The organism is Oceanisphaera pacifica (genome assembly GCF_017498065.1).
In the GTDB taxonomy this organism is placed as follows: domain Bacteria; phylum Pseudomonadota; class Gammaproteobacteria; order Enterobacterales; family Aeromonadaceae; genus Oceanimonas; species Oceanimonas pacifica.
The window spans coordinates 115,343-173,013 of sequence record NZ_JAGDFX010000005.1 but is presented as its reverse complement, the minus strand read 5'-3'; the positions used below and the strand labels follow the sequence as shown (position 1 = coordinate 173,013).

The window sequence follows — 57,671 nt, the reverse complement described above, 5'->3', positions numbered from 1 at the left end:
CTAGTATGGCGTTAAGTGGGCTGATATTAGCGCTTGGCTGCATTGTGGTTGCACAATGGTGGCATGGCGGTAGCTTATGGGGGCTGCTAGATGGGCCCGCACTATTAATTGTGCTGGGCGGCACCTTAGGCGCAGTATTACTACAAACGCCATGGCGACAGTTTAGCGCTGCTGTAAAAGCGGCAGGTCAATTATTTAGCTTGCCCAGATGGGATTTTAGTGAACAAGCGTCTCGTTTGTTACACTGGTCTCACTTGGCACGCCAAGAAGGCTTCTTAGCTCTTGAGTCTAAGGGTGAACAGTCGAGTGTTGATGCTTTTACTCGTCAAGGCTTGCAATGGGTGGTAGATGGCACTGAGCTGATGGCCTTAGAGCAGCTGTTTGATAATGAGTTAAACCGTATTGAAGAGCAAAAAGAATTAGAGGCACAAGTATTTGAAGCCATGGGGGGCTATAGCCCTACCATTGGTATTATAGGTGCCGTATTGGGGCTTATTCAGGCAATGTCTAATCTAGAAGACCCCAGTCAGCTAGGAGCCGGTATTGCGGTGGCATTTGTGGCCACATTATACGGTGTGGGGTTAGCTAACTTATTGTTATTACCTTTAGCTAATCGGTTACGGGCGATTTATCGATTGGAGCTACGTTATAGAGAGTTAACAACTATCGGTTTAGTCGCCATTGCCCGAGGTGACAGTAGCTTGTCGATGAGCCGTCAGTTAGCGCAATATCAAGGGCTGCGCCATTGAGACGCCGTTCTTTCGTCTCTCGTCATCAAAAGGCCAGTGGTACCTCTGGCCCAGAGCGTTGGTTAGTGTCGTATGCCGACTATATGACATTAGTGTTTGCCTTGTTCGTGGTGCTATATGCCATTAACGCCAGCAAAACAGAGCATAAGCAGCCTATGTTAGACGGCATAGAGCAAGCGTTAGTCCGATTAAATGGTAAGCCTGAGCCCACTGACGCTGATAGTTTAATGATCATGCAGTCTGAGAATAAAGAGGCGCTTAACATTAACAGACAGCTTAAAGATATAGAGGCCCCATTATCTGATATAAAAGCGCAACTCGCTTTAGCCTTGCCGGGATTATTACAACAAGAATCGGTTGTGTTAGAAGAAAAGGGTGATTGGTTAATTGTAAGTTTTGACGGTAAATTATTATTTGCCAGTGGCAGTGCTTTGCTGGGGGCGAATGCTAAGCCACTGTTGAGTCGCATTATACCGGCATTAACCGTGGGAACACATTTTATACGGGTACGAGGTTATGCCGATAATTTGCCCGTAAATAACGAATTATATGCTTCTAATTGGCAGTTATCTGCCGAGCGAGCGCGTGCGGTATTAGAATGGCTGCTGCATGAAGGCATTAATGCCCCGCGGCTAGCTTTAGAAGCCTATGGTGAGTTTCAAGCACCAGACAGCCAGTTAGCGGTGTCTAGTCGTGCACAAAGTCGGCGAGTGGATATTGCGATATCTTCTCAGCAGTGGCAGGCGCCTGCCGCACTACCATCTCGGCCTTTGGCCACAGAAAAAAATCCGGATTTACGTGTATATGAGCTGCCCAATGGTGGCATTCGTATCGGCACAACACAGGAATAAGCATTGATAGTTTGGACAGTAGCAAATCAAAAAGGTGGCGTAGGAAAAACAACCACTGTCGTCGCACTGGCAGGCTTATTATCTCAGCATAATAAGCGTGTTTTGTTGATCGATACCGACCCTCATGGTTCGCTGACCTCTTATTTTGACTATGATATGGATGGCCTACAACATAGTCTGTTTGATTTGTTTAAAGCGCCTCAGCCAACACGAGCACTATTTGAGCAAGTGTCATTAAAAACGCGCTTTAATGGTATTACCTTATTGCCTGCCTCTATTTCACTGGCCACCTTAGAGCGTACTTCAAGTAGCCGAGAGGGCATGGGGCTGGTACTCAAACGTTTACTCAGTGAAGTAGAGCAAGATTTTGATGTGGTGATTATTGACTGCCCACCTGTGTTGGGGGTGATGATGGTCAATGCCTTGGCGGCCTGCGACCGTATTTTAGTGCCAGTGCAAACCGAGTTTTTAGCCATTAAAGGGCTAGAGCGTATGGTTAGTACCTTTAAATTAATGCACAGAGCGAAAAAAGAAGGCTTTAACTATACGATAGTCCCAACCATGTTTGATCAGCGCACGCGTGCCTCGGTACAAAGCTTAAATAGTTTAGAGCAAGAATATGAGGGTAACTTGTGGCCGTCGGTTATTCCGGTGGATACCAAGTTTCGTGATGCCAGTTTGCGCCATGAACCGCCTTCTTATTTTGCTAAAGGTAGCCGAGGCGTGTTTGCCTACCACTCTTTGTTACGGTATTTATGGCAACAAGAAGGGGCGGAGACGGCGCTATGAATCAACACCATTCAGATGCATTAGATGATTATTTTGGTGCCTTATTAACAGAAACTGAGCCAGATACAGCGCCCAGCGCTGATCCTCAACCTCAGGTTAATCCTGCGCCAAGTACCATCACAGCCAAGCCCTTTGCTGAACCCAAAGAAGCCGAGCGCCACCAAACCTTAGAAGCCTTATTGGCACAAGTGGCAGAGCTTAAAGAAGAAGAACAACTTGCTACGCCTGCGCCTATTGAGCAGCCAGAAATTAAGGAGGCTCCCGTTGCGCCTGCACCTGTTATTGAGCCTGAACCCGTTGTGGCTAAGCCACCGCCTGAGATCATTACAGAAGTTAAAACTGCGCCTGAGCCAATAAGTGCACCGCCGCGTGATGAATGGCGCAATATGGACACTGAAGCTAGTTTTCAGGTGCTATATTTTGAAGTGGCCGGCATGACCTTTGCTGTTCCTCTGACTCACTTAGGCGGCATTTATCAAATGTCTAAGCTAACCAGTTTGTTTGGTAAGCCCGACTGGTTTGCCGGTATGCTGACCGAGCGAGATCGCCAACTGTATGTGGTGGATACCGCGCGTTGGGCCATGCCCAGTCATCAAAATGAAAAAGAATATGAATACTTGGTTACCTTAGGTGACAGTAACTGGGGGCTGAGCTGTCATCAGTTAAAGGGCACAGCGTTATTAACGCGAGAACAAGTAAAATGGCGTGTGACGCCAGGGGCTCGGCCTTGGTTGGCGGGCATGGTTAAAGAAAAAATGTGTGCCTTACTTCATGTAGACGCCTTGATTAGTCTACTGGAGCAAGGTAAGAATATAGATGGACAACAAGTCTGAGCAGGTAATAAGGGTAATCTATGAACAGTCATCGAAATGTAGCTGAAAATCTTCCCGAGGGTGAGGTATTGCAGTGGGTCACCTTCTGCTTAGATAATGAAACCTATGGCATTAATGTAATGCAGGTACAAGAAGTCTTGCGTTATAGCGAGATTGCGCCTGTGCCGGGTGCACCGGATTATGTACTGGGAATTGTTAACTTACGCGGTAATGTGGTGACGGTACTGGATACCCGTTTACGGTTTGGTCTTGCATCTTCTGAAGTCACCGACAATACGCGTATTGTGATTATTGAGGCTGAAAAGCAAGTGATCGGCATTATGGTCGACAGTGTTGCTGAAGTGGTGTATCTCAAGTCTTCAGAAATTGAGACCGCGCCCAATGTCGGCACCAGCGAAAGTGCTAAGTTTATTCAGGGCGTTTGTAATCGTGACGATCAATTATTGATTTTAGTGGATCTGGATAAGCTATTATCTGATGAAGAGTGGGATGAGTTGGGTCAATTGTAATGTGGTTTGAGCCTGCTTTTATTTTAGCCTGTGTCGCGCTATTAGTCGGGAGTGTATCCTTATTTGTAGCCTGGTCTATGTGGCGCCAAAGCCAACGTAAGCTTGAGGCCATGAGCCGGCTTATGCGAGAGCTAACGCGCACCCGTGACAGTTATCGCAAGCAAATTGATGAGTTGCAGGCGGCCAACATTGGCATGGGTAATAAAGTGGGTGAATTATATCGCAAGCACGATAAATTGACCGAGCAACAGCAAGAGCTGGCGCTGAAAGATCCCCAAGGTCGACTCTATAGCCGCGCCACTCGCATGGTGCAATTAGGCGCGGGTATAGATGAAATTATGGCTGAATGTGAAATGCCCAGAGCCGAAGCCGAGTTATTGATCTCTTTGCATCGTAAATAGTGGGCGTAAAGAAGATCACCTTATAATTTACGCGTTATTCTTTTTTAGGGTCGACCTTTGCGCACAACATGGGTCGACTTATTTTCAATAAAATCTATTCAAGCTCATATCAAACCTTGATTTATATCAAGGTTATTCGTCAATCATTACTTAAAACCTATTCAATGAGCCTTATTATAAGTAAACTAAATACCAGTTTACTAAGGCTTGAATATCAAAGATTTTTATCTGACAGGGATAAGTGTCTTCGACAAGGAATGCAGTGATGTCAGACTCTCAAGTTAATCTTTCACGACGCCAGTTTTTTACGCGGCGAGACACCCTAGATAAACCCGCATTGCCTTGGTTAAAAGAGGCGCACTTTACCGATTTATGTACCCAGTGTGGTGACTGTATTAAGCAGTGTCCAACGCAAATTATTCGCCCCGGTGATGGCGGTTTTCCGCGGGTCGACTTTCATATTGATGAATGTACTTTTTGCTATCAATGCGCCCAAGCCTGCCCTGAACCATTATTTTTACCCCAAAGCGAGCCCGCGTGGCAGACAAAAGCCATAATTAAAGACAGTTGTTTGGCCTATCAAAACGTAGATTGTCGCAGTTGTGGTGATAGCTGTGAGCCCTTTGCTATTCGCTTTAAATTGGCGGTGGGTAAGGTGGCGCAACCTCACATAGACTTATCCAGCTGCACCGGTTGTGGTGCCTGTGTCTCAGTCTGCCCCACCTCCGCCATTGTCGTCACATATTCTGAACAAGAGGGTGCTAATGTCACTGAATGAAGTTCATATTTCTAGCCTAGTGGTGCATGCCGTGCCTGAACATTTAGCGATCATTAAGCAGCAGATTACGTCTTTTGCTGGCGCTGAAATATACGGTGAAAGTGCGGCAGGTAAGCTGGTGGTGGTCATAGAAACCCAAAACCAAGGCTATATAACCGACACCATTGAAGCCATTAATCGACTTGACCATGTGTTGAGTGTGGCCTTGGTGTTTCACCAAATTGAATACGAACAAGATGATGAATTAATCGGGGAGCTTGCGGTAAAAAATGCCGATGAGCGCAAAGCGGCCACCGCCTGCCCCGAACACATAATACTAAAAAATGCTGAACGCTAACTCTGAGGGCAATCTGTATGAAGATAACAAGACGTGCATTTGTAAAAGCCAATGCGGCCGCCTCTGCGGCGGCCGTGGCGGGCATAACCTTACCCGCTTCAGCGACCAATTTAATTGTTAGCTCCGATGAAACTGCCATTAAGTGGGATAAAGCGCCGTGTCGCTTTTGTGGTACCGGGTGTTCTGTGCTGGTGGGCACCCAAAAAGGTCGTGTGGTGGCCACCCAAGGTGATCCAGAAGCGCCGGTAAATAAAGGGCTTAACTGCATTAAGGGCTACTTTTTATCGAAAATTATGTATGGCAAAGACAGGTTAACCACGCCTTTGCTGCGCATGAAAAATGGTCAATATGATAAAGACGGCGACTTTGCGCCTGTGTCATGGGACACCGCCTTTGATGTCATGGCAGAGAAGTTTAAAAAAGCACTAAAAGAAAAAGGCCCCACCAGCGTTGGTATGTTCGGCTCTGGTCAGTGGACCATTATGGAAGGCTATGCTGCATCTAAACTGATGAAAGCGGGCTTTCGCTCTAATAATATTGACCCTAACGCCCGCCATTGTATGGCCTCTGCCGTGGTGGGCTTTATGCGCACCTTTGGTATTGATGAGCCTATGGGCTGTTACGACGATTTTGAACATGCCGACTCCTTTGTGCTGTGGGGCTCCAATATGGCGGAGATGCACCCAGTGTTGTGGACGCGCATTACCGATCGTCGCTTGAGCCATGAGCATGTAAAGGTGAATGTGCTCTCAACCTATTATCACCGTAGCTTTGAGCTAGCAGATAAGGGCATGATCTTTCATCCGCAGTCAGACTTAGCCATTGCCAACTTTATTGCTAACTACATTATTGAAAACGAGGCGGTAAACTGGGACTTTGTTACCCAGCACACCCACTTTAAACAGGCCACGACCGATATTGGCTATGGGTTGCGTGATGACGATCCCTTACAGGTTAAGGCTGAAAACCCCAACTCAGGCGCTATGTCTGATATTTCATTTGAGGAATACAAAGCCTCAGTGGCGCCTTATACGGTAGAAAAAGCTGCTGAAATGTCGGGGGTATTACCCGAAGACTTAATTGCGCTCGCCAAGCAATATGCCGATCCCAATACCAAGGTGATGTCGTTGTGGACCATGGGCATGAACCAGCATACCCGTGGGGTCTGGATGCAAAGTTTGGTGTATAACCTGCATTTATTAACCGGTAAAATTTCTGAGCCCGGCAATAGCCCCTTTTCGCTGACCGGTCAGCCTTCTGCGTGTGGTACCGCCCGAGAAGTGGGCACTTTTTCGCATCGTTTACCTGCCGATTTGGTGGTGGCTAACCCTGAGCACCGTAAAACAGCAGAAAAGATTTGGCAGCTCCCCGCTGGCACCATTCCGGCTAAACCGGGTTTTCATGCGGTGCAGCAAGACCGCATGTTAAAAGACGGTGTGCTGAATGCCTATTGGGTGATGTGTAATAACAATATGCAGGCGGGCCCCAATATTAATACCGAGCGTTTACCGGGTTATCGTCATCCCGATAATTTTGTGGTTTGCTCAGACCCATACCCAACCGTGACCGCTCAAGCCTCAGACTTAATTTTGCCCACCGCCATGTGGGTTGAAAAAGAGGGGGGCTATGGTAATGCCGAGCGTCGGACCCAAGTTTGGTATCAACAGGTGTCGCCGGTAGAGGGAGCCAAATCTGATTTATGGCAAATTATGGAATTCGCTAAGCGCTTTAATATTGAAGAAGTGTGGGGTGAAGACTTGATGAGCCAAGCGCCAGAATTACGTGGCAAAACCCTATATGACATTTTATTTGCCAATGGCAAGGTAGATAAATACCCGCTATCTGAAGCGCAAGCGCTAAATGACGATGCCAAGGCTGCTGGTTTTTACGTACAAAAAGGCTTGTTTGAAGAATATGCCGAGTTTGGCCGCGGCCATGGCCACGATTTAGCCCCCTATGATACTTATCATCAGGTGCGTGGCTTACGTTGGCCTGTGGTTGACGGTAAAGAAACCTTATGGCGCTTTAATCCTGAGTATGACCCTTATGCTAAGCGCGAGGGCCGTGATTTTTACGGTCAGCCCGATGGTAAAGCCCTAATTATTTCAGCGCCTTATGAAGCGCCCCCCGAAGTGCCGAATGACGAGTACGATATGTGGCTTTGTACCGGTCGTGTGCTTGAGCACTGGCACACCGGCACCATGACCCGTCGCGTGCCTGAGCTTTATAAGGCGGTGCCTGATGCGCATTGCTACATCCACCCTGATGATGCGATATCACGTAATTTACGCCGTGGAGACGAAGTATTAATTGAATCGCCACGGGGTGAAATTCGCGTGCGGGTAGAAACCCGTGGTCGTAACCGGCCACCCAAAGGCTTGGTGTTTGTGCCTTTCTTTGATGCCCGCATTTTAGTCAATAAGTTGATTTTGGATGCTACAGATCCGCTATCTAAACAAACTGACTATAAAAAATGTCCGGTAAAAATAACCAAGTTAGCGAGCGTATAGCGCAGCAAACCAACTGGATTAGGGCTAAGGCCAACACTAAGAATGCAAGGTGTTGGCCGCAACAGAACCGGAGCAAATGATGAAAAAAATAATAATGGCATTACTTTTGGTTAGTCACGCGCTGTTGGGTGCCGCCTCACTGGCGACAGCAGAAGAGGGAGTGCAGACTAACCCTGCGGGTATTGGTGGCGTGGCGTCGTTACGGGGCTTGAGTGAGCTTGAAGCTACACGCGCGGCAGACAGCTTTAAGCGCTTTCCGCGGGATCACTATTTAGAAAGTAGCTATGTGTATCAGCCACCTTTGGTGCCTCATACCATTCGTAATTATGAAGTGTCGTTAAATGCGAATAAGTGCTTGTCTTGTCATAGTTGGAAGAATGCCAAAGAAATGGGCGCCACCAAAATTAGTGTTACCCATTATGTTAATCGCCAAGATCAGGTGTTATCTGATGTGTCGCCGCGTCGTTACTTTTGCTTGCAGTGTCATGTGCCCCAAGCCGACGCTAAGCCTTTGGTTGAAAACCGCTTTTTGAGCGTCGACTCGTTACGATAATGGGTGATTGCCCATGCAACTAAAGAGTATGCAAGATGATTAAACTATTAAAAAGATTTTGGCAACGCTTATCCAGACCCAGTAAAGCCGCCGCAGGCCTAGTGTTATTAATGGGTTTTTTGGGAGGCTTATTGTTTTGGGGGGCATTTAACACTGGCATGGAGGCGACCAATACCGAAGCCTTTTGTTCTAGCTGTCATGAGCCCATAGTTAAAGAAATTCGCGAAACCATTCACTATGCCAACCGCTCCGGGGTGCGCGCTATTTGCTCGGACTGTCATGTGCCTCATGATTGGACCGATAAAATTGTGCGCAAGGTGCAAGCATCAAAAGAGCTGGTGTTTCACTTTTTAGGAACCATTGATACCGAAGAGAAGTTTAAGGCTCGCCGTGGGCATTTAGCGCATCGAGAATGGCAGCGCATGAAGGAAAACAACTCACAAGAGTGTCGTAATTGTCATCAATTTGACTATATGGACTTCTCAGAACAAGGGCCAAGGGCTGTGCGTTTACATTCTACTGCGCTTGCCTCGGGTGATAAAACTTGCGTTGACTGCCATAAAGGCATTGCCCATAAGCTACCCGATATGAGCAATATTGAAGGTTGGCACTAAGGCGCAGATAAGGAGAGCACAATGAGCACATTAGAGTATGTTATTTGGCATGTGTTGGGTTATATGGCGATGCCTGTGATTATTTTAGCGGGCTTTCTTGGGGTCGCTGTGGTGTGTATTGGTATATTGTCGGTGACCAAAGACAAGCAGATTGATTAATTAAGCGCTGAAGTTAGCGCAATATGCAAGCAAGCAGCGATAAGGATAACCTTATCGCTGCTTTTTGTTATGTGGCTTGTGCGCTGCCAAGACTATTTTGTATATCTGTTATGCTTGCAACGTTAATGTTGCTTTATTCTTGATAAGCTTGAGCTTGCGATGTGCTTGCTAATATGAGGGCCTGATCATGAGTCATACTGTTGATATTAAACACCATGGTGCCGTACTGGGGGTGACAGGCTCGTGTCACGAAGTACGGGTAGGGGACGCTGGCATACTCATTGATTGTGGCTTGTTTCAGGGGACAGATTTTCGCGAAGACTTAGATATCGACTTTGAAATAGCGCATATTCGCGCCTTGGTGGTGACCCATGTGCATGTAGACCACGTGGGGCGCATTCCCTATTTATTGCTGGCCGGCTTTACAGGGCCTATTTTTTGCACCGAGCCTTCTGCCATCTTATTGCCGGCCATGTTAGAAGACGCGCTTAAGTTTAGTGCCAAGCACAGTAAGTCGGTGGCAAAGCAAGTACTTAAACAAATGCAGCGCCAAATTCGCCCGCTGCCGTTTGATCAGTGGCAAGCCTTACTGGGCACCGAGATTAAATTTAGATTTCAGCAGGCGGGGCATATTTTAGGCTCGGCCTATGTGGAGTGCGACGCCGCGGGTAAGCGCGTTATCTTTAGCGGTGACCTAGGTGCCGAAGACTCTCCGCTGATCGTTAATACAACCCCACCCAGCCCTTGTGATGTATTGATATTAGAAAGCACCTATGGCGATCGGGAGCACCCCAGCCGAGTTGATAGGCGGTTGCGCTTAAAGTCAGAAATAGAGCAGAGCTTTGTTGATCAAGGTTTAGTGTTAATTCCGGCCTTTAGTTTAGGGCGCACCCAAGACTTATTGTATGAATTAGAAAGCATTATTCACGACTTTGGGCAAGATAAAGTAGCCGAGCACCTGCCATGGCATGAACTTGAGATTATTGTGGACTCGCCGCTGGCGGCTAACATAACCCGCCTATACGGTGATTTAAAATACCACTGGAACCAAGATGCGCAAGACTTGCTCAAACAAGGTCGTCATCCGCTGATATTTCCTCAGTTAACCGTGATTGATGGCCATGAAGATCACCTACTTTGTCTTGAAAATGTGCTGAAATCAGATAAACCGGCGGTGGTTATTGCCGGCTCTGGCATGTGTGCAGGGGGGCGGGTGGTCAATTACTTAAAAGAATTGCTGCCCGATGCTCGCCATCATATTTTATTTGTCGGTTTTCAGGCAGAAGACACACCAGGGCGGGTGATCGTTGAAAACGGCCCCCGTTTTGATGGGGTGGAGCTATTAACTGATGGCAAAGATGACTATGCTTGGGTTGAGTTAGACGGTGAGCGCATAGCCATTAATGCATTGATCCACAACATTGAGGGCTATTCGGCCCATGGCGATCAAAGTGATTTACTCCAGTTTGCCCAAGCCATTAGCCCCGCTCCTCAGCAAATTCGTTTAGTACACGGCGATCTTGAGGCCAAGCTGGCATTAAAAGCAAAACTCACCGCGCTTTTACCCGATGTTGAGGTGGTGATCCCCCTGATTGAAGATGCAGGGTGATAGCTAAACGGTGCTAATGGGCTTTGCCGGCACACCCGCGACCACAGTGTTGGCGGGTACGTTGGTGGTTACTACCGCGCCGGCGGCGACCACGGCGTTTTCTCCGATTGTCACACCGGGCAATATGGTGGCAGCAGCCCCTAACCACGCATTGTTTTTAATGACAATGGCACTGAGTTTAAGGTCTCGTCTTTGCGAGGGAGTAAGCGGATGATCTTCGGTAATTAAGCTGACTTTAGGGCCAATTTGTACATTATCTTCAATGGTAATGCCGCCCATATCTAAAAAGCTACAATCGTGGTTAATAAACACATTGTGACCAAGAGTAATGTGCTGGCCAAAGTTGCTATGAAAGGGCACCAATACTATAGTGCTGGCCGCAATGTGACTGTTAATTATCTCACTTAAGCGGCCACGGCTTTGATTGATACTGGTTGAGTTATTGAGATCAACAGAGAGCTTTCTGGTTCTGGCGATGTGTGCCCACACCTTTTTCATCTCCGGATCGTCGTTTTTAATTAGGCCACCGGCTAGCATGCGTTTGAAAATGTCTGTGCTTGGCTGTTCCATCAAGGGGTACTCACTGATAAAGGTATATGCTCTGTTATACCAAACTTATCCATGATCTGCTTATGGAGATTAGGCTTGGTAGCTAGTTCACCGTTAGGGTTGAGTGAGTGTTAGATGCAGACATTAGGCGAACAATAAAGAAGAAAAAGGGCTAGTTAAACTAGCCCTTACTAATATGTAAAGCATCTTGAGAGTGAATGTCGGTTAGATGGGGTAGCGGGCAATTACCGCGAGATCATGCCCACCAGGAATATCTTGCTTGCGTACTGCCATTACTTTGGCGCCGGTACGTAACGCACGGCAAGTGATTTCATCAACAATGCCATAGTTCATAGCATCACTTTCGTTATCAAACAGCACTTCACCGGTTTCGTCATCAACAAAACCATTAATCACGCCGTCAATATCCACTAATAACTGTTCAATACCGCCAAAGGTAGCCAGCCTAGCCGCACTTGAAATATCGGTAGTGGTACGGCTTTGACCAGTACGCGAGTCAAATAGTTGATGAAAGTCAGCAATTATTTGCGCGTAGTGTGCATCGAGTAGCGGCCGAGCTGCCGTGGCTAACTGGGTTTCGCTTAAGTGTTCAGGGTTGCCGGCAATAATGTCGGGCAACACCGCGGTTGAGCTTAATGAGCGAAACAGTGCTGCTAAGGGTTGGGTTGCTGCTAATAACAACGGCTGATGGCTGTGCATCAATACTGGGCGTAGCGCGGCATTCACTTTGCGCGCATAGTTGGCTAAATAGGCTTTATGGTTCTGCCCGCTAGGGCGATGGCCACTGCCTTTAAAGTCTTTATCAACCAGCTTATTGGTGGCGTCTGCCGCATCGCTAGGTAAGTTAGGTACCTCAACCACACGAGGAGGCACATCGGGAGATAACTCAATTAGCCGTACTGCATTTTCTGATAGCGCTAAAATATGGGCGCTATGACTAAAGGTAATGGCTCGTAGTAGCGGCTTTAAATGAAAGCGATCTGACACTTCAACAATATCGGTTAGCTTGTTTGCTAAACGGTAGGTGCGCAATGATTCAGGTGTCGCTAAAATTGCTAAACTGTTGGCTTGATGCTCCCAAAATTCATCATCGGCTAGCAAGTCAGCAAACTGGTCTTGCAAAGCTTGAATATGCTGGCGTTTATCGTAACCGGTTTTTTCAAGGTGGCTAATGGCCTGCTTGAATAGCGTGTTAAGGTGAGTTCGGCTCTGCTTGCTCTCGCGACCAAGCGGCGTTGTGGGTAGGTAGATTGAGATGCAGGCATCTGAGCGCATCAGGTTGAGAGTACCGATTTCGTCGGCATTAGGCATGTCCACGTAATACATTTAAAGCCCCTTGTCAGTCCAAGTTCTCGACTATCCAACATAGCACAAGGGGCAGGGGAGTAAATACCCTCAGCATTTAGATTTTAATGCTGTTACCAAATAAGCAGTCAACACTGCGCATCGTTAATGAGAGGGTGTCCCCTCTATTGCCGCCAAGCGTGCGGTTTCTTTGCGTACCGCAGTGGGCGCGCCTATCGCCAGTAAAGTCGCCCCTAATGAACAGGCTGCCATCAGTAATACAATGGGCAACAATGATGCTGAGCTAAGGGTGGTTGAAAAGGCACTAATGCCGCCGGCCACGGTAAATTGGGTGGCGCCTAACAAGGCCGCTGCCGTGCCACCTAAGTGTGGGAAAAACTCCAACGCATTAGCCATATTATTAGGCACAATCGAGCCCATAAAGCCGACCGCAATCACAATGCTTGGGGCAATAATCCAATAAGGTGCCCCTCCCCATGCCAGTGCAACCAACACTAATAACGCAATAAACTGCAGCACCACAGAAACCCGTAAAATAGTAACGGCCTCAAAGTGTCTTAATAAGTAGCGATTAAAAATATTTAAGCTGGCCATGGCCACAATATTGGCGGCAAACAGCAGAGAAAATAAGCTATTCGATAAGCCAAACCATTCTTGATAGATAAAAGACGCATTGGTGACAAACACCAACATGGCGCTAAAGCACAGGGCTTGCAGGCCAATAAAGCGCATGGTCACTTTATGGCGTAAAACTAAGGCGTAATTAGTGATAAGAGTAGGCAGTGGCGTGCGCACCCGCTGATTAGCAGGTAACTGTTTAAATAAGGTTAATCGCAAGACAATGGCCAGAAACACCGCATAACCGGCTAGCATAAGATAAATGCTTGACCAATCACCAATGGCGAGCATTAAGGCACCTAAACTGGGAGCCGCTGCAGGGGCAATAAACATCACCAAGCCAATGAGGCCAAATAAGCGCGCCGCTTCTATGCCGTGGCACTGGTCTCGTACTATGGCCGGCACAGACACCGCACAAAAAGCGCCACCAATGCCTTGCAGTAAACGCCAGATTAGCATGTCATTAAGGTTGCTGGTTTGGGCGACCATAAGCGCGGCTAGGGTGAATATAAGCAAGCCACTCATCAGCACCACTTGGCGGCCATAGCGGTCAGAAAGGGGGCCCCCGACTAATTGTGCCAAGCCCAAAGCCCCCACATAAATACTCAGTGTTAATCCCACATCATGGTGGCTGATCCCTAGATCTAGGGCGATATCAGGAAACGCCGGCAGGTAGGCATCCAGCGCCAAAGGCCCCAGCGCGACTGTCATGCCGAGCAAAATAGCGAGTTTTAATTGTGACACAGCTCGTCTCCCTAGCAGCCTTTATGTAGGCGAAAAACCTGTATGTAGGCTAAAAAACAGTTAACCAGCATAACAGGAACGCAAGCTTGCTTCATCAAGCACCACTTTCCGCTACAATAACAGTTCGTTTTTTTAGCTTAGCCAGCATTCGTTGTTACTTTGACGGTCTGTGGCTTTGCTCAGTATTTTGCTAGATGTTTAACAGAGTATTTCAATATGATCGGATTTGACTACGGTACCTCAAATTGTGCGGTGGGGGTGATGCAAGACAAGAGCCCGCAGCTACTGTCGCTGGGCGAGCATGGTCGCTATATTGCCTCTACCTTATATGCGCCGAGTCGAGATGTGATTGTGAACTGGTTGCACAAGCAACTGCCTAGCGCTGAGCAAGCTGCTTTTCAGCGCCTACGCGCACAGCAACTGCAAAAAGGGCAGGGGGCATTGCGAGAATTAGTGCTAGATGGCTGCCCCACCGAATTATCATTTGGCCAACAAGCGTTAGACGATTACCTGCAAGAGCCGGATGAAGGCTATTACATTAAGTCCCCCAAGTCGTTTTTGGGCGCCACCGGTTTGTTGCCACAACAAATAGCGCTATTTGAAGACATAGTGGCGGCCATGATGAGCAATGTAAAAACACTGACCGAAGCGCAATTGGGGCGCAGTGTAAGCCAAACCGTAATTGGGCGGCCCATTAACTTTCAAGGGCTGCGTGGTGATGAAAGCAATCGTCAAGCGATAGAGATTTTAACGAAAGCGGCTAAGCGGGTGGGCTTTAAAGAAGTGGAGTTTCAGTTTGAACCTGTGGCGGCGGGTTTTGAATATGAAGCCAGCTTAACCCAAGAGACGCGAGTGCTAGTGGTGGATATTGGCGGCGGCACCACCGACTGCTCTATGTTGTTAATGGGACCTAAACAAGCCAGCTCACTCGATAGAAGCGCTGATTTATTGAGCCACAGTGGTGAACGAGTCGGTGGCAATGATTTTGATATTGCCTTTGCGCTAAAAGGCATGATGCCAAGCTTTGGCCTATACAGTTTATTAAAATCAGGTAAGCCCATTCCTGCCAATAGTTTCTGGCAGGCAATGTCGATTAATAATATTCAAAACCAAACTGATTTCTACAGTGGCGCCAATACGCGCTTATTAGAGCAACTGATCCGCGAGGGGGAACAGCCTGAATTATTAACGCGCTTATTGACGGTGCAAAAAAGAAGGTTGAGTTATCGGGTGGTTAACGCCGCTGAGCAAAGCAAAATCGCCTTAACCGACACTACTGAGCAGCGGGTCGACTTATCGGATATTGAGCAAGAGTTAAGTATCAACCTCGACCGAGACGGTTTTGCTAAAGCCTGTTATCGTGAGCTGTCTGCCATTACCGCACTGATGACAGATGCGGTTGTGCAAGCGGGATGCGAGCCAGATGTGGTATTTGTGACCGGGGGGACGGCTAAATCACCGGTATTAAATGCCTTTTTACGCCAGCAATTTAGTGACACGCCCATTGTGATTGGCGATCACTTTGGCAGTGTCACCGCCGGGTTAACCCGCTGGGCGAGTCAAATTTATGGCTAATACACACTCGAATAGCTGAGGGGTTGTGCGTTAGGCAGCTATTTTATTTTTACGCCGCTCTTAACCTTTTGGTTGTTATTAATTTTTATACGTTTCGTGGTATGGTTTAGAGCTATTAGATAACCCCTTATCGAACAATATGGATAGAAAAATAAATGACCATTGTTGTAACGTTGCACTTTATTTTGGTGATGACATTTACTGCACGTATTTTACTGCGAGATGATTTATCACCGCCTGGGCGCTTGGCGTGGTTTATCGTGTTAAACGTGCTGCCTTACTTTGGTGTTGCCACTTACTTTTTGTTTGGTGAAATTGACATTGGCAATCGTGCGATTAAACGCCACGACGAAATTTTTGATGAAATTAAAGCTAAAGCATCCGCTTTTATGGGGGAGAAGCACAATACTGATACATTAATTGATCCGCTTTATCGTCCTGGGTTTCATTATGCCGGCTCCATTAACGGTTTTCATACTTTAGGGGGAAATCGCGCTGAGTTGATGGCCGATGGTGATGAAACCCGAGAACGACTGGTAGCCGATATCGACGGGGCTTGCGATCATGTTCATGTGCTTTATTACATTTGGTTGAATGACGAAATGGGGAACGGTGTTGCACAAGCCTTGATCCGTGCCGCACGTAGAGGAGTAACCTGCCGTGCGATGGCGGATGGGCTAGGGTCTCGTGCTTTAATTAAGTCTCCACTGTGGCAAGAAATGAAAGATGCTGGGGTAGAGCTTGCGGTAGCACTATCATTTCGCAACCTCATTAAGACTATTTTACTGAGCCGTTTCGATTTACGAAACCACCGTAAAATTACCGTGATTGACGCCAGTATTACTTATTGTGGTAGCCGAAACTCGGCTGATCCTGAGTTTTTACCCAAAGCTAAATATGGTCCTTGGGTCGATATAATGTTGCGTTTTGAAGGGCCAGTGGTTGCGCAAAACCAACTATTGTTTGCCAGTGATTGGATGCAAGCAACCGATGAGTCATTGGATCAGTTTAAACTGCACATTGAACCTAATAACAGTCTCGCAACCGAGTCGCAGGCCTTATCTGTGCCAACGGGGTTTCCTGCACAGGTAATGGGAGTGGGGCCCACCGAGCGTCGCGGTGCCACACCACAGTTGTTTGCTAACTTAATTGCCAGTGCGCAAAGAGAGCTGATTATATCAACGCCTTATTTTGTGCCCGACGCCACTTTGCTAGAGTCGTTATGTGCGGCGGCACACAGAGGCGTGGCAGTCACGCTTATTTACCCCAAAGTGAATGATAGCTGGGTTGTATCGGCGGCCAGTCGCAGTTATTACCATCAGTTACTGGATGCAGGTTGTGTGATTTATGAGTTTAAAGGCGGTCTTTTGCACGCCAAAACCTTAACCATTGATGGGCGCATTAGTTTGATTGGCTCGTCAAATTTAGACTTACGTAGCTTCGATTTAAATTATGAAAATAATATTTTGTTACAAGATATTGCCATTACTCAGGCTATTTATGAGCGCCAGCAAGTTTATATATCTCAATCTGAAGTCGTTGAGCTTGCTACCGTATTGGCTTGGCCTTATCACAGACGAATTTGGAACAACGTAATTGCCACCATAGGACCAGTGTTATAGGGCTGGGCTTATGGTTGAGTATATTGCTATTTTCTGATGTTATCAGTTAACCACCCATGGATATTGAAGGAGTGATGATGAGTGATCTGATTATTCCACGTCATTATAAAATAAAGCGTTCGACTCACTTTTTTACCAAAGATAATATTCCTAAGGCCTTGTTAACACATCACAACACCGCCGAGGGCGTATATGGCCAAATTTGTGTGATGCAAGGGGCAGTCACTTTTTACGGCTTTGCTAACGAGGCAGCGACTGCGCCAGAAAAAACAGTGATCATTGAGGCGGGGCAGTTTGCTGTGAGCCCGCCGCAATATTGGCACCGTGTAGAGCTAAGTGATGATGCGCAGTTTAATATCAACTTTTGGGCCGAAGCCGATGCCGGCAATAAAGCCATGTTTAAAGCCTCACGCATTCATAACCAGCCGATAGAAGAAATATTCGATAACCCCACGGATAAATAAGCCCTGTATTGATTTGAGAGCTCGTACCGATAAAATCTTTTATCGGTCTTACCTTAGCTTAATTTTTCCGTGGGTTTCGTGTATTCCGTGGCAGAAATAGTCTTTTTAGTGGTCTTTAGGTTTTGTTTGCAAAGCTTGGGTAGCACTTGCTACCCCATATTTAACGCCAGTGCTATTGGGTAGCCTCGCTCTTTGGCGAGTTTGACCGCAGTGGCTTCTACTTGTTTGGCGCTTTGCTGGCTGGTGATGGCCAATTGTGGAGACAACCGAGGGGGGAGCTCTGGGCAGTTCCACTTCAACCAGCCTAAGCTTGCCAGTTGCGCGACTATGCGATTGGCAGCGGTGAGTGCTGAGCTGGCTTTTACGATTTCTACCCGAGCATAGTGTGAACCTTCAAAAGTGACATCGGCGGCGCGCAGTGACGGATCTGAGCCGGGTATTTGTTGGGCGCCAAAAAGTGGTTTACCTGCCACTGTCGCATCGGCAAAGGCGGGCAGTAAGCGTGCCATGTGGGTGATGGCTTCTTGAGTGCGCGCGTAAATATCAGCGTCTTGCCAGCCGTGGTTAAGCTGGGTTTGATAAGCGAGCGGCAATTGTGGCTGAGCGCTGTGAATGCTACTGGCGGCTAAGCCATTTTTAAACAAGGTAATCGACTCCGTCATGCCATGTAACTGAAACACGCCATTGGGATAGGGTGTTAATTGTGCCATGCCTTTAGGTGTGCCTCGTGGCCCGTGAAAAATTACTTCTGGCCAATTACCGCTGGTGTGCCAGTGGGTGACATAAGCGGCTTTATACTCTACCAGTCGCTTACGTGCATAGCCGGCCATATCATCCACCACACCGGTGCGAAAGCCGCAGGCATTAATTAAAAAATCCACTTTATAGCTGCGCGCCGCCTCTGTGCCTTCTGCGCTTGTAGCCGCACTAATTAACCAGCCATCGGGTTGTTTTAATAGTTCAGTGGCGCGGGTATTTAACAGCAATTGACAATAAGGGGAGTCTTGCAATGCCAGGGTGGCGGTGGCCGCCATACGAAATAAGCTCCAGCCATATTCTTGTACCAAAATTAGCGGGAACTTCAGTTTATCGGCCTCTACATGATGAGCTAAGGGGATCAGCCAGTCATCATGCGATTGCGCTTTAGCCGGCATGGGCCGCTTGGCCAACGCCTCAAACTGCTCGCGCGTGTAGCAGCGGTAATAATCATCAGGCTCACCCAGCACTTTATTGGCGGGATCTTCCGCCACTAAACGCCGATATTCTTGGGTGACCTGCTTTAAGCGTGGCAAAAGCGCATTGGCATCTCCTGCATCAGAAACCGGAATGGCGATAACAGTCGGTCGGCGGTTGATGCTGTGCGGATAAGCGCGCACCGAGTCAATAGACTGGCGTAATAATGTCAAACATTGCTGGTCGCTTATCTCACGATACAGGTTGCCACCGGCATGCAAATGGCAAATAGGGGGGCCATTAAGCAAACCGTCGCTTGCCTCAAACAATTGAGTGTTAATACCTAAATCGGCTAAACGTAGTGCGACTGTGGCACCCGCCACGCCACCCCCCAAAACGCCCACGGTAAGTGGGCGCTGAGCTGAAACATGGCAAAAATGTGTATTCATGTATTCTCTAAACGTAAAGTGCGAAGCGTAAAGGGTTAAGGGATAAAGCTAATCTAATACAAGATCTTAAAGACTTATTCGCCACGGAGTCCACGAAACCCATGGAAAAATAAAGACAAGGCTTGAAAAGTTGACTGGCTTGTTTCGACCTTGTCTCTGCTCATTTTCCGCGAGTTCCGTGTTCTTCCGTTGCAAAGATCACTCAACATTGCGCTTACGATATTTGGTGTTTGCTAAGCTCGGTGAGCAAGTCATCGATGAGTGCCAAGCGAGCGGAAGCATCTTGAGTAGGAATGGCAAAGCGCAGCTTGGTTGGCCCCTCCATTTTGTAGATGCGTGGCTGGCTTTGTAATAGTCCCACTAAAAACGTCGGATCTATTTTAGCATCAGGGCTAAAGGTGATACTGCCCCCGCTCGCGCTTGCATCTATTTTATCTATGCCGAGTTGATTGGCTTTTAACTTAAGCTCAGACAATGCGATCAAGTTTTTGCTGGGCTCTGGCAGCAAACCAAAACGGTCAATTAGCTCAACCTGCAGCTCACGCAGTGCTCCTTTATCTTCTGCGGTAGCAATGCGCTTGTACATAGATAACCGCATATTCACATCCGGAATATAATCGTCGGGCAGCAGAGCGGGCAGGCGCAGCTCTATCTCAGTTTGAGTGCGCAGCAGCTGATCTAGTGCTGGCTCTTTACCCGATTGCAATGCGGTGACCGCCTGCTCTAGCATTTCCATATAAAGGCTAAAGCCGATGGCGGTGATCTGGCCACTTTGTTCATCGCCTAATAGCTCACCGGCACCGCGAATTTCAAGATCGTGGGTGGCCAGTGCAAAGCCTGCGCCTAAATCTTCTAGGGCGGCAATGGCTTCTAGCCGTTTTTTCGCATCCGTGGTCATACGGTTAGGATGAGGCGTCATTAAATACGCATAGGCCTGATGATGAGAGCGCCCCACACGACCCCGTAACTGATGTAACTGCGCCAAGCCTAATCGGTCGGCTCTGTCCATAATAATGGTGTTAGCGGTAGGTACATCAATGCCGGTTTCGATAATGGTCGAGCACAGCAGCACATTATAACGCTGGTGATAAAAGTCGGTCATTACTCGCTCAAGCTCACGCTCGCGCATTTGGCCATGAGCAATACCAATGCGCGCTTCGGGCACTAGCGTGGTTAACATTTCAGCGGTGTTTTCTATGGTTTGCACTTCATTATGCAAGTAATAGACTTGTCCACCACGTTTTAGCTCACGCAAGATGGCTTCGCGAATGCTGGCGGGATCTGATTCGCGCACAAAGGTTTTTACTGCTAAACGCTTGGCCGGCGGCGTGGCAATAATGGATAAATCACGCATGCCGCCCATGGCCATATTTAGGGTACGCGGAATAGGGGTGGCGGTCAGTGTCAAAATATCTACATCGGCGCGCAGCGCTTTTATTTTGTCTTTTTGACGTACCCCAAAACGGTGCTCTTCATCAACAATTAACAGGCCTAAGTCTTTAAAACGTACATCTTGGCTAAGCAGTTTATGGGTGCCAATCACAATATCGATACTGCCATCGCTAATATGTTCTAATACTTTGTCTTGCTCTTTACCGGTTTTAAAACGGCTGAGCATATCAATGCGCACCGGTAAGTTGGCAAAGCGGTCTCTAAAATTATCGTAATGCTGCTGTGCCAGCAAAGTAGTGGGTACTAACACCGCTACTTGTTTACTGTCGTGTACCGCCACAAAAGCGGCGCGCATGGCCACTTCGGTTTTACCAAAGCCCACATCACCACACACTAATCGGTCCATGGCTTTGGGTTGGGTCATGTCGGTGAGCACGGCATTAATGGCGTTGAGCTGATCATCGGTTTCTTCAAACGGAAAAGCGTCAGAAAACTGCCGGTATGCGGCTTTGTCATGCACCATGGCTTGACCCGGTTGGGCGGCGCGGCGTGCATACACATCCAATAATTCAGCGGCCACATCTCGTACTTTTTCCGCAGCCTTTTGTTTGGCTTTGCTCCAGGTCTCGTTACCCAGTTTATTTAACTTAGGATCATCTGCACCACTGTAGCGCCCCACTAAATGCAAAGCGGTCACGGGCACATAAAGCTTGTCGCCCGCAGCGTATTCTAGGGTTAAGTATTCTGATTTTAAGCCACCGGCATCTAACGTTTGTAACCCCGTATAACGACCCACACCGTGATCAAGGTGCACCACCGGCTGGCCAATAGACAGCTCGGCTAAATTACGGATCAGCGTGTCTGGGTTTAAACTTTTCGATTTTTCACGACGGCGGCGTTGAATAACCCGCCCGCCTAATAAGTCGCCTTCGCAGATCAAGGCAAAGGCATCATCAAGAATAAAGCCCTGAGACAGCGGGCCTACCAGCAAGCCGATATTGTCACTGCCTGCTAAAAACTCGCTTACGCTGTTATAAGGCCAAGGTTTAATGAGCGATCCTGCAAGCAGCTCTATTAAGGCTTCGCGCCGGCCCGCACTTTCAACCGAAAATAACACCCGCCCTTTAAACTGTTCACAAAATGCCAGTAAGCGAGCCAGAGGAGCGGCTTTTTGGTGCTCGACCTCAAGCTCTGGTAAGGGGCTAATGAGCGCATTTTGCCGATCGCCTTTTTCCAATACTGGCGTGTGGCTTAATTGCAGCTGCGGCCAGCCTTTTAGTTGTTGCAATACGGCATTAGGCTGCAAGTAGAGCTCATCAGGTGGCAACAAAGGGCGCAGCATGTCGTGGCGTCTGTCTTCGTAACGCGCTTGTACGTCTTTCCAGAAAGTGTCGGCGGCCTCGGTTAGATCACCAACTGTTAACACCCATACCGACTCGGGTAGTGAGTCGAACAGGGTTTGAGTCTGGTCAAAAAACAGCGGAAAGTAATGCTCGATACCAGCCGGAAACTGGCTTTGACTGACCCTGTGATATAAAGACTCGGGCTCGTTGCGCAGTGTAAAGCGCTCGCGATAATGGCCACGAAAACGCTCAATAGCCTGACTGTCGGTGGGAAACTCCCGTGCGGGTAATAAGCGCACCTGGTCCACCGTATCTCGTGAGCGTTGGGTGTCGGGATCAAAGGGACGCAGGGTATCAATTTCATCATCAAAAAAATCAATACGATAAGGTGCATCGGCGCCCATCGGATATAAATCTAGCAGGGCACCGCGAGCGGCGTATTCGCCATGGGTTAATACTTGATCAACGGCCCGATAACCGGCGCTTTCTAGGCGGGTGCGCAGGGCGTGCATGTCAAGCTTGTCGCCGGTTTTAAGCAGTAGGCTATTTTTATCTAGCCAGTCTCTGGGCGGTGTGCGCAGCATTAAGGTGGTAATGGGGACAATTAATAAGCCCCGTTGCAAGGCCGGTATGCCGTATAAGGTTTCTAGACGCTGCGAGATAATATCTTGGTGCGGTGAAAACTGATCGTAGGGCAAGGTTTCCCAGTCAGGAAATAGCTGCACCGGTAAGTGCTCATTAACGCTGGCATCTTGTTGTAACAAATGCCGAACCTCTTGCTCTAAGCGCAGTGCTGTTGGGGTGTCGGGTACTAGCAGTAACACTAACTGTTGCTGTTGTTTAACCTGTTCGGCAATGGCCAGACTTAAGCTGCTGCCAATTAGCTGCCCAAGACTGGCTTTTGGGCGAGGCGTGGGGCTGTTAATTTGAATCATTATTTATAGCATCGTCTTGTTGGGCGCGGCGTTCGGCGCGGGCTTTAAGTTGTTTGGCTTGCAGTTGCAGGCTGGCGCGAATGAGGGCGTCGCGGTCTTGCTCGCGCAGGGCGCTAAATTGGCAATGATAGAGTGCGCCCTCCTGTTCTTGCTGTATTTGGCCATAACCATACACCGCCACCGACAGTTCGGGCAAAAACAGTTTAAAACGCACCTCATCCCCTTCAGCAAAGGGGGTGCTAGACAGAAAACGAAAGCCACCTCCGCCCAAGCTTTGGGTATAATAACGTTGGTCTGGGCTATCTTCTCCGGCCAATACATAACTGAGCACTAAATCGATTTTTTGTGATTGTAAATTGATGATCTCGACTAAATCTGCCGCATGCTCATCTAAGTTACGCAATAGGCGAGCATTATTAGTATCGATGCGGGTCACTTCACTGATAAGCTTGAATGGCGCCGGAATTTGGGCCTCCAAGGTGTCGGCATCGGGCACGGTTTCGCCATCTGCCAATAAACACAGGTTAACCTGTGCGCGGTAGTCGATGCTGAAATACGGTTCTGCCATTATTTGCTGCTCTTGTTGCGCCATTCACATACCTTTATTATTCCGTAACTTGCGGACGAGGTAAAACCCTTTAAAAAACGGACGATTAGATCATGTTTCAACCCCTAACACTGATGTTGGGCTTACGTTATGCCGGGGCTCGGGGCCAGCGTAGCTTTGCATCTTTTGTTTCTGGCTTTTCAACCATGGGTATTCTACTGGGCGTGGCGGCATTGATTGTCGTCTCGTCAGTAATGAATGGTTTTGAACAACAGCTAAAAGATCGCATGTTAAGCGTTGTGCCCCACGCCATGGTAACAGAGCCGCAAGGCCGATTGGCAGATCCTGAGCAATATCAAAGCCTATTTGCCCATCAAGCAGGGGTGCTGGCCAGTGCGCCTTTTATTCGTGCCGAGGCCATGGTGCAAGGGCCGGGTCATATTACGGGTGTTGAACTTTATGGCGTTGAGCCAAATAAAAAACAAGACCCAATATTACAGGCCCTAGATAAACGTACCTTAGGTTACTTTGAAGATTTACCTTATGGGTTATTGATGGGCTGGCAAGTGGCGCGTTCATTAGGGGTAGAGCCGGGCGATAAAGTGCGGGTAACGGTTACCGAGGGCAGCCGCTTTACGCCTTTGGGGCGGGTGCCTAGCCAGCGGGTGTTTACCTTAGTGGGCACCTTTAGTACCGGTACCGATGTGGATCGCCAACTGATTATGGCACGATTAGAGGATGCCGCTCGCTTATTGCGGTATGCCCCCGAACAGGCCTCGGGCTTGCGGCTATGGATGGACGATCCTTTTGCATTAAGTGCGCTACCTACACTGCCCGCACCGCTGAAATATGAAACCTGGCAGCATACGCGAGGCGAGCTATTTCAGGCGGTAGCCATGGAAAAGCGACTGATGAGCTTTATGCTGGCGCTGATTGTATTAGTGGCGGCCTTTAATATTTTGTCGGCCATGGTGATGGTGGTGACCGATAAAGAAGCTGAAATTGCCATGCTAAAAACCTTAGGCTTGAGCCGAGGACGAATTATGACGGTGTTTATGATCCAAGGCGGCTTTAGTGGCGTGCTGGGTTGTATTTTAGGCTTTGGCTTGGGGGTAATACTCAGCCTTAACCTAGATGCGGTGCTTAATGTGTTGGGCATTAATATGTATGCCGCGGCTGGGGGCAGTCAGTTACCGGTTTTATTGTTGCCGACGCAATTAGCCGTCGTATTATTTTCTACTTTATTACTGTGTGTGTTGGCCAGCCTATATCCGGCATGGCGAGCATCGCGCGTTCATCCTGCCGAGGCGTTGCGCTATGAATAATCCATTATTAGTGGTTGAAAACCTAACTAAAACTCACCTCGATGGGGCCGCGCCTGTCACTATTTTAGACGGTGTTAGCTTGCAACTGGCGGTCGGGGAAAGCTTGGCCGTAGTGGGCAGCTCGGGCTCGGGTAAGAGTACCTTGTTGCACTTGCTTGGCAGTCTGGATGCACCTACACAGGGGCGGGTGCTCATTGAGGGCGAAGATTTACACCAAATGCGGGATCGGGCTCAGGCACGTTTTCGTAATCAGCATATGGGCTTTGTGTATCAGTTTCATCATTTGTTAGGGGAGTTTAGTGCCCTTGAAAATGCCGCCATGCCGTTATTAATTGCCGGTTGTGCGGTAGATGAAGCCAAAGCCCAAGCCGAGGCACTGCTACAGCGTGTAGGCTTAGGGCACCGCCTTGATCATAGACCCTCAGCCTTGTCTGGCGGTGAGCGCCAGCGCGTGGCCATTGCCCGAGCATTAGTGAATAAGCCGCGTTTAGTGTTAGCCGATGAGCCAACGGGCAATCTAGATGCACACAGTGCTGGGGAAATATTTTCCTTACTTGCTGAGCTGCAAAGTGAGCTGGGAACAGGCCTGGTGGTGGTTACCCATGACTTAGACTTGGCAGCTCGGTTAAATAAGCAATGTCAGTTGGTAGAAGGACGGCTAGTGGAAGGGGAGCTGGTTGATGGTCGCTGGGTCAATGGGCCTGTTAACAAGGCGCCAGTGTGCGCCAGCTTATTAGTGCAGGAGCAAGCTTAATGTTTCGTCCGTTAAGTGTGTTTTGGGGCTGGCGCTTTAGTCGCGCTAAACGCCGTAACCGTTTTATTTCGTTTATTTCGGTGGCCTCTATAGCAGGCATTGCCATTGGTGTTGGGGCGTTAATTTTGGGCTTGTCGGCCATGAATGGCTTTGAGCGCGAGTTAGAAAACCGTATTTTGTCGGTGTTGCCTCATGGGCAGTTGACCACGGCCAAAGGTCCTGCAACCCAGTGGCCGTCGCTGGCCAGTCAGTTGGCGTCTGAGCCTGGCATAGTGGCGGTGTCTCCTGTGGTGCCATTAGAAGGTTTGTTAAGCCGAGGGGCCAAGTTAAAAGCGGTGCAGCTGCAAGGCATTATTCCGAGTGACGAGGCGAAAGTGTCTCACTTAGCGCCTTATTTAGCCGGTGCTAGCTTAGCGCAACTTCGCCCAGGGGAGCGCGGGCTTATTTTAGGTAAAGCCATTACCGAGCAATTAGGCTTGTCGGTAGGAGATAGCGTGTCGCTACTTTTACCGGCACCGGGCAGCAATGGCTTTGGCTCACCTAAGCGCCATCGCTTTACCTTGGTGGGTATTATTAGCTTGGGTGGGCAGCTAGATAGCGTGTTGGGATACACCCATTTACAAGATGCCCAAGAGTTGAGTGCGATTGGTGATGCGGTCTTGGGATTTCATTTACGAGTTGATGAGGTTCTAGCGGCAGAACAATTAACCATGCAAGCGGCCACAGGCATGCCGATTGGGTTTTATGTAAGCAGTTGGATGGAAAGCCAAGGCAATATTTATCACGATATTCAGTTGGTGCGCACCCTTATGATAGTGGTGCTGTTATTAGTGATGGCGGTGGCCAGTTTTAATATCGTATCGACCTTGGTGATGGCGGTGAATGAAAAGAAGGCAGATATTGCCATTCTTAAAACCATGGGAGCAGGGCCTTGGCAAATTCGCGGCGCTTTTGTGGTACAGGGCATGCTAAATGGGATTACCGGCGTTGTGTTAGGGGGCCTGGTGGGCACTTTGTTAGCCACTCAGCTGTCGGAGTTGGTCGCTGCCATTGAGCGGGTTACTGGGCATCGCTTTTTAAATCCTGATATTTATTTTATTGATTTTATTCCCACCGAGTTTCACTGGGCAGATTTATGGCTAGTAACCGGCTCCGCCTTGGTACTGATATTATTAGCCACTGTATATCCTGCATGGCGCGCCGGTCAGTTACTGCCAAGACAACTGCTTGGGGAAGGCTAACTTATAGCTGTACGCCTTACGACGAGCGCTGTACGTAAAAACTACACCAGTGTTTTTTAACATATAGCGTACAGCGTTAAACGTATGGCTTTCTTTTGGCTCGGCGCTGTTATTTAACGCCGCCTCGCTTTCCAGGCCTTCTGTATTTTCCAGCGCCAGTAAAGGTGGGTCAGTAGCCAGCCGCACAGGGCGCAGGCAAGGCCGAGTAACAGTGCGCCTGTGAGTAGCGGCCAAATGATGCTGGTAAGATCATGCTCTAAAGCGTGGCTAAATTCCAACACAGGTAACCCCAGTAATCGCACACCTAAGTGATAGGCGACATAAAACATGGGCGCTATGGTCAGGGGGTTATTTACCCACACCATGGCGATGGCTAAGGGAAGATAGCCGCGCAATAAAATGGCTAAACCAATGGCAACTAGCGAATGCAAAGGTAAGGGAAGCCAAGCGGCAAATAGCCCACACGCAATGGCAGTGGCAACCGAGTGGCGGTTATAGCGCCAATAATCGGGATCTAACCAACGTTTACCAAACAATCGCAATAGCTTATGTTGATGCAAGCTCGCTTGGTTGGGAATTTTTGAACGTAACCAACGTTGTACCATTATGAGTGACGCCGCCGTTGTTTCCAACGGCGTGCGACTGTCCAGCGCCATAAACCGTGGATCACCATAAAGCCAGTCGCAGAGCACACCACAGCCATCACTAAACAGCCTAATAAAAAAGGTGGTGCGGCTGTGCTCATGGCACTACTAATGCCTGATAGGCTCATTTCAAAGTGCTTGTAATGGTGCGGTCTGTCTAATAAAAAAGAGCCCAAACGATAGGCGAAATAAAACATGGGCGGAATGGTAAATGGATTGGTCAGCCAAACTAATGCCGCCGACAGCGGTAAGTTAACCCTAAATGTCATGGCTAATAAGGCGGCTAATAACATTTGAAAAGGCAGTGGCATCCAGGCGCAAAATAGCCCCACAGCAAAAGCCCCTGCGGCTGAGTGACGGTTTAAGTACCATAAATTATTGTCATGTAACCGACTGCCTAACACCTTTAAATAACGGCTATTTTTAATGGTGCCGGGATCAGGCATTAGGCGTTTTAACATTTTCTTTGGCATTTATACTAAATCCGCAATACTTAGCAAATGGACAAGCGGCTTTTTTCTGTTTGCTGCGGCATCGCAAGTATTATTATCTGGCCCTGGTTACCCAGCTGGGACTGGTGGATACCGTTAGCCTGTTTAATGGGCATAAGCTGGCAAAAAAGGCCGGCTACAGCTTGCTTATTACTCGGTATTATTTGGTCATTATGTTATAGCCACTGGCAGTTACAATGGCTACACACTCCTATGCTATTTCAGCGCGGCCAGCTTATTGCCGGCACCGTCGATAGCGTAAAAGTGCAAGAACATAATAAGAGTAGCTTGATTGTCAGCCTGAAGCGCCTAAATGGTCAAGCTCTTTCCCCTACACCGCGTGTTTTGTTGTCTTGGTATAGTGAACAAGCGCCCCCGAAAACCGGTGAATTCTTCCAATCGATTACTCAGCTGCGCCTACCTCATAGCTTGCATAACCCGGGGTCCTTTAATAGTGCGCGTTGGTTATTAGGGCAAGGTATTAGTGCGCGTGGCAGCCTAACTGGTACCTTGTCACATCAAGTTAGGGCTGAATCTTTGCGCACTCAAATGGTGGCGCATATTAAAGAAGAAACCGCGAGCTTATCTGCTCAGCCATGGCTACTGGCGTTAAGTGTGGGGGAGCGCACTGGGCTTAGCACTCAAGATTGGGCTATGTTACGCGGCTTAGGCATTAGTCATTTATTTGCGATTTCTGGCTTGCATATCGGTTTGGTCGCCGGGCTGGGGTTATTAGTGGGGCGGCTCACTGGCAACCCTTGGGTTGCGGCAATGCTGGCGGCCAGTTTAGCCCTTGCGTATGCTTGGCTGGCGGGCTTTTCGGTACCCACGCAGCGTGCCTTATTAATGTTGTTGCTGTGGTTAGGTGTGTATTGTTGGGGGCGCTTTTGGAGTGGCCGGCGCATTTTGTTACTCACCATGACCTTACTGCTAGTGATGCGGCCTTGGTTGGCGCTTGACCAGGGTTTTTGGTTATCGGTATTAGCGGTAGCAGCTTTGTTGGTGACCACGCACTGGTTGGGCGGGCGGAAAATTTGGCGCCTACAGTTTGGCATGACGTTATTGTTGCTTCCCTTAGTGATGTTAATTTTTGGTGGCGTTAGCGGGGTGTCATTACCGATTAATTTAGTGCTTATTCCACTATTTTCGTTGTTATTCATTCCGTTATTATTAGTTGCCGCCTTATTTATGTTGCCAGCTCCTGCATTCGCGAGTGCTATATTTAATATATTAGACGCCTTATTTATGCCCATGATAAAGGCGCTGCACTGGCTAAACGACACGCTTTCGCCTTGGGTCTGGTTATCGACTTATGCGCAAGGAGTGGGCTTTTTTATTTTATTATTGCCATTGCTCCTGTTACCCAAAGCGCGTTGGTTAATGGTACTGCCTGTGTGTGTAGTCTTATTGCAATGGGGGGCACAACCCCATTGGCAGGTGCGAGTTTTAGATGTGGGGCAGGGCTTGTCTGTGTTGGTGACGCAGGGGCAGCGAGGGCTGCTATTTGATACCGGTAATCGTTTTAATTCGGGCTTTAATATGGCCGATGGCGTAATTTTACCACTGTTAAGACGCTTGGGTATTCAGCAGCTTGATCACTTGGTAATAAGCCATAATGATCAAGACCACAGCGGTAATCGTGATTACTTAGCTCGAACTTTGCCTATTGAACAACGCTGGGGAGCTTGGCCTGATGGTCAACAGTGTCGGGCTGGGCAACAAGCACGCTGGGGGGCGCTTAGCTTAAAGGTTTTATGGCCGAAAACGATCACTGGCCACAGTAATAATGATTCTTGCGTGATACATATCAGTGATGGCGTACTGTCGCTCTTGTTAACCGGGGACATTGAGGCCAAAGCGGAGCAAGCTTTATTAGCCAGCCGTACTTTTACACAAGCTCCAGCGTCTTTATCGGCACAATTATTAGTGAGCCCCCACCATGGCAGTAAAAGCTCATCTTCTAAAGCCTTTATTGAAGCCGTTAGCCCGAAGTGGGTGGTGCATACGGCAGGCTTTAATAATCGTTGGGGCTTTCCTGCTCCTGAGGTGGTCACCCGTTTTCGCGAACAAGGCGCGCAACAGCTAATTACCGGTGAGTTAGGCATGGTGCATTGGGTGGCAAAGGGAGAAGAGTGGCATTTAGTGCAAACAAAACGCGCTGGCGCTTGGTATAACAGCCTCAATACTTGGTTGAATGGCGCTAAGCCGTTAGAATAGCCTCTCGTTTTTCAAGGTAGAGACCTTATGTCCCAAGATGCACACACTTCATCCTGGCCGATACTTAAGCGGTTATTGCGTTATGTGAAGGAGCGTAAGCTCGGTTTAGTGGCGGCAATTATTGGTATGGCCGGCTATGCCGCTGTTGATACCACCTTTGTTTATTCTATTAAACCGCTTATTGATGATGGCTTAACCGGACAAGATCCGGCGGTATTAACCTGGATGCCGGTATTTGTGATGGGCATTGTCTTTTTACGTGGGGTTTGTACCTTTTTATCCGGCTTTTGCATGGCTTGGGTCGGTAATCACGTAGTGATGGCGTTACAGCAAGAAGTATTTAGCAAATTAATGACCATGCCGGTGGCCTTTTTTGACCGTCATAACAGTGGCAACTTATTATCTAAAGTGACCTACGATGCGTCTCAGGTGTCATCTGCTGCTAGCTCTACCTTAGTGACCTTAGTACGCGAAGGGGCAACAGTTATTGGTTTGTTGGGCTTAATGTTTTATCACTCTTGGCAGCTTTCATTAATTTTCTTTGTGGTGGGGCCTGTGGTTGGGGTGATGATTGCGGTGATCAGTCGTCGTTTTCGTCGTTTAAGCCGTGGCATGCAAGATGCCATGGGCAATATTACTAGCAGTACCGAGCAAATGCTAAAAGGCCATAAAGAAGTACTCATGTTTAATGGCCAAAAAGTGGAGGCGGGGCGCTTTCATAATGTGAGTAATGCGGTGCGCCAGCAAAATATGAAAATGGTGGCCGCCGATGCTATTGGTACACCTTTGGTGCAAGTGATTGCCTCCAGTGCTTTGGCGATTTTGCTTTATGTGTCTACCTTTGACGATATTCAAGACCAGTTAACCCCCGGTACTTTTACCGTGATCGTCACCTCAATGATGATGTTAATGCGCCCCCTTAAAAGCCTCACCCAAGTGAACGCCTCTTATCAGCGGGGTATTTCTGCTTGCCAAAGTTTATTTTCTTTACTCGACAGTGAAGGCGAGCGTGATACCGGCACCCAGAAGTTAGTGCGGGCTAAGGGTGAGTTAGAGTTTGATGGTGTGAGCTTTACTTATCCCACCAAAGAAACGGTGGCGCTAAAAGACGTCAGCTTTTCACTGGCCCCGGGTAAAACTATTGCGCTAGTGGGGCGTTCGGGCTCAGGTAAAAGTACTATTGCCAGCCTGCTCACGCGTTTTTACGATATTAATGAAGGTGAAATTCGCCTTGATGGGGTGGATATTCGTGAATATAAATTAAGTGATCTGCGCCGCCAATTTGCTTTAGTGTCGCAACAGGTTCACTTATTTAATGACACCATTGCCAATAATATTGCCTATGCAGCGGCAGGCGAATATAGCCGAGAGCAAGTAATAGCTGCAGCTAAAGTTGCCTATGCCGATGAGTTTATTAATAAACTAGATCAAGGCTACGACACCATTATTGGTGAAAATGGCGCCAGCTTATCAGGCGGGCAACGCCAGAGAATTGCCATTGCTCGTGCTTTGCTGCGTGATGCGCCTTTGCTTATTTTAGATGAAGCCACCTCGGCACTTGATACTGAGTCGGAGCGCCATATTCAAGCCGCGTTAGATGCGCTACGAGAAAACCGCACCGTGCTCGTCATTGCACATCGATTATCGACCATTGAAAGTGCCGATGAAATATTGGTGATTGATGAGGGCCAAGTGGTGGAGCGCGGCTCGCATCAAGAGTTATTGGCCCGTCAAGGTGTATATGCACAGCTGAGACATATTCAATATGGCGAACAGTAATGCAAGCTTGGTATAAAGGCGCCATTTGGCTGTGGTTGCTGGCCCCTTTTAGTGCACTGTTTGCGCTGATAAGCGGTGGGCGGCGAGCCTTATTTGCTTGGGGGCTTAAAGCGCAACATAAAACACCGGTGCCTGTTATTGTGGTCGGCAATCTGACGGTGGGTGGCAATGGCAAAACCCCTGTGGTGGTGTGGTTGGTAGAGTGGCTACGCGAGCAAGGCTATCATCCTGGGGTGATCAGTCGTGGCTATGGTGGGAAAAGTGCTCATTATCCGCTGTTATTAACCCCAGAGACGCAAGCCGAGCAAGCTGGTGATGAGCCGGTATTAATTTATCGACGCACCGGCTGCCCGGTGGTGGTGGGCCCCAAGCGCGCAGAAGCTGCTGCACTATTAGCCAGTGTGGGGGCGGATATTATTGTCAGTGATGATGGCTTGCAGCATTATGCGCTGGCGCGAGATATTGAACTGGTGGTGGTGGACGGTAAACGCCGCTTTGGTAATGGTCATTTATTGCCCATGGGGCCATTGCGTGAAGGATTATGGCGATTAAACACAGTGGATGCAGTCATTAATAACGGAGGGCCGGCGCAGGCGGGGGAGTTTTTAATGACCTTAACGCCGGGTGCATTAACCTCTATCGACGCCCCTCCCACCGAACCTGCGCCCTGTGCGCCCCAAACCGTACATGCGTTGGCCGGCATTGGTCATCCGCCACGTTTTTTTGCCACCTTAGAGCAACTTGGCTTTGTGTTAGAGCAACAAGTGGCCTTGGCCGATCATAAGGCGGTGGCCAGCGAGCAGCTTAATCATTTACAATCACGACCTTTATTGATCACCGAAAAAGATGCGGTTAAATGGCCTGGTGGTCATGCTAATACGTGGTATTTGCCCGTTGATGCGCAATTACCCTCGGCATTTGAACAAATGCTGCTAACCCGACTGAAGGAGCGAGAGAATGGCGATTGACGCTAAATTGGTGGACATTATTGCCTGCCCAGTATGCAAAGGAAGACTACAGTTAGATCGTACTCATAACGAACTTGTGTGCCGATTTGACCGCTTAGCCTACCCTATTACCGAAAATATTCCGGTTTTGCTAGAAAGCAGTGCACGCAAGCTTAGTTCAGACGAGTTGCCAGCATGAGTTTTGTTGTTGTTATTCCAGCCCGGTTTAGCTCAACGCGACTACCTGGCAAGCCCTTGGCTGATATTCACGGTAAGCCCATGATATTATGGGTGGCTGAGCAGGCACAAAAAAGTGGGGCGCATCGGGTAGTAGTGGCGACCGATGACGCGCGAATTGCAGAGGCTTTGCAGCACAGCGGCGTTGAAGTGGTGATGACCCGTAGCGATCATGAGTCGGGCACCGAGCGTTTAGCAGAAGTGGTTGAGCTGCTTGAATTGGCAGCAGATGAAATTGTGGTTAATGTGCAAGGTGATGAGCCTTTATTGCCCTCGGCATTAGTGGATCAAGTCGCCAATTTATTGGCGAGCAGTGATGCGCCCATGGCAACCTTAGCAACGCCATTAGAGCAGCTTGAACAGCTAGATGATCCTAATGTGGTTAAAGTGGTGAGCAATGCTCAAGGCTATGCGCTGTATTTTAGCCGTGTCGGTGTGCCGTTTGACCGAGAGGGCATGGCAGCTGCCACCCCTGATTTAACACACTGCCGACGCCATATTGGCCTTTATGCCTATCGAGCCGGCTTTATTCGCCATTATTTGGCTCTACCGGTCAGCCCACTTGAACAATTAGAAAAATTAGAGCAGTTGCGGGTGTTATGGCATGGCGAGTCTATTGCCTTAGCTGACGCCTGTGAAGTACCGCCACCGGGAGTAGACACGCCGGCTGATTTGGCCGCGGTACGCCAGCAATTAGCGTAATACACAGTTTTAAATTTAACATGAACGGGGTATCTTGCCCCGCAATTATGGCGGCTAACGTCTCAAGAAACCTTCGAGGAAGTTTATGATTACCCTGGGTGAATACATCATTAAAAACCAAGCTGAATACCCCAGCGCCAGTGGCGAGTTATCTTCGCTGTTATCTTCTATCCGCCGTGCGGCCAAAGTGGTTAACCGAGAAATTAACCGTGCCGGTTTAGTCACTGATATTATTGGCGGTAGTGCAGGCAGCGAAAATATACAGGGTGAAGCACAGCAAAAGCTTGATGTGTTTGCCAATGACGTCTTTAAAGCCGCCTTAGAAGCCCGTGGAGAGGTCTGTGGTATTGCCTCTGAAGAAGAAGATTACTTTGTGGGCTTTGCTGATGAGCGCCAGTCGAATGCAAAATACATTGTATTAATGGACCCTTTAGATGGTTCTTCTAATATTGATGTGAATGTATCAGTAGGCACGATTTTCTCGATTTATCGCCGTGTTAGTCAGCCAGGCGAACCAGTCAGCATGGAAGACTTTTTACAGCCAGGTGTAAACCAAGTGGCGGCCGGTTATGTGGTGTATGGCTCATCCACCATGTTGGTGTATACCACGGGTAATGGGGTACACGGCTTTACCTATGACTCTACCTTGGGATCATTTTGCTTGTCTCATGAGAATATCCGCATTCCAGAAATGGGCAATATTTACTCTATTAACGAAGGTAACTATATTCGTTTCCCTGAAGGGGTGAAGCAGTACCTGAAGTTTTGCCAAGAAAAAGATGATGCAAGTAACCGCCCGTATACCTCACGTTATATCGGCTCTTTAGTGTCAGATTTTCATCGTAATATGCTTAAAGGCGGCATTTATATTTATCCGTCGGGTACCAATTCTCCCAACGGTAAGCTGCGTCTATTGTATGAGTGCAACCCACTTGCCTTTATGGCCGAGCAAGCCGGTGGTAAGGCAACTGATGGTTTCCGTCGTATTATGGAAATTAAGCCCACCGAGCTACACCAGCGTACGCCTTATTTTATTGGCTCTAGCAAAATGGTGGATAAGGCCTGTGCCTTAATGACAGAGTTTTCGGCCGAATAAATCAGCGCCAAGCACTCAGCTAACAATAAAACACCGAGCCCATAATAGGCTCGGTGTTTTTGTTTGGGAGTCTTGGATCAATTGAAATCGACCCAAGACTTTAGACTTCCGATGAGTTTGAAATTTTTGTAGATATTCTGTTGGGCGTCAAGGCTTTGCACTATATTGTTATGCGCCCTTATTTCGTTTTTGCGAGCGTAGCGCGGCAATCCATCTAACAAGCAGCCGTACGCTTTACGCTGAGCGCCTGACGAAAAAACAAAACCGCAGTTTTCTTTAACGTAACGCGGTCAGCGTTAGACGTAGCGCTTTCTTTTGAAATGGATTGCCGCGTCGTTGCACTCCTCGCAATGACCAAAGGGAGTCGCTCTGGCTTTTCGTAGGGGCGAATTTATTCGCACAAAACGATGGCACGGCTTAACATTCAATATAAAATCTTTGGTCGATTGAAATCGATCCTACATACTACATAAAAAAGGCCGACATTTTCATGTCGGCCTTATCACGATATTACAGCGGGACTGGCGTTATCTTTCTACCTGAGAGGTAAAATCACGCTCAGCGGCACCGGTATAAAGCTGGCGCGGACGACCGATCTTCTGCTTAGGATCAGACATCATTTCATTCCAGTGTGACATCCAGCCTACAGTACGAGATAGCGCGAAAATCACGGTAAACATACTAGTAGGAATGCCTACCGCTTTTAGCACTATGCCCGAGTAGAAATCGACGTTCGGATATAGCTTGCGCTCAACAAAGTAAGGGTCAGACAGCGCAATGCGCTCTAGTTCCATGGCTACATCGAGCAGTGGATCTTCAATCTTAAGATCGTCTAACACTTCGTGACAGGTTTCACGCATCACAGTGGCTCTTGGGTCAAAGTTTTTGTAAACCCTATGACCAAAGCCCATTAAGCGGAACGGATCATCTTTGTCTTTTGCACGGGCAATAAACTCAGGAATATTTTCCACTGAACCGATTTCTTCTAGCATGTTCAAGCAGGCTTCGTTGGCACCACCGTGAGCAGGCCCCCATAGCGATGCAATGCCAGCAGCAATACAAGCGAATGGGTTAGCACCACTTGAACCGGCTAAACGCACGGTTGAGGTTGACGCGTTTTGCTCATGATCGGCATGCAAAGTAAAAATGCGATCCATGGCGCGCTCAACAATGGGGTTAACCTTATATTCTTCGCAGGGCACGGCAAACATCATTTGCAAGAAGTTAGCCGCATAGCTTAAATCGTTACGCGGATAGACAAATGGCTGACCAATTGAATATTTATAAGCCATAGCCGCAATGGTTGGCAACTTAGCGATCATACGGTGCGCAGAGGTCTCGCGATGCGTTTGATCGGTAATATCCATAGGGTCATGATAGAAGGCAGATAAGCCGGCGATCACACCACATACAATCGACATTGGGTGCGCATCACGGCGGTAACCCTTGAAGAAAGAAGACAGCTGCTCGTGCACCATAGTGTGGCGCATAATGCAGTGCTGAAACTTCTCAAATTGCTTGGCAGTAGGGGCTTCTCCGTACAGCAGCAAATAACACACTTCCAGATAATTAGCTTTTTCTGCTAATTGGTCGATAGGGTAGCCGCGGTACAACAAAATACCTTTACCACCGTCGATATAAGTAATATCAGACTGGCAAGAGGCTGTTGCCATAAAACCTGGATCGTACGTAAAGTATCCATGTGAACCTAGAGTACTGATATCAATTACATCGTAACCCGCAGTGCCAGAAGAAATCGGTAATTCAACTGGCTCCTGGCCGGGTAAATGCAGGGTGGCCTTGTTGTCAGCCATAGCACGTCTCCTTTGCTTTTTTATAATAGGTCCGTAAGTAGACATTTTTACATAGTTTAAATGAATGTTTAACTATTAATGCATCCCACGGTGCGGGCATATTGAAAACAGAACAGGGGGGTGATGTCAATTTTCCTGATGGTTTTGTGCCACTATAGCGCTCGTTGTGCGATCAAGTTTACAATTTTGGCAAATGGTTCAAGCACTTCGTTGTAATTAAAAAGTCCCCTTCATATACTGAGAGCGAAGGTATATGAGGCTGTAGTGGGGGCAATGTTAAACATATGTTTCCATTTCGTATACTTGGGCTATGTCTATATAAAACAATAACTAACGTGCTCTTTTGAGCCAAGTGGGCAAGACCGTGACTAAAAAACAGAGACCTGTAAACCTCGATCTACGGACTATTCGCCAACCTGTCGCTGCAATTTCTTCAATCCTGCACCGGGTTTCCGGCGTGATCACATTGTTCGCACTCGCCATCCTACTGTGGCTGTTAAGCTACTCTCTTTCGTCAGAAAAAGGGTTTTTAGCAGTTGTTGATATACTCGACGGTTTTATCGTCTGGTTTATTATGTGGGGTATTCTAACTGCACTAGCTTACCACATAGTCGGTGGCATCCGTCATCTCATTATGGACTTAGGCTACTGTGAAGAGTTGGAGTCGGGAGCGCTTAGTGCCAAGGTTGCATTGGGGATCACTGCAGTATTATCACTGCTAGCGGGGATAATGGTATGGTAACAAATTCTGCAAGCTTTGGCCGCAGCGGTGTACACGACTTTATGTTGTTGCGCGTTACCGCGGTTATTATGACTCTATATACCCTGTACTTGGTGGGTTTTATTGCCTTTAACGACATTACTTATGACGTGTGGGTAGGCTTTTTTGCCAAAACCTTTACCAAGGTGTTTACGCTACTGGCGCTATTAAGTGTGTTAGTTCACGCTTGGATTGGCGCTTGGCAGGTACTCTCCGACTACGTGAAGTGCGCCATGCTACGTGGTGCTGCACAGTTTGGGGTAGTGGTGTTACTGCTGGTTTATGTGATGACCGGTATCGTCGTACTGTGGGGTGTATAAGGTGACTATTAGTATTCGCGAATTTGACGCCGTGGTTATCGGCGCCGGTGGTGCAGGCATGCGTGCTGCGCTACAAATAGCAGAGTCGGGCAAAAGCTGTGCGCTCTTGTCTAAAGTATTTCCAACCCGTTCTCATACTGTATCGGCGCAAGGAGGCATTACCGTTGCATTAGGTAATACCCATGAAGATAACTGGGAATGGCACATGTACGATACCGTTAAAGGCTCCGATTATATTGGTGACCAAGACGCGATTGAGTTTATGTGTCAAACCGGGCCTGAATCGGTACTTGAGCTTGAGAAAATGGGCTTACCATTTTCAAGGCTCGATAACGGTAAAATCTACCAGCGCCCCTTTGGTGGCCAATCGCTTAACTTTGGTGGCGAGCAAGCAGCACGTACCGCTGCGGCGTCTGACCGAACCGGCCATGCGCTACTGCACACCTTGTATCAGCAAAACGTTAAGCATAAAACCACTGTGTTCTCGGAGTGGTATGCGCTTGATTTGGTGAAAAACGCCGACGGTGATGTGGTGGGTTGTACTGCCATTGATATTGAAACCGGCGACTTGGTGTACTTTAAAGCCAAGGCGACCATTTTAGCCACCGGCGGTGCGGGTCGTATTTATCAGTCGACCACCAACGCACACATTAATACCGGGGACGGCGTGGGCATGGCTTTACGTGCTGGTGTACCTGTACAAGACATGGAAATGTGGCAGTTTCACCCGACCGGTATTGCGGGCGCAGGCACCCTGGTAACGGAAGGGTGCCGTGGCGAAGGCGGCTATCTATTAAATAAAGATGGCGAGCGCTTTATGGAGCGTTATGCCCCGAATGCAAAAGACTTGGCCAGCCGCGACGTAGTGGCGCGCTCTATGATGATTGAAATTCGTGAAGGCCGCGGATGTGACGGACCTTGGGGGCCACACCTTAAGCTGAAGCTCGATCATCTTGGTAAAGACGTACTAGAGTCACGCTTGCCAGGTATTTGTGAGTTATCTCGCACCTTTGCTCACGTAGACCCTGTGGTAGAGCCAATTCCGGTTATTCCTACCTGTCACTATATGATGGGCGGCGTGCCGACCAATGTGAATGGTCAAGCGCTAACCACAGATGCTGACGGTAAAGATATCCCTGTTAAGGGCTTGTTTGCAGTGGGTGAAATTGCCTGTGTATCGGTACACGGTGCTAACCGCTTGGGCGGTAACTCGCTGCTTGACCTAGTGGTATTTGGCCGTGCTGTGGGTCGCCACTTAGTGGAAGCTTTGCAAGAGCTGAGTGACGTGAAAGACGCCACAGAAGCAGATATTGACGCAGCCATGGCGCGTTATAACCGTTGGGAAAATAACCGCGACGGTGAAGATCCGGTGCAAATTAAGAAAGACTTGCAAGAGTGCATGCAGCATAACTTTTCGGTATTCCGTGAAGGGGATGCCATGGCCGAAGGTCTGGCTGAGCTGAAGAAAATTCGCGAGCGCCTGAAAAATGCCCGCCTAGATGACACCAGCTCCGACTTTAATACTCAGCGTATTGAGTGTTTAGAGTTAGATAACCTAATGGAAACTGCCTATGCCACTGCGGTAGCGGCAAACTTCCGTACCGAAAGTCGTGGCGCTCACTCTCGATTTGACTATCCCGATCGTGATGATGAAAACTGGTTATGCCACTCCTTATACAGCCCTAACACTGAGTCTATGAGCACGCGGCCTGTGAATTTGTCACCGAATCATCGTGACGCCTTCGAGCCAAAAGCGCGGACTTACTAAGGGAAGGGGATAAAGATGCAAGTTACAATTTCAGTTTATCGTTATAACCCAGAAACCGATGCCAAGCCGTATATGAAAGACTATCAGCTTGAGGTAGCCGAAGGCTCCGACATGATGGTACTGGATGCATTGTTGGCATTAAAAGAGCAAGAGCCGAGCTTATCGTTTCGTCGCTCATGCCGCGAAGGGGTTTGTGGCTCCGATGGCATGAACATGAATGGTAAGAATGGTTTGGCCTGTATCACGCCATTATCTGATCTGCTTAAGCAGAGCAAGGATAATACGGTGGTGATCCGCCCCTTGCCTGGTTTGCCTGTAGTACGCGACTTGGTCATTGATATGACTCAGTTCTATACGCAATGGGAAAAAGTGAAGCCGTTCTTAATTGCTGATGAAAAAGTGCCACCGGCACGGGAACATCTGCAATCACCAGAGGAGCGTGCTAAGTTAGACGGGCTTTATGAGTGCATATTATGTGCTTGTTGCTCAACGGCGTGTCCTTCTTTTTGGTGGAACCCAGATAAGTTTATTGGCCCTGCAGGTTTGCTGGCTGCTTACCGCTGGTTAGCTGATAGTCGTGATACTGGTAATAATGAACGCTTGTCTGAGATGGAAGATGCTTTTAGTGTATTCCGTTGCCATGGCATTATGAACTGCGTGGATGTGTGTCCGAAAGGGCTCAACCCCACAAAAGCAATTGGTAGTATTAAGTCAATGTTATTAAAGCGGTCAGTTTAGTAGAGCCGTAGTATGAATCGCCGCCCATATTGGGCGGCGTTTACACAATGACCCAACGACAGTAGCCCTGTCGAGACGTAATAAAGGGATAAAAATGCACAATGGCGTTATGCAAGCCTGGCTGGAATCCTCTTACCTGGCCGGTGCCAATGCGACCTATGTAGAAGATTTGTACGAGGATTATCTTGCCGATCCTGAGTCGGTTCCTGAGCAGTGGCAAACCGTGTTTAACGAGTTGCCTATTCCTCAGGATGGCGTACCCGACCAGCCTCATTCACAAGTCAGAGATTACTTTCGCCGCCTTGCTAAAGACACCTCACGCTACGCCACACCGGTAAGCGACCCGCATACGGATTCGAAGCAGGTTAAAGTGCTGCAGCTGATTAACGCTTATCGTTTTCGTGGTCATCAAAATGCCACTCTAGATCCACTTAACTTGTGGGCACGTAAAGAAGTGGCCGAACTCGATCCCGCGTTTCATAACTTAACGGGCTCAGATTTAGACGCCACCTTTAACGTGGGCTCTTATGCGATTGGTCAAGAGACCATGAAGCTCAGCGACTTGGTTTCAGCGCTGAAAAAGACCTACTGTGGCTCTGTGGGTGCAGAGTATATGCACATCACCAGCACCCGCGAAAAGCGTTGGATTCAAAGCCAGCTTGAAACCGTGGTTGGCAACCCACAATTTAGCCAAGAAGATAAACTGCGCTTTTTAGATAGCCTAAGCGCGGCTGAAGGGCTAGAGAAATATTTAGGCGCAAAATTCCCAGGCGCCAAACGCTTCTCGCTTGAAGGCGGCGATGCACTCGTGCCCATGACCAAAGAGCTGATCCGACGCTTTGGTGAAAATGGCGGTAAAGAAGTGGTGATTGGCATGGCCCACCGTGGTCGTTTAAATATGCTGGTTAACGTGCTGGGTAAACGACCACAAGATTTATTTGATGCCTTTGCCGGTAAATACGACACCGAAAGTTCAGGCGACGTAAAATACCACATGGGTTTTAGCTCCGACTTTGCTACCCCAGGCGGTAACGTTCACTTAGCACTGGCCTTTAACCCCTCTCACCTAGAAATTGTAAACCCTGTGGTGATTGGCTCAGTACGAGCGCGTATGGACCGTTTATCTAACCCCGATGGTCGCCAAGTACTGCCGATTACCATTCATGGTGACTCGGCTTTTGGTGGTCAAGGTGTGGTCGCCGAAACCTTTAATATGTCGCTTACCCGTGGTTACGGGGTCGGCGGTACCGTGCGTATCGTAATTAATAACCAAGTAGGCTTTACCACCTCTAATCCGAAAGATATGCGCTCCACTGAATACTGTACCGATATTGCCAAAATGGTACAGGCGCCTATTTTCCACGTTAATGCCGATGATCCAGAAGCCGTGGTGCAAGTGACGCAATTGGCGCTAGACTATCGTAATGAATTTGGCCGTGATGTGGTGATTGACTTGGTTTGTTACCGTCGCCATGGCCACAACGAAGCTGACGAGCCCAGCGCGACTCAGCCGTTGATGTATAAAAAAATTAAACAACACCCCACGCCACGTAAAATTTACGCCGATAAGCTGATTGCCAATGGCACTATTTCAGCCGAAGACACCACAGTGATGATCAATGAATATCGTGATGCATTAGACTGTGGTGAGTGCGTGGTGAAAGAGTGGCGCTCTATGGATAAGACCACAGTAAACTGGGCTCCTTATTTGAACCATGAGTGGGACATGGAGTATGACGACAGCTACGACCTCGATAAGTTAAAATCGCTGGCCGAGCGGGTAACAAGCTACCCAGAAAGTCATACCTTGCAGCGCCAAGTTAGCCGTATTTATGATGACCGTAAATTAATGGCCCAAGGCGAAAAACTGGCGGACTGGGGCTTTGCTGAAGTGTTAGCTTATGCCACCTTGTGTGAAGATAAGTACGAAGTGCGCTTAACGGGTCAAGACTCTGGCCGAGGCACTTTCTTCCACCGTCATGCGGTATTGCATAATCAAGATGATGCCAGTACCTATACGCCACTGTGTCACTTATCTGAAGGCCAAGGTCAATTTCAGGTGTTTGACTCGGTATTAAGTGAAATGTCGGTAATGGCTTTTGAGTATGGCTATGCCACGGCTGAGCCTGACGGCTTAACCATTTGGGAAGCTCAGTTTGGTGACTTTGCCAACGGCGCCCAAGTGGTCATTGACCAGTTTGTTAGCTCAGGTGAGCAAAAGTGGGGGCGCATGTGTGGCTTAACATTGCTACTACCTCACGGTTATGAAGGTCAAGGCCCAGAGCACTCCAGTGCCCGTTTAGAGCGTTATTTGCAGTTGTGTGCTGAGCACAATATGCAAGTTGTCGCGCCTACCACACCGGCCCAGGTATTTCACATGTTGCGTCGTCAGGTCATTAGACCGATGCGTCGCCCGTTAGTGGTGATGTCACCTAAGTCATTGTTACGTCATCCGTTGGCGGTATCTGACTTAGAGACCATGGCCAGCGGCACTTTCTTGAACGCAATTGGTGAAATAGATGATCTAGATCCCAAAGGCGTGACACGAGTAGTGCTGTGCTCAGGTAAGGTGTATTACGATTTATTAGAAACAAGACGTAAGAATGAACAAACCGATGTGGCGATTGTTCGCATTGAGCAGTTATACCCTTTCCCACAAAAAGAGGTTGGTGCGATTCTTGAAGATTATCAGCATGTAACTGATTTTGTATGGTGTCAGGAAGAGCCACAAAACCAAGGCGCTTGGTATTGTAGCCAACACCATTTCCGTGCGGCTATTCCCGCAGGGGCACGTTTACGTTATGCCGGTCGAGAAGCTTCTGCTTCACCGGCTGTAGGTTATACCTCGGTACATTTACAACAACAAAAAGCACTGGTCGAAGACGCACTGACGCCGACACAAGCTTAACGCACTAAGGACATATTGATGACCATCGAAATCAAGGTTCCAGACTTACCAGAGTCCGTCGCCGATGCCACTATCGCGACTTGGCACAAACAACCTGGTGATCAGGTTGAACGTGATGAAATTATTGTTGATATTGAAACCGACAAGGTGGTACTGGAAGTACCGGCTCCAGAAGCAGGAACGCTCGAAGCGATTGTTGAAGATGAAGGGGCGACGGTTCTTAGCCAGCAATTGATTGGTAAACTAAAAGCCGGTGCGGTTGCAGGTGAAGCAACCAAAGAAAAAACCAGCTCGAACAATGACAGCAAATCGGCAGAAGACACAGAGCAAAAAGCCGATGAAAGTAACGATAATCTAAGCCCTGCGGTACGCCGTTTAGTGGCTGAGCATAATGTGGATGTGGCTAAGTTATCAGGTTCAGGTAAAGGCGGGCGCATCACTAAAGAAGATGTAGAAGCCTTTATTAAAGACGGCGGCAAAAAAGACAGCACGCCGGCACCGGTTGACCCCATTATTGCCTCGCCAGAAGAGCGCACCGAAAAGCGTGTGCCTATGAGCCGCTTGCGCAAACGTGTGGCAGAGCGCTTGTTGGAAGCGAAAAACACCACCGCTATGTTAACCACCTTTAACGAGGTGAACATGGGGCCGATTATGGCGTTGCGCAAGCAATACCAAGAGCAGTTTGAAAAACGCCACGATGTTCGTTTAGGCTTTATGTCGTTTTATGTGAAAGCGGTTGTAGAATCACTGAAGCGCTTTCCAGAAGTTAATGCTTCACTAGACGGCGATGATATTGTGTATCACAACTACTTTGATGTGAGTATTGCCGTATCCACCCCACGTGGTTTGGTGACGCCTGTGTTGCGTGACTGTGATCGCCTAAGCTTGGCTGATATTGAAAAAACCATTAAAGAGCTAGCCATTAAGGGCCGTGACGGTAAGTTGACGGTTGATGATATGACGGGCGGTAACTTTACTATCACCAATGGTGGCGTATTTGGCTCGCTGATGTCGACGCCTATTATTAACCCGCCACAAAGTGCAATTTTGGGGATGCACAAAATTGAAGACAGACCCATGGCGGTGAATGGTGAAGTAGTGATACAGCCGATGATGTATTTGGCATTGTCTTATGATCACCGTATGATTGATGGTCGAGAATCAGTGGGTTTCTTAGTCTCTATTAAAGAGCTGCTTGAAGACCCAACACGCTTGCTGTTGGATGTATAACCCATAATAATGAGGTCGAACTAAGGTTCGGCCTTTTTTTCCTCTGAACCCCAACAAAATGGAAACACAACATGAATTTGCATGAATATCAGGCAAAGAAACTGTTTGCTGACTACGGTTTGCCCGTATCAGAAGGCTATGCATGTGACAATCCACAGGAAGCAGTGGAAGCCGCCAGCAAACTTGGCGGAAGTATGTGGGTAGTTAAATGCCAGGTTCATGCCGGCGGCCGAGGTAAGGCGGGCGGTGTTAAGCTGGCAAAAACAAAAGACGAGATAAGAGAGTTTGCCGAGTTTTGGCTAGGTAAACATCTTGTGACCTATCAAACCGATGCCAAAGGGCAGCCGGTGGCTAAAATTTTGGTAGAAGCTTGTAGCAGCATAGATAAAGAGCTCTACTTAGGGGCTGTGGTCGATCGCGCTAGCCGCCGTGTCGTCTTTATGGCATCCACCGAAGGCGGGGTAGAAATAGAAAAAGTAGCACAAGAAACCCCAGAGCTTATTCACAAGGCTGCCATAGATCCATTAGTAGGACCACAGGCATATCAGGGCCGTGAATTAGCCTTTAAATTGGGGCTTGAAGGTAAGCAAATTAAACAGTTTACCCAGATTTATTTAGGCTTGGCACAGATGTTTCTAGACCGAGACTTTGCTTTGCTAGAAGTGAACCCTTTGGTGATCACCAAAGAAGGCGATTTATTATGCCTAGACGGCAAAGTGAATGTGGACTCTAATGCCATGTATCGCCAAGCCGAGCTGCAAGACATGCACGATGCCTCTCAAGACGATGCCCGCGAAGCCCATGCTGCCAAATGGGAGCTTAACTATGTGGCGCTAGACGGTAATATTGGATGCATGGTTAATGGCGCAGGTCTGGCCATGGGCACCATGGACATTGTTAACCTTAATGGCGGTGAGCCGGCTAACTTCTTAGATGTCGGTGGCGGTGCCACTAAAGAGCGTGTAACCGAAGCCTTTAAAATTATTCTCTCTGACGATAACGTAAAAGCCGTGTTGGTCAATATTTTTGGCGGCATTGTGCGTTGCGACATGATTGCCGACGGTATTATTGGTGCGGTAAAAGAAGTCGGCGTAACAGTACCCGTGGTGGTACGCCTTGAAGGCAATAATGCCGAAGCAGGCACGGCCAAGCTGGCTGAGTCTGGCCTGAATATTATTGCTGCTACTAGCTTGAGTGATGCCGCCAAGCGCGTGGTTAACGCCGCACAGGAGAAATAATTGCATGAGCATTTTGATTAATAAAGACACCAAAGTGATTTGCCAAGGCTTTACTGGCGGTCAGGGCACCTTTCATTCTGAGCAAGCCATTGAATATGGCACGCAAATGGTGGGCGGCGTTTCACCCGGCAAAGGCGGCACTACTCATTTAGGCTTGCCAGTCTTTAATACCGTGCGCGAAGCGGTAGAGGCCACCGGTGCCACCGCCACTGTGATTTATGTGCCGGCGCCTTTTTGTAAAGATGCGATTTTAGAAGCCATAGATGCCGGCATCGAGCTGATTGTGACCATTACCGAGGGCATTCCAACACTGGATATGCTGGAGGTCAAAGTGAAGCTAGAGCAAACCGGCGTGCGCATGATTGGCCCAAACTGCCCTGGGGTGATCACGCCCGGTGAGTGCAAAATTGGTATTATGCCCGGTGACATTCACCGCAAAGGGCGAGTGGGCATTATCTCGCGCTCTGGCACCTTGACCTATGAAGCGGTAAAGCAAACTACAGATGAAGGCTTTGGCCAATCGAGCTGTATCGGTATTGGTGGCGACCCTATTCCCGGTGCTAACTTTATCGATATTCTTGAGTTGTTCGAAAAAGATCCCGGCACCGAAGCCATTGTAATGATCGGGGAAATTGGTGGCACCGCCGAAGAAGAAGCCGCGGCGTACATTAAAGAACATGTCACTAAACCTGTGGTGTCTTATATTGCCGGTGTAACGGCGCCTGCAGGTAAGCGCATGGGCCATGCCGGCGCTATTATCTCGGGTGGTAAAGGCACAGCAGATGAAAAGTTTGCGGCATTAGAAGATGCCGGTGTTAAAACCGTGCGTTCACTGGCCGATATTGGCAGTGCACTGCGTGAAGTGACCGGCTGGTAAGTACAGGTTTTCGACTGTACTAAGTTTTTAGCTGCCAGTTAATGTTAACGCCCCATACTGTTAAACAGTATGGGGCGTTTCTCTTTTGTCGGGATGCCTTTAAAAAAGTTCGCTTTATCGCATGATCTAGATCAATTAATCTAATTATTGATGTTTATTAACATTTTGTTTATTTTAGAATGACTTACTGTAATGTTATCTGAGATTAAAAATAATGCGCAACCTTTCTTTAAACTGGAAGATTATTATTCCGCTTCTAGTGACATTTATTTTGGTATTTATCTTGTGCTTTATTGTATCTACCAAATTGCAACGTACCTTGGTGTTAACATTAGCAGAAGAGAAAATAGAAACGACCGCTAATCTGTATATGGATCAGCTCAATGTGCTTATGGAAAACGGCGTGATCCATAAGCGGAAAATAGTACAAGATAAAGTGCAAGAAGAGCTGGGCATTCAACAAGCTCGGGTCATACGTGCGCCGGCTGTGAGTAATATCTTTGGCCCAGGTGCTGCGGATCAGGGCATAGAGGACGATCTTGACCGACGAGCCATTGAACAAGGCGAAACCGTATTAGATTTACACTTAGATGATAAAATCCCCAGCCTTACTTTAGTTAAACCTTATAAAGCATTTAAAGAATATAGAGGCACGGCCTGTTTACAATGTCATGTGGTGGATGAAGGCACGGTAATGGGCGCGGTGCGTATTAGTTATGACTTAAGTGATACCTTTGGCCAAATTCATAATAATAACTTGCGTCTTGGCGGCGTATTATTAGTGGTGATGTTATTAGCCGGTATTTTATTATGGTTAATTCAAAATCATTATCTTAAAAATCCGATTTTGAATATTAGTCAGCGCCTACAAGAGTTTTCCAAAAATCGCGATTTAACATCACGCCTAGTACCCATGGGTAACGATGAACTGGGTGGCTTGGTGGTGTCGGTTAATGGCATGCTCAGCAGCTTTCAACATAGCTTGCGGGAAGTACAAGAAGTAACCGGGCGAATTTATAGTGCGGCGGATCAAATTCAACAAGGGGCGGAACAAACAGACAGTTCGGTAAAAGCCCAAGATCAAGAAACCGCACTCATTGCCACAGCCGTTAATGAAATGGAAGCTTCAGCGCAAGAAGTGCGAGAAAATGCGCGACTCACTGCCGAAACTTCTGAACAAAGTAATACCTTTGCCATGACCGCCAATGAGCAAGCGCAAGTGGCCGTGGCGGGCATAGAAGAGCTGAGTGGTGAAATTGGCCGTATTGACCGTGTGGTGCGTACCTTAGATGATCGCTGTAACCAAGTAGACCATGTTATGGATATGATCAAAGGCATTGCTGAGCAAACCAATTTGCTGGCGCTTAACGCCGCCATTGAAGCGGCACGGGCGGGAGAGTCAGGCCGAGGCTTTGCAGTGGTGGCCGATGAAGTGCGTACGCTATCATTGCGCACTCAGCAATCGGCACAAGAAATTACCGACATGATCCACTTACTACAAAGCGAAGCTAAAGAAGCGGTATTGGCCATTGAAAAGGCAGAAGGGCAAGCGGTGAGCAGTGTGTCTAGCACCCAAGCCGCCATGGCGTCTTTACAAGACATAGTAGAGCAGGTGCAGCGCATTAATGAGTTAAATGCGTTAGTGGCTACCTCGTCTAACGAGCAAAGCTCTGTGTGTGCTGAGGTAAGTTACAATATTACGCGGGTGCGTGACTCTTCAGGTGAGACCTTAATGCAATCCACTGCGGCGGCCAAAGCCAGCTTGCAGTTAGTGGAAGAATGTAAGGTGTTAGAGGACATGATCAATCACTACCGCTTGCAAAACTAAGCCTAAACAAGCACCTGTGTCCGGTGCTAAGCATTAGCTAACATAAAAACACCGAGCCTAATAAGCTCGGTGTTTTTATGTTGAAAGACGGTAAAGGGCAATAAGCTTGAAGCTGAAAGCGAGAAGAAATACATGTGTTTTATTTTTCAGGCTTCTAGCTTATCGCTGACAGCTATTTTTAAGGCTTACTCTTTCCCTAAATAGTTAGCACGAACATCAGCCCAGCTGTCTGCTTCAGTTACCCTTAATACTTGCTGAGATATTTGCGCTCTAATCGGGCTACCATCGGGCAGCGCCAAGGCATAAAGCTGTTTATCAAACACCCCCGGCAGTACTGTTAATGGGCTGTTTTGCTGCATATTTCGATACAGCATCAAGGCACGGTCATACACAATGGCGTCGGTTTCGCCTTTACTTACCGACTCTATAGCAGCAGTTAAATTGGGGTAAAGCTGATAGCGAATCCGCTCTTCTTCTAAATAACGCTGGCTGGCAGTCTCATTAATGGTGGCCACTAACTTACCTGGTAAGTCATTTGCACTTTGAATTCCTACTCGCAAATTATTAACCGTTAACGAGCTGGTTATTGCCGCGGTAAAACTGGCCACCACTATCATGCCGGCAAACATCCATACCAAACCAATTACACGGCCAGCGAATGAGGTGGGTGCTTTGTCACCGTAGCCGACTGTGGTCATAGTAACGGCGGCCCACCAAAAGCTGGCGCCAATGCCTTGTGCCGCAGAGCCACCAAATTGCTCTGGGTTATGGCGACGCTCGGCCAGCCATAATAAAAAGCCTGCACCTAATAATAAGGCGGCAAGACCTAATACCACGCTTAAAAACTGCCAGCTTAAAAAAGCTTTTATACTGCTAAAAATGGTATTTTCTGGCACTTTAGGAATCGCGATAGAGAGTCCGGTTTGATAAAAAGGATGCGTAAAGTCAAATCGAGCATCGCGATCGGCGGTCATGGTTAACGCCCCCACCGCCACATCAATATCTCCGGCTTCTACCGCATCTAATAGCTCGCCAAAGGCCATGGGCTGCCATTCATACTCGCGTTCCATGCCTTGTGCTATGTCTTCCCATAACTCAATGCTAATGCCCTCCCAACGGCCGTCTTCGGTTTTCATAACAAAGGGGGGCACTTCAGTAATACCAATTTTTAGTGGCGCTTGCGCCTGAACCTGACTACTTAATCCAGCAATCAGCAATAAGGTATAAAAGGTGATTTTTTTTAGCATAGTTTGGCCTTAGTGTTGGCTTGTTTCAGTGGTAATAATAGTTAAAAATACCCACTTTTCGATGTGGAATAGGTAAATTTATAATTCAGTTTGAATTATAAAGGGCAACCAATATGGCTCTTAATGGCGGTTATTTACTCAACGCGGCTAATTAGCTCACCATCGGCAAGGCGTGTGGTAATAGTATCGCCGCTATTCACTTGCTTGGTGCTGGTTAATACGCTTTCTTGATGCAATGTAATGCTATAGCCTCGCGAAAGAGTGGCAAGTGGGCTCATGGCATTAAGGCGTGTGCTGGCAATTGCTAATTGATGAGCCCGCTCATCCATTTTAGTTTTTAATTGCGCGCTTAGGCGTTGCTGTAACTCTGCCAGTTGAGTGCGGCGCTGTTGTAATTGTGTGGCAGGGTGCTGGTGTTGCAAACGTAGCTTATTATGGCCTAGGCGCTGTTGTGCATGGGCTAGGCGTTGCATAACAGCGCGCTGCAAGCGGGCTTGTAGCTGATCTAATTGTTGCGTCTGCTGTTGCAGCTGCTGGCGTGGGTTTTGTAATTGTAACCGCGCATTTAGGCGAGCAAGCTGTTGGCTGAGCTGTGTGAGGTAACGGCGCTTAGCCTGTTGCAGGCGCTGTTGCCATTCCTGATATTGCATTTGCTGGGCTTGTGCATCGCGACTAATCAGCTCTGCTGCGGCAGAAGGGGTGGGCGCACGCAAATCGGCCACAAAATCCGTTAAGGTAAAGTCGACCTCATGGCCGACGGCGCTGACTACTGGTAACTGCGAGGCGCTAATGGCGCGCACTAACTGCTCGTTATTAAAGCCCCATAAATCTTCTAATGCGCCGCCACCGCGCGCTACAATTAAGAGATCGGTTTCATTGCGCCGATTAGCCACGGCTAAGGCCGATATTAACTGATTAGGCGCCTGCTCACCTTGTACTTGGCTTGGGTAAATAATGACCTGTATATGCGGAGCACGGCGTGCCAGCACAGTTAAAATATCTTGTAGAGCCGCGCCGGTAGGGGAGCTAATAATGCCCACCCGTGTTGGGTGGGGCGGTAAGGGTTGTTTGCGCTCAGTATCAAATAGCCCCTCAGCCGTTAATTGCTGCTTAAGGGCTTCATATTGTTGTTTAAGTAGGCCATCGCCAGCCGCTGTCATGGTACTGGCCACTAGCTGATAATCACCTCTTGGTTCATAAAGGGTGATTTTGCCAACAATCAGTACCTGATCGCCGTTTTTCGGACGAAATGCCACGCGTTGGTTATTACCACGAAACATGGCACAACGCAGCTGAGACTGATTATCTTTAACAGAAAAGTACCAATGCCCTGAACTGGGGGTGGCTAAGTTAGAAATTTCTCCACTTAATGCCACCTTATTCATTTCACCTTCAAGCAATAAGCGAGCCTGTCGGTTTAGCCGAGTGACGGTATAGACGTTTGTTGACTTATCTTGCTGCAAAATGGCCTCTGATGAGTACTTTTGTGTAAAGGGTAAGCGTTTTAGCGCTATTTTGCGCTTAATTCAACAAAATAACAAAAATAGCTTTACCCCAAGGGCCAACATGCCTAAAATTCTACTGCAATATTTTTACCCCCCAACTATGGTGAATATTGCAATGCTTAGGATTAAACAAGACGCCTTAACTTTCGACGATGTACTGCTAGTTCCTGCCCATTCTTCTGTACTGCCGAACACGGCTGATTTACGCACCCGCTTAACAAAAGACATTACGCTTAATATCCCCATTGTTTCTGCTGCCATGGACACCATTACCGAAGCTGGCTTAGCTATCGCCTTAGCCCAAGAGGGCGGCATTGGTTTTATCCATAAAAACATGTCTATAGAAGCCCAAGCGGCGCAAGTACGCAAAGTGAAAAAATTTGAAAGCGGCATGGTGTCTGATCCCATTACCGTTCGTCCAGACATGACCATTGGTGAAGTGCGTGAACAAACTCGCATTAACGGCTTTGCCGGTTATCCGGTTGTGACTGCTAATGGCGATTTAGTGGGCATTATTACCAGCCGAGATATGCGCTTTGTGCAAGACATGAGCAAGCGTGTTGAACAAGTGATGACCCAAAAAGATCGCTTAGTTACCGTTGGTAGCGGTGCTTCACGAGACAATGTACAAGCGCTGATGCAGCAACACCGCATAGAAAAAGTGCTAGTGGTGAACAATCAAGGCCAGCTGACCGGCATGATCAGTGCCAAAGACTTCCAAAAAGCGGAAAGTAAACCCGACGCCTGTAAAGATTCCCAAGGTCGCTTACGTGTTGGTGCCGCTGTAGGTGCCGCACCAGGTAACGAAGAGCGCATTCAAGCCTTAGTGGATGCTGGGTTAGATGTTTTGCTTATCGACTCTTCACATGGACACTCAGAAGGCGTACTCGAGCGCATTCGTGAAACCCGTCAAGCCTTTCCTGACTTAGCCATTGTGGGTGGTAACGTTGCCACGGCGGCTGGGGCGCTAGCGTTAGCTAAAGCAGGCGCCAGTGCCGTTAAAGTGGGCATTGGCCCCGGCTCTATTTGTACCACCCGTATTGTCACCGGTTGTGGTGTGCCGCAAATTACGGCGGTGGCCGATGCCGTTGAAGCGCTTAAAGACTTAGATGTGCCTGTGATTGCCGATGGTGGCATTCGCTTTTCTGGTGATATTTCTAAAGCCTTAGCCGCCGGCGCAAACTGCGTCATGATGGGCTCTATGTTTGCCGGAACCGAAGAATCTCCCGGTGAAATAGAATTATTCCAAGGTCGCTCTTTTAAGTCGTACCGTGGTATGGGATCCTTAGGCGCCATGAGTAAAGGTTCAAGCGACCGTTACTTTCAAACGGACAATGCCGCCGATAAATTAGTACCGGAAGGCATTGAAGGTCGCGTTCCTTACAAAGGTAAGTTAAAAGAAGTAATCCATCAGCAAATGGGCGGTTTACGCAGTGCCATGGGCTTAACAGGCAGCGCAACCATAGATTGTCTGCGCACCAAAGCAGAATTTGTTAAGATATCTGGCGCAGGTATTCAAGAGTCACACGTGCACGATGTTACTATCACCAAGGAAGCCCCTAACTACCGGTTAGGTTAATCCAAAAAATGCAGTCAACGGGGGAGCCTTCCCCCGTTTTCTATTGCCGCCGTTTTTAGGTGGCCTTGTACTAAGACAAGACGCAATGAGTAGGAAAACGATGACCAATAATATTCATGATAACCGGATCCTGATCCTAGATTTCGGTTCACAATACACGCAACTGGTTGCCCGCCGCGTTCGGGAGTTGGGTGTTTATTGTGAGCTGTGGGCATGGGACGTAACGGAAGAAAAAATTCGCGACTTTAAGCCCAATGGCATTATTTTGTCTGGTGGTCCCGAGTCCGTTACCGAGCCTAATAGCCCTAGAGCGCCACAGTATGTATTTGAAGCAGGCGTGCCGGTATTGGGTATTTGCTATGGTATGCAGACCATGGCAGAGCAACTGGGTGGGTCGGTTGCTGGGTCTAAACAGCGCGAATTTGGGTATGCCCAAGTACAACGCGTGGCTAACAGTGGCTTGCTAACCAATATTGAAGATGCCATTGATAATAGCGGCCAACCATTGCTAGACGTATGGATGAGTCATGGCGACAAGGTTGTGGCCTTGCCAGACGGGTTTGAAAAAACAGCTCAAACCGCCAGCTGCCCCTTTGCCGCGATGGCTGATGAAGAGCGTAAGTTTTATGGCTTACAGTTTCACCCAGAAGTCACCCACACGCGCCAAGGCTCACGCATGTTAGAGCACTTTGTTCGTGATGCTTGTGGTTGTGAAGCACTGTGGACGCCCGCGACCATTATTGATGACGCGGTTGAGCGCATTCGTGAGCAAGTCGGCAACGACAAAGTGTTACTAGGTTTGTCGGGCGGCGTTGACTCGTCTGTGACCGCTATGCTGTTGCACCGAGCAATTGGCTCACAGCTGACTTGTGTCTTCGTTGATAACGGATTATTGCGTTTAAACGAAGCCGATCAAGTGATGGAAATGTTTGGTGATAAATTTGGCCTAAACATTATTCACGTTCCCGCAGAAGACCGTTTCTTATCGGCTCTAGCCGGTGAAGATGAGCCAGAAGCTAAGCGTAAGATCATTGGCCGTGTGTTTATTGAAGTATTTGACGGCGAAGCCAGCAAGATCAAAGACGTGAAATGGTTAGCTCAGGGAACTATTTACCCAGACATTATTGAGTCTGCTGGCGCCGGTACGGGTAAAGCACACGTAATTAAATCTCACCACAACGTTGGTGGCCTACCAGAAGACATGGAAATGGGTCTGGTTGAACCGCTAAAAGAGTTGTTTAAAGACGAAGTGCGCCGCATTGGTCTAGAACTTGGCCTGCCATACGACATGCTCTATCGCCATCCTTTCCCAGGGCCTGGCTTAGGTGTGCGCGTATTGGGTGAGGTGAAAAAAGAGTATTGTGATCTGCTGCGCCGTGCCGATGCTATCTTTATTGAAGAGCTGCACAAGCACGACTTGTATAACAAAGTCAGCCAAGCTTTCACTGTATTCTTGCCAGTACGCTCTGTGGGTGTAATGGGCGATGCTCGTAAATACGACTGGGTAGTATCACTACGCGCCGTAGAAACCATCGACTTTATGACTGCACACTGGGCACACTTGCCTTACGACTTCTTAGGTCATGTCTCTAATCGTATTATCAACGAAATTGAAGGCATTTCTCGCGTCGTTTACGATATCTCAGGCAAGCCACCTGCGACTATCGAGTGGGAATAATCAGCAAGCCTGAATAAGGCAAGCTGTAAATGACAAAGGGGCGCTTAGGCGCCCCTTTTTGTGCTTAACGATTGTTCTATGCTATGACGGTGTCTGATGGTAAAGATAGTCGCTGCCTCGATCAGTAAAGAAGTAGGGCGATTGTACGTAGATGACTGTCACGTAACAGACCGACTCTTGTTTTTACCAACCTTGACGCATAACGATGTTGTGCATAAAATAAGTAAAAAGTGATTAGGCACTATGGCAATTGAATTTAAAGACACATGGCTAGAAGCCTTTTACGAAGACGATCAGAGTTACAAAAAGATACCCAGCACCATCGAAAGTGCGCTCTTTAGGAAGCTACAGATCCTGGATGCAGCCACACAGGAATCCGACTTGAGGGTTCCGCCAGGTAATCGGTTTGAGCATTTGCAGGGTAACTTGTCCGGATGGTGCTCCATCCGCGTCACCAAGCAATATCGACTGATTTTTCGTTGGCAAGAAGGCGTCGCCCAGGATACGTACTTAGACCCACATGCGTACAAGGGCTAGTTAAGCGTGTGTTGGAGCATGTTTGGAGGTATGAAATTATGAGAAATACAAAACGTCGGCCAGTAACCGTTGGTCAAATGCTGGTGATGGAATTTCTGGAACCCATGAACATCGAAATCAGCGAGCTGGCAGACGCCATGGGCGTGCACAGAAATACCTTGAGTCGCATTGTGCACGACAAAGGCACACTTACTGCACCTATGGCTATCAAGCTTGCTGCAGCATTGGGCAATACCCCAGAGTTTTGGCTCAACATTCAGCATGCCGTAGAAATCTGGGACGTAAGGCACAGGGCCTATGAACAAGAAGCCAAGAATGTGCGCCGAGTAAAGCCGCACCTAGAAGATGGAAGCACTGCCGCTGGTTAAGACCTAATAGTTGACCTTCACATGCTGATAGATAAAAGGCAACATCGTGCTCCACGACTCTCTACTGTTTCTTTTGTGTTCATATTGTAACGCCTTACTTTTAGCCCTACCTAGTTCCCTCTGTGATGCTTACTTTCTATTTTTTGGGCCAGAGGCTGCACAACACCGGACACGGCCCGAGGATAAAAGCCATTGCCGACAAAATGGAGGTATTTCAAAACAGGCTGGCCGCTTCAAGCACGATTGGTTTTACGTCGTTTACTGTCTGCTTTGGCTTTGGCCTTTTCTAGCTTGGCTTCTGTTGGTGCGTGGTATAAATCGACACAATAATGATTCACGTAAAAATCAGATCCAGTGCCGCCATTAAGCTTATGATCAGTATCAAATCTCAAGCCGTCTTCACGCTTGTTATTGATTGCAATGCCTTTAGCTTCCAAGCCTTGATGCCATTCTTCCATTGCATAAGATGCACCACTAGCAATCTGAGAGTAGAAAATCATACCGCCCTTGCAGTTATTTATACCACCAACGGCATAACTACCGAGCAATTGCTTATCTAAGCCACCGTAGACATAGTCAAAGCCTTTCCAAAGCTTGGCTTCCATAATCCACTTGTACAGACTTCCATCGGAACCTTTGGTTTCGATGTAAATATCGCAGTGACCACCGTGTTGTGCATCGTGATGAACAGATGAGTAATCACGCTTTAACTGAACAATGATATGTTCTGTAATCGCATCCTCACCCTTTTCTAAGTGATGCTGTCTACCCGACTCTGTTACACTGATGATGTTGTTAAGATCTTTGTCGATTTGCTTTACAAACACATCATAAGACGCTGGTGTTCTGCGATTAAGCACATCCGCCAACTCTGCTGAAATGGACAGCAAATCTTTCATGCTGTTACCAGCAGGAACTAGCGCATTCATAAGGTCAGACATTAATACTGCCTCATCGAAGCTTGAACTCGCACCTCTTCATCCTGCCTAGAGAGGTTAATGAAGTATGGGAAAATTCGGGCATTAAGGTCATCAATGGCAATGTCATTACCATCATCATCAATAAAGTGCTGTACTGATACGGCTTGCATGTATGTCGAATGGTCTAATTCTTCTAGAACATCTTCAATCTGTTCGTCGTAAAGCTTATAACGTACTTCAAGAGCTTGGAATGGGTGACCTACTAACGTAAATGCACTCTGTATTAGCACATTGTCCTCTTGAGCTGAACGCTTCAATGCAGCTCGTAAGCCACCAATGGTTAAATTGCGTTGCTGTGGATGATGCTTTAGGTACGAAACTATTTGTTCGCATACAGCATAGACTGGTGAGTCTGTTGACCTCACCAGTTCCTCTAACAATTCTTTCACTTGAGCTGCATTATTCATATTCTTTAGCCGAGTTATTACGGATTCGGGACGTGGGATAATACTTTATCAATCGCAAAGCTCAAGTCTTCGAGTCTTTTTGATTTGTTGATCGAAAAATCTGTCAATGGTTGAGCAGTGTCTAGCATTTTAGGCTGCCCCATTAGTCCAATTTCGATGTCAACGGTACGAGTAGTATCGTCGACCTTAAACTCCCATTTCTTAGCTACAGCAAACTTCGCGTGGACGTGACCGCCACCCTCACCTGCTTGGTGGTAGTGGTCTTCCTTAAGGCACTTTTGCTTGCTCTTAAGTGGGATACGTACAGGGTTACCGTCTGTGGTCACATGACCAAGCTTTGTGACATAGCCATCAGCTGCGTTGTATAGTGGCTCGATAGCACCAAACACGTTAGTTGCGTTACCCGAGTCAACACCTTTTGTCATTAAAAACTGTCTCAAAGCAAATAGCTGATCTTGAGTGGCAGTTAAAGACAATACGTTTCGATCTACAGATAAGATTAGCTGAGAAAGATCGGAACACCAGTAAACCACATGAAATAGCTGCGTACGGATCTTGCGCTTCATCGTGTATGTGATGTCATCATTCTGGCATTGCTGACCTGTTTGCGAAAGGTGAGCTGCCGGAACTGGTTCTTCGACTTCTTTATCAACGACAGTACACACAACTAGTCGATTGTATAGGTCAGTTCCCATAGTCACAGTATCTGCCAACACTGGGTAGACCGTTCCTGTTCTTAGGGCTGTTAGCCTAGATTTATTCTCGATAGGAAATGGAAATGCGTCATTAATCAAAGCTTCTGTTGTGAGTTGAACTGTTGTAAACAGTGAGTCTAAAGCTGCTTTAGTAGCATCAACATTGATGTTGAATACTTCAACTTGTCTAGTGTCCAACTGTAAGGCCAATAACCCTAGCTCATTAATTTTGTTTTTTAAGTCTTGATTACCGGCAATACCAGTCAACACATCATTCTTGAAGTCATCTTTTGACCGAGATTTCGTCGCCATCACCTGCTTTATCTGACTTT

General features: G+C 48.0%; 53 protein-coding genes (2 of these 53 running past the window's edge). 39 read left to right on the top strand and 14 right to left on the bottom strand.

The annotated features are described in order from the left end of the window. From J3U76_RS05910 to J3U76_RS05845, 14 genes are all read left to right on the top strand, one after another. A protein-coding gene (locus tag J3U76_RS05910; protein WP_208004991.1) for a protein-glutamate methylesterase/protein-glutamine glutaminase crosses the window boundary here: on the top strand, positions 1-4 show its 3' end. Its footprint begins 1,202 nt before the window's first position; only the last 4 of its 1,206 coding nucleotides appear in the window; its start codon lies beyond the left edge, outside the window; the stop codon is at positions 2-4. Between the two features lies 1 nt (position 5). Continuing rightward, on the top strand, positions 6-749 hold the full coding sequence (locus J3U76_RS05905) for a flagellar motor protein (RefSeq protein WP_208004990.1): 744 nt from the start codon (positions 6-8) through the stop codon (positions 747-749). Continuing rightward, positions 746-1,600: a flagellar motor protein MotB gene (locus J3U76_RS05900; protein WP_208004989.1), complete on the top strand. Its 855-nt coding sequence runs from the start codon at positions 746-748 to the stop codon at positions 1,598-1,600. Before J3U76_RS05905 ends, J3U76_RS05900 begins: the two co-directional genes overlap by 4 nt. A gap of 3 nt (positions 1,601-1,603) precedes the next feature. Then, complete coding sequence (locus tag J3U76_RS05895; RefSeq protein WP_208004988.1) at positions 1,604-2,389, top strand: ParA family protein; 786 nt, start codon at positions 1,604-1,606, stop codon at positions 2,387-2,389. Further along, on the top strand, positions 2,386-3,222 hold the full coding sequence (locus J3U76_RS05890; RefSeq protein WP_208004987.1) for a chemotaxis protein CheW: 837 nt from the start codon (positions 2,386-2,388) through the stop codon (positions 3,220-3,222). The genes J3U76_RS05895 and J3U76_RS05890 overlap by 4 nt, the downstream gene beginning before the upstream one ends. 20 nt (positions 3,223-3,242) lie before the next feature. Beyond that, a complete protein-coding gene (locus J3U76_RS05885) occupies positions 3,243-3,731 on the top strand; it encodes a chemotaxis protein CheW (RefSeq protein WP_208004986.1) in 489 nt (162 codons plus the stop codon). Continuing rightward, positions 3,731-4,132 carry a DUF2802 domain-containing protein gene (locus J3U76_RS05880; RefSeq protein WP_208004985.1) on the top strand — a complete coding sequence of 134 codons (402 nt, stop codon included), beginning with the start codon at positions 3,731-3,733 and terminating at the stop codon, positions 4,130-4,132. The genes J3U76_RS05885 and J3U76_RS05880 overlap by 1 nt, the downstream gene beginning before the upstream one ends. A 265-nt stretch (positions 4,133-4,397) precedes the next feature. Beyond that, positions 4,398-4,910: a ferredoxin-type protein NapF gene (napF, locus tag J3U76_RS05875; RefSeq protein ID WP_208004984.1), complete on the top strand. Its 513-nt coding sequence runs from the start codon at positions 4,398-4,400 to the stop codon at positions 4,908-4,910. Then, the gene (locus J3U76_RS05870) at positions 4,897-5,247 is read left to right on the top strand and encodes a chaperone NapD (protein ID WP_208004983.1); all 351 of its coding nucleotides are present in this window, start codon (positions 4,897-4,899) and stop codon (positions 5,245-5,247) included. The genes napF and J3U76_RS05870 overlap by 14 nt, the downstream gene beginning before the upstream one ends. A gap of 17 nt (positions 5,248-5,264) precedes the next feature. Beyond that, complete coding sequence (gene napA, locus J3U76_RS05865; protein ID WP_208004982.1) at positions 5,265-7,757, top strand: periplasmic nitrate reductase subunit alpha; 2,493 nt, start codon at positions 5,265-5,267, stop codon at positions 7,755-7,757. 79 nt (positions 7,758-7,836) lie between these two features. After that, on the top strand, positions 7,837-8,310 hold the full coding sequence (locus tag J3U76_RS05860; RefSeq protein WP_208004981.1) for a nitrate reductase cytochrome c-type subunit: 474 nt from the start codon (positions 7,837-7,839) through the stop codon (positions 8,308-8,310). Positions 8,311-8,345: 35 nt separating this feature from the next. Beyond that, a complete protein-coding gene (locus J3U76_RS05855) occupies positions 8,346-8,924 on the top strand; it encodes a NapC/NirT family cytochrome c (protein ID WP_208004980.1) in 579 nt (192 codons plus the stop codon). A gap of 21 nt (positions 8,925-8,945) precedes the next feature. Further along, complete coding sequence (locus J3U76_RS05850) at positions 8,946-9,083, top strand: TIGR02808 family protein (RefSeq protein WP_208004979.1); 138 nt, start codon at positions 8,946-8,948, stop codon at positions 9,081-9,083. Between the two features lie 187 nt (positions 9,084-9,270). Then, positions 9,271-10,692: an MBL fold metallo-hydrolase RNA specificity domain-containing protein gene (locus tag J3U76_RS05845; protein WP_208004978.1), complete on the top strand. Its 1,422-nt coding sequence runs from the start codon at positions 9,271-9,273 to the stop codon at positions 10,690-10,692. A 3-nt stretch (positions 10,693-10,695) separates the two neighbouring features. On the opposite strand, the gene J3U76_RS05840 is transcribed toward J3U76_RS05845, so the two are convergent. From J3U76_RS05840 to J3U76_RS05830, 3 genes are all read right to left on the bottom strand, one after another. After that, on the bottom strand, positions 10,696-11,262 hold the full coding sequence (locus J3U76_RS05840) for a DapH/DapD/GlmU-related protein (RefSeq protein WP_243454096.1): 567 nt from the start codon (positions 11,260-11,262) through the stop codon (positions 10,696-10,698). A gap of 204 nt (positions 11,263-11,466) precedes the next feature. Further along, positions 11,467-12,588: a baeRF11 domain-containing protein gene (locus J3U76_RS05835; RefSeq protein WP_208004977.1), complete on the bottom strand. Its 1,122-nt coding sequence runs from the start codon at positions 12,586-12,588 to the stop codon at positions 11,467-11,469. 123 nt (positions 12,589-12,711) lie between these two features. Next, on the bottom strand, positions 12,712-13,929 hold the full coding sequence (locus J3U76_RS05830; protein WP_208004976.1) for a Bcr/CflA family efflux MFS transporter: 1,218 nt from the start codon (positions 13,927-13,929) through the stop codon (positions 12,712-12,714). Between the two features lie 216 nt (positions 13,930-14,145). Between J3U76_RS05830 and yegD the strand changes: the two genes are divergently transcribed. The 3 genes from yegD (at position 14,146) to J3U76_RS05815 (ending at position 17,590) form a co-directional block, all read left to right on the top strand. Further along, a complete protein-coding gene (gene yegD / locus J3U76_RS05825) occupies positions 14,146-15,504 on the top strand; it encodes a molecular chaperone (protein ID WP_208004975.1) in 1,359 nt (452 codons plus the stop codon). A gap of 155 nt (positions 15,505-15,659) precedes the next feature. Further along, complete coding sequence (cls, locus tag J3U76_RS05820) at positions 15,660-17,126, top strand: cardiolipin synthase (protein ID WP_208004974.1); 1,467 nt, start codon at positions 15,660-15,662, stop codon at positions 17,124-17,126. 77 nt (positions 17,127-17,203) lie between these two features. Then, positions 17,204-17,590 carry a TehB family protein gene (locus J3U76_RS05815; protein WP_208004973.1) on the top strand — a complete coding sequence of 129 codons (387 nt, stop codon included), beginning with the start codon at positions 17,204-17,206 and terminating at the stop codon, positions 17,588-17,590. 149 nt (positions 17,591-17,739) lie between these two features. On the opposite strand, the gene J3U76_RS05810 is transcribed toward J3U76_RS05815, so the two are convergent. The 3 genes from J3U76_RS05810 to J3U76_RS05800 form a co-directional block, all read right to left on the bottom strand. Next, complete coding sequence (locus J3U76_RS05810; protein WP_208004972.1) at positions 17,740-19,212, bottom strand: FAD-dependent oxidoreductase; 1,473 nt, start codon at positions 19,210-19,212, stop codon at positions 17,740-17,742. Between the two features lie 214 nt (positions 19,213-19,426). Then, entirely contained in the window at positions 19,427-22,882 is a 3,456-nt protein-coding gene (gene mfd / locus J3U76_RS05805) for a transcription-repair coupling factor (RefSeq protein WP_208004971.1), read from the bottom strand. Then, on the bottom strand, positions 22,869-23,474 hold the full coding sequence (locus J3U76_RS05800; protein ID WP_243454095.1) for a PilZ domain-containing protein: 606 nt from the start codon (positions 23,472-23,474) through the stop codon (positions 22,869-22,871). Before J3U76_RS05800 ends, mfd begins: the two co-directional genes overlap by 14 nt. A 68-nt stretch (positions 23,475-23,542) precedes the next feature. On the opposite strand from J3U76_RS05800, the gene J3U76_RS05795 reads away from it, so the two are divergent. Genes J3U76_RS05795 through lolE form a run of 3 tightly spaced genes read left to right on the top strand, consistent with a single transcriptional unit; the run spans position 23,543 to position 26,749 of the window. Beyond that, positions 23,543-24,754: a lipoprotein-releasing ABC transporter permease subunit gene (locus J3U76_RS05795; RefSeq protein WP_208004970.1), complete on the top strand. Its 1,212-nt coding sequence runs from the start codon at positions 23,543-23,545 to the stop codon at positions 24,752-24,754. Continuing rightward, entirely contained in the window at positions 24,747-25,508 is a 762-nt protein-coding gene (gene lolD, locus J3U76_RS05790; protein ID WP_208004969.1) for a lipoprotein-releasing ABC transporter ATP-binding protein LolD, read from the top strand. Before J3U76_RS05795 ends, lolD begins: the two co-directional genes overlap by 8 nt. Then, positions 25,508-26,749 (top strand): lipoprotein-releasing ABC transporter permease subunit LolE, encoded by a 1,242-nt coding sequence (gene lolE / locus J3U76_RS05785; protein ID WP_208005029.1) that lies wholly within the window; start codon positions 25,508-25,510, stop codon positions 26,747-26,749. Before lolD ends, lolE begins: the two co-directional genes overlap by 1 nt. A 113-nt stretch (positions 26,750-26,862) precedes the next feature. On the opposite strand, the gene J3U76_RS05780 is transcribed toward lolE, so the two are convergent. After that, positions 26,863-27,405: a DUF2062 domain-containing protein gene (locus tag J3U76_RS05780; protein ID WP_243454094.1), complete on the bottom strand. Its 543-nt coding sequence runs from the start codon at positions 27,403-27,405 to the stop codon at positions 26,863-26,865. Further along, positions 27,354-27,866, bottom strand: a complete 513-nt coding sequence (locus J3U76_RS05775) for a DUF2062 domain-containing protein (protein ID WP_208004968.1) — start codon at positions 27,864-27,866, stop codon at positions 27,354-27,356. Before J3U76_RS05775 ends, J3U76_RS05780 begins: the two co-directional genes overlap by 52 nt. 27 nt (positions 27,867-27,893) lie before the next feature. Between J3U76_RS05775 and J3U76_RS05770 the strand changes: the two genes are divergently transcribed. The 6 genes from J3U76_RS05770 (at position 27,894) to fbp (ending at position 34,862) form a co-directional block, all read left to right on the top strand. Next, positions 27,894-30,101 carry a DNA internalization-related competence protein ComEC/Rec2 gene (locus tag J3U76_RS05770; protein WP_208004967.1) on the top strand — a complete coding sequence of 736 codons (2,208 nt, stop codon included), beginning with the start codon at positions 27,894-27,896 and terminating at the stop codon, positions 30,099-30,101. A gap of 27 nt (positions 30,102-30,128) precedes the next feature. Next, the gene (gene msbA / locus J3U76_RS05765; protein ID WP_208004966.1) at positions 30,129-31,880 is read left to right on the top strand and encodes a lipid A ABC transporter ATP-binding protein/permease MsbA; all 1,752 of its coding nucleotides are present in this window, start codon (positions 30,129-30,131) and stop codon (positions 31,878-31,880) included. Beyond that, positions 31,880-32,848, top strand: a complete 969-nt coding sequence (lpxK, locus tag J3U76_RS05760; protein WP_208004965.1) for a tetraacyldisaccharide 4'-kinase — start codon at positions 31,880-31,882, stop codon at positions 32,846-32,848. The genes msbA and lpxK overlap by 1 nt, the downstream gene beginning before the upstream one ends. Further along, complete coding sequence (locus J3U76_RS05755) at positions 32,838-33,026, top strand: Trm112 family protein (RefSeq protein WP_208004964.1); 189 nt, start codon at positions 32,838-32,840, stop codon at positions 33,024-33,026. The genes lpxK and J3U76_RS05755 overlap by 11 nt, the downstream gene beginning before the upstream one ends. After that, positions 33,023-33,766: a 3-deoxy-manno-octulosonate cytidylyltransferase gene (kdsB, locus tag J3U76_RS05750; RefSeq protein WP_208004963.1), complete on the top strand. Its 744-nt coding sequence runs from the start codon at positions 33,023-33,025 to the stop codon at positions 33,764-33,766. The genes J3U76_RS05755 and kdsB overlap by 4 nt, the downstream gene beginning before the upstream one ends. 85 nt (positions 33,767-33,851) lie before the next feature. Then, positions 33,852-34,862, top strand: a complete 1,011-nt coding sequence (fbp, locus tag J3U76_RS05745) for a class 1 fructose-bisphosphatase (protein ID WP_208004962.1) — start codon at positions 33,852-33,854, stop codon at positions 34,860-34,862. A 527-nt stretch (positions 34,863-35,389) separates the two neighbouring features. On the opposite strand, the gene J3U76_RS05740 is transcribed toward fbp, so the two are convergent. Next, entirely contained in the window at positions 35,390-36,676 is a 1,287-nt protein-coding gene (locus J3U76_RS05740; RefSeq protein ID WP_208004961.1) for a citrate synthase, read from the bottom strand. A gap of 352 nt (positions 36,677-37,028) precedes the next feature. Here J3U76_RS05740 and sdhC point away from each other — a divergent pair, with 352 nt between their 5' ends. The 9 genes from sdhC to J3U76_RS05695 all read left to right on the top strand — a co-directional run bounded on the left by sdhC (position 37,029) and on the right by J3U76_RS05695 (position 48,343). Continuing rightward, the gene (sdhC, locus tag J3U76_RS05735) at positions 37,029-37,418 is read left to right on the top strand and encodes a succinate dehydrogenase cytochrome b556 subunit (protein WP_208005027.1); all 390 of its coding nucleotides are present in this window, start codon (positions 37,029-37,031) and stop codon (positions 37,416-37,418) included. Next, positions 37,412-37,756 (top strand): succinate dehydrogenase, hydrophobic membrane anchor protein, encoded by a 345-nt coding sequence (sdhD, locus tag J3U76_RS05730; protein WP_208004960.1) that lies wholly within the window; start codon positions 37,412-37,414, stop codon positions 37,754-37,756. The genes sdhC and sdhD overlap by 7 nt, the downstream gene beginning before the upstream one ends. 1 nt (position 37,757) lies before the next feature. Next, a complete protein-coding gene (gene sdhA / locus J3U76_RS05725) occupies positions 37,758-39,524 on the top strand; it encodes a succinate dehydrogenase flavoprotein subunit (RefSeq protein WP_208004959.1) in 1,767 nt (588 codons plus the stop codon). Positions 39,525-39,539: 15 nt separating this feature from the next. Next, on the top strand, positions 39,540-40,262 hold the full coding sequence (locus J3U76_RS05720; protein WP_208004958.1) for a succinate dehydrogenase iron-sulfur subunit: 723 nt from the start codon (positions 39,540-39,542) through the stop codon (positions 40,260-40,262). A gap of 94 nt (positions 40,263-40,356) precedes the next feature. Continuing rightward, positions 40,357-43,170 (top strand): 2-oxoglutarate dehydrogenase E1 component, encoded by a 2,814-nt coding sequence (sucA, locus tag J3U76_RS05715; RefSeq protein ID WP_208004957.1) that lies wholly within the window; start codon positions 40,357-40,359, stop codon positions 43,168-43,170. Positions 43,171-43,188: 18 nt separating this feature from the next. Further along, complete coding sequence (gene odhB / locus J3U76_RS05710; protein WP_208004956.1) at positions 43,189-44,400, top strand: 2-oxoglutarate dehydrogenase complex dihydrolipoyllysine-residue succinyltransferase; 1,212 nt, start codon at positions 43,189-43,191, stop codon at positions 44,398-44,400. A 71-nt stretch (positions 44,401-44,471) separates the two neighbouring features. Beyond that, positions 44,472-45,638 (top strand): ADP-forming succinate--CoA ligase subunit beta, encoded by a 1,167-nt coding sequence (sucC, locus tag J3U76_RS05705; RefSeq protein ID WP_208004955.1) that lies wholly within the window; start codon positions 44,472-44,474, stop codon positions 45,636-45,638. A 4-nt stretch (positions 45,639-45,642) separates the two neighbouring features. Further along, positions 45,643-46,515 carry a succinate--CoA ligase subunit alpha gene (gene sucD, locus J3U76_RS05700; RefSeq protein ID WP_208004954.1) on the top strand — a complete coding sequence of 291 codons (873 nt, stop codon included), beginning with the start codon at positions 45,643-45,645 and terminating at the stop codon, positions 46,513-46,515. A gap of 214 nt (positions 46,516-46,729) precedes the next feature. Continuing rightward, entirely contained in the window at positions 46,730-48,343 is a 1,614-nt protein-coding gene (locus tag J3U76_RS05695) for a methyl-accepting chemotaxis protein (RefSeq protein WP_208004953.1), read from the top strand. 185 nt (positions 48,344-48,528) lie between these two features. Here the strand turns inward: J3U76_RS05695 and J3U76_RS05690 are convergent, their stop codons facing one another. Next, entirely contained in the window at positions 48,529-49,590 is a 1,062-nt protein-coding gene (locus J3U76_RS05690; protein WP_208004952.1) for a transporter substrate-binding domain-containing protein, read from the bottom strand. A gap of 134 nt (positions 49,591-49,724) precedes the next feature. Then, positions 49,725-51,053: an exodeoxyribonuclease VII large subunit gene (xseA, locus tag J3U76_RS05685; RefSeq protein ID WP_208004951.1), complete on the bottom strand. Its 1,329-nt coding sequence runs from the start codon at positions 51,051-51,053 to the stop codon at positions 49,725-49,727. Positions 51,054-51,210: 157 nt separating this feature from the next. Between xseA and guaB the strand changes: the two genes are divergently transcribed. The 4 genes from guaB to J3U76_RS05665 all read left to right on the top strand — a co-directional run bounded on the left by guaB (position 51,211) and on the right by J3U76_RS05665 (position 55,257). Next, entirely contained in the window at positions 51,211-52,674 is a 1,464-nt protein-coding gene (gene guaB / locus J3U76_RS05680; RefSeq protein ID WP_208004950.1) for an IMP dehydrogenase, read from the top strand. A gap of 100 nt (positions 52,675-52,774) precedes the next feature. After that, on the top strand, positions 52,775-54,352 hold the full coding sequence (gene guaA / locus J3U76_RS05675) for a glutamine-hydrolyzing GMP synthase (protein WP_208004949.1): 1,578 nt from the start codon (positions 52,775-52,777) through the stop codon (positions 54,350-54,352). A 243-nt stretch (positions 54,353-54,595) separates the two neighbouring features. Continuing rightward, a complete protein-coding gene (locus J3U76_RS05670) occupies positions 54,596-54,889 on the top strand; it encodes a type II toxin-antitoxin system RelE/ParE family toxin (RefSeq protein ID WP_208004948.1) in 294 nt (97 codons plus the stop codon). 38 nt (positions 54,890-54,927) lie between these two features. Next, the gene (locus J3U76_RS05665; protein ID WP_208004947.1) at positions 54,928-55,257 is read left to right on the top strand and encodes a HigA family addiction module antitoxin; all 330 of its coding nucleotides are present in this window, start codon (positions 54,928-54,930) and stop codon (positions 55,255-55,257) included. A gap of 233 nt (positions 55,258-55,490) precedes the next feature. Here J3U76_RS05665 and J3U76_RS05660 read toward each other — a convergent pair whose 3' ends face one another. The 3 genes in view from J3U76_RS05660 to J3U76_RS05650 are tightly spaced (at most 17 nt apart) and all read right to left on the bottom strand, a layout consistent with a single transcriptional unit that may run on beyond the window. After that, positions 55,491-56,198: a hypothetical protein gene (locus tag J3U76_RS05660; RefSeq protein ID WP_208004946.1), complete on the bottom strand. Its 708-nt coding sequence runs from the start codon at positions 56,196-56,198 to the stop codon at positions 55,491-55,493. Beyond that, positions 56,198-56,644 carry a hypothetical protein gene (locus J3U76_RS05655; RefSeq protein WP_208004945.1) on the bottom strand — a complete coding sequence of 149 codons (447 nt, stop codon included), beginning with the start codon at positions 56,642-56,644 and terminating at the stop codon, positions 56,198-56,200. The genes J3U76_RS05660 and J3U76_RS05655 overlap by 1 nt, the downstream gene beginning before the upstream one ends. Before the next feature lie 17 nt (positions 56,645-56,661). Then, on the bottom strand, positions 56,662-57,671 hold the 3' portion of the coding sequence (locus J3U76_RS05650; protein WP_208004944.1) for a hypothetical protein. It continues 64 nt past the right edge of the window; the window shows 1,010 of its 1,074 coding nt (coding positions 65-1,074); its start codon lies beyond the right edge, outside the window — the gene reads right to left on this strand; it ends in the stop codon at positions 56,662-56,664.

Excerpts from the sequence above, each read along its gene's own strand:
- J3U76_RS05905 (WP_208004990.1), top strand. The coding sequence starts at position 6 with ATGGCGTTAAGTGGGCTGATATTAGCGCTTGGCTGCATTGTGGTTGCA.
- J3U76_RS05890 (WP_208004987.1), top strand. The coding sequence starts at position 2,386 with ATGAATCAACACCATTCAGATGCATTAGATGATTATTTTGGTGCCTTA.
- J3U76_RS05885 (WP_208004986.1), top strand. The coding sequence starts at position 3,243 with ATGAACAGTCATCGAAATGTAGCTGAAAATCTTCCCGAGGGTGAGGTA.
- J3U76_RS05880 (WP_208004985.1), top strand. The coding sequence starts at position 3,731 with ATGTGGTTTGAGCCTGCTTTTATTTTAGCCTGTGTCGCGCTATTAGTC.
- napF (WP_208004984.1), top strand. The coding sequence starts at position 4,398 with ATGTCAGACTCTCAAGTTAATCTTTCACGACGCCAGTTTTTTACGCGG.
- J3U76_RS05870 (WP_208004983.1), top strand. The coding sequence starts at position 4,897 with ATGTCACTGAATGAAGTTCATATTTCTAGCCTAGTGGTGCATGCCGTG.
- napA (WP_208004982.1), top strand. The coding sequence starts at position 5,265 with ATGAAGATAACAAGACGTGCATTTGTAAAAGCCAATGCGGCCGCCTCT.
- J3U76_RS05860 (WP_208004981.1), top strand. The coding sequence starts at position 7,837 with ATGAAAAAAATAATAATGGCATTACTTTTGGTTAGTCACGCGCTGTTG.
- J3U76_RS05855 (WP_208004980.1), top strand. The coding sequence starts at position 8,346 with ATGATTAAACTATTAAAAAGATTTTGGCAACGCTTATCCAGACCCAGT.
- J3U76_RS05850 (WP_208004979.1), top strand. The coding sequence starts at position 8,946 with ATGAGCACATTAGAGTATGTTATTTGGCATGTGTTGGGTTATATGGCG.
- J3U76_RS05845 (WP_208004978.1), top strand. The coding sequence starts at position 9,271 with ATGAGTCATACTGTTGATATTAAACACCATGGTGCCGTACTGGGGGTG.
- J3U76_RS05840 (WP_243454096.1), bottom strand. The coding sequence starts at position 11,262 with ATGGAACAGCCAAGCACAGACATTTTCAAACGCATGCTAGCCGGTGGC.
- J3U76_RS05835 (WP_208004977.1), bottom strand. The coding sequence starts at position 12,588 with ATGTATTACGTGGACATGCCTAATGCCGACGAAATCGGTACTCTCAAC.
- yegD (WP_208004975.1), top strand. The coding sequence starts at position 14,146 with ATGATCGGATTTGACTACGGTACCTCAAATTGTGCGGTGGGGGTGATG.
- cls (WP_208004974.1), top strand. The coding sequence starts at position 15,660 with ATGACCATTGTTGTAACGTTGCACTTTATTTTGGTGATGACATTTACT.
- J3U76_RS05815 (WP_208004973.1), top strand. The coding sequence starts at position 17,204 with ATGAGTGATCTGATTATTCCACGTCATTATAAAATAAAGCGTTCGACT.
- J3U76_RS05810 (WP_208004972.1), bottom strand. The coding sequence starts at position 19,212 with ATGAATACACATTTTTGCCATGTTTCAGCTCAGCGCCCACTTACCGTG.
- mfd (WP_208004971.1), bottom strand. The coding sequence starts at position 22,882 with ATGATTCAAATTAACAGCCCCACGCCTCGCCCAAAAGCCAGTCTTGGG.
- J3U76_RS05800 (WP_243454095.1), bottom strand. The coding sequence starts at position 23,474 with ATGGCGCAACAAGAGCAGCAAATAATGGCAGAACCGTATTTCAGCATC.
- J3U76_RS05795 (WP_208004970.1), top strand. The coding sequence starts at position 23,543 with ATGTTTCAACCCCTAACACTGATGTTGGGCTTACGTTATGCCGGGGCT.
- lolD (WP_208004969.1), top strand. The coding sequence starts at position 24,747 with ATGAATAATCCATTATTAGTGGTTGAAAACCTAACTAAAACTCACCTC.
- lolE (WP_208005029.1), top strand. The coding sequence starts at position 25,508 with ATGTTTCGTCCGTTAAGTGTGTTTTGGGGCTGGCGCTTTAGTCGCGCT.
- J3U76_RS05780 (WP_243454094.1), bottom strand. The coding sequence starts at position 27,405 with ATGGCGCTGGACAGTCGCACGCCGTTGGAAACAACGGCGGCGTCACTC.
- J3U76_RS05775 (WP_208004968.1), bottom strand. The coding sequence starts at position 27,866 with ATGCCAAAGAAAATGTTAAAACGCCTAATGCCTGATCCCGGCACCATT.
- J3U76_RS05770 (WP_208004967.1), top strand. The coding sequence starts at position 27,894 with ATGGACAAGCGGCTTTTTTCTGTTTGCTGCGGCATCGCAAGTATTATT.
- msbA (WP_208004966.1), top strand. The coding sequence starts at position 30,129 with ATGTCCCAAGATGCACACACTTCATCCTGGCCGATACTTAAGCGGTTA.
- lpxK (WP_208004965.1), top strand. The coding sequence starts at position 31,880 with ATGCAAGCTTGGTATAAAGGCGCCATTTGGCTGTGGTTGCTGGCCCCT.
- J3U76_RS05755 (WP_208004964.1), top strand. The coding sequence starts at position 32,838 with ATGGCGATTGACGCTAAATTGGTGGACATTATTGCCTGCCCAGTATGC.
- kdsB (WP_208004963.1), top strand. The coding sequence starts at position 33,023 with ATGAGTTTTGTTGTTGTTATTCCAGCCCGGTTTAGCTCAACGCGACTA.
- fbp (WP_208004962.1), top strand. The coding sequence starts at position 33,852 with ATGATTACCCTGGGTGAATACATCATTAAAAACCAAGCTGAATACCCC.
- J3U76_RS05740 (WP_208004961.1), bottom strand. The coding sequence starts at position 36,676 with ATGGCTGACAACAAGGCCACCCTGCATTTACCCGGCCAGGAGCCAGTT.
- sdhD (WP_208004960.1), top strand. The coding sequence starts at position 37,412 with ATGGTAACAAATTCTGCAAGCTTTGGCCGCAGCGGTGTACACGACTTT.
- J3U76_RS05720 (WP_208004958.1), top strand. The coding sequence starts at position 39,540 with ATGCAAGTTACAATTTCAGTTTATCGTTATAACCCAGAAACCGATGCC.
- sucA (WP_208004957.1), top strand. The coding sequence starts at position 40,357 with ATGCACAATGGCGTTATGCAAGCCTGGCTGGAATCCTCTTACCTGGCC.
- odhB (WP_208004956.1), top strand. The coding sequence starts at position 43,189 with ATGACCATCGAAATCAAGGTTCCAGACTTACCAGAGTCCGTCGCCGAT.
- sucC (WP_208004955.1), top strand. The coding sequence starts at position 44,472 with ATGAATTTGCATGAATATCAGGCAAAGAAACTGTTTGCTGACTACGGT.
- sucD (WP_208004954.1), top strand. The coding sequence starts at position 45,643 with ATGAGCATTTTGATTAATAAAGACACCAAAGTGATTTGCCAAGGCTTT.
- J3U76_RS05695 (WP_208004953.1), top strand. The coding sequence starts at position 46,730 with ATGCGCAACCTTTCTTTAAACTGGAAGATTATTATTCCGCTTCTAGTG.
- J3U76_RS05690 (WP_208004952.1), bottom strand. The coding sequence starts at position 49,590 with ATGCTAAAAAAAATCACCTTTTATACCTTATTGCTGATTGCTGGATTA.
- guaB (WP_208004950.1), top strand. The coding sequence starts at position 51,211 with ATGCTTAGGATTAAACAAGACGCCTTAACTTTCGACGATGTACTGCTA.
- guaA (WP_208004949.1), top strand. The coding sequence starts at position 52,775 with ATGACCAATAATATTCATGATAACCGGATCCTGATCCTAGATTTCGGT.
- J3U76_RS05670 (WP_208004948.1), top strand. The coding sequence starts at position 54,596 with ATGGCAATTGAATTTAAAGACACATGGCTAGAAGCCTTTTACGAAGAC.
- J3U76_RS05665 (WP_208004947.1), top strand. The coding sequence starts at position 54,928 with ATGAGAAATACAAAACGTCGGCCAGTAACCGTTGGTCAAATGCTGGTG.
- J3U76_RS05660 (WP_208004946.1), bottom strand. The coding sequence starts at position 56,198 with ATGTCTGACCTTATGAATGCGCTAGTTCCTGCTGGTAACAGCATGAAA.
- J3U76_RS05655 (WP_208004945.1), bottom strand. The coding sequence starts at position 56,644 with ATGAATAATGCAGCTCAAGTGAAAGAATTGTTAGAGGAACTGGTGAGG.